Genomic DNA, 57032 nt, shown 5'->3' with positions numbered 1-57032 from the left:
TCGCCTGCGCATTGTGGTCGAACCCGCCATAGGGGGCCATCAGCTCGCCCAGCGCATCCTCCCCTGTATGGCCGAAGGGGGTGTGGCCAAGATCGTGGGCCAGCGCCACCGCCTCTGCCAGTTCCTCGTTCAGGCCAAGGACGCCGGCGATGGTGCGGGCCACCTGCGCCACCTCGATCGAATGGGTCAGGCGCGTGCGGTAGTAATCGCCCTCATGTTCCACGAACACCTGCGTCTTGTGCTTGAGCCGACGGAAGGCTGACGAGTGGATGATCCGGTCGCGGTCGCGCTGGAACTCGCTGCGGAAGGTGCTCATCCGTTCGGGGTAAAGGCGGCCGCGCGTCCGGGCGGGGTCCGAGGCATAGCTGGCGAGCATGGGGCTCCCGTTCTTGTCGTGGGCGTTCCCCGCGCTTATATTCGATCGGGTAACATCCTGAAATGCCGAAATGGACGCCATGGACCTGACGCTTCCCCCCAGAGTCACCGACCGCGCCTTCGAGCGGCTGGCCGAAATCGCCGAATCCGCCGGCAATCCCTGCGCGCTGCGCATCGCGGTCGAGGGCGGCGGCTGTTCCGGCTTCCAGTATGACATCAAGCTGGACGATCCCGCGCCCGATGATCTGGTGCTGGAAAAGGGCGGGCAGAAGGTGCTGGTTGATCCGGTGTCGCTGCCGTTCCTGTCGAACGCCGTCATCGACTTTTCCGAAGAACTGATCGGCGCGCGCTTCGTGATCGAAAACCCGAACGCCTCCAGCTCCTGCGGCTGCGGCGTCAGCTTTTCAATCTGACCCATCCACGTTATTCAGGGGCGGTCAGGACAAGGGGCGCCCATGAAGATCGCAAGCTTCAACATCAACGGAATCAAGGCGCGGGCCGAGGCCCTGCCGCGCTGGCTTGACCACGCCCATCCCGATGTGGTGGTGCTGCAAGAGATCAAGACCGTCGATGAAGCCTTTCCGCGCGAGATGTTCGAGGAACGCGGCTATAACGTGGAAACCCACGGGCAGAAGGGCTTCAACGGCGTGGCGATCCTGTCGAAATTCCCGCTCGAGGATGTCGTTCGCGGCCTTCCCGGTGATGAGGGCGACGATCAGGCCCGCTGGATCGAGGCGACGGTGGTGGGCAAGCGCGCGATCCGCATCTGCGGCATGTATCTGCCCAACGGAAACCCGGCTCCGGGGCCGAAGTACGACTACAAGCTGGCCTGGATGGCGCGGCTTGAGGTCCGTGCCCGCGATCTGCTGGCGCGCGAAGAGCCTGCGGTCATGCTTGGCGACTACAACATCATCCCGCAGGACGAGGATGTGGCGCGTCCCGAAGCCTGGCGCGACGATGCGCTGTTCCGGCTGGAAAGCCGCGAGGCCTACCGGCGGATCCTCAACCTGGGCTTCACCGATGCCTTCCGTGCCCGTCATTTCGGCCCGGGGCATTATACATTCTGGGATTACCAGGCGGGAGCCTGGCGACGCAATGACGGGATCCGCATCGATCACCTGCTGCTGACGCCACAAGCCGCCGATCTTCTGCGCGACTGCCAGATCGACAGTGCCGAACGCGCCGGAGACAAGCCGTCGGATCACGTGCCGATCTGGGCCGATTTCGACGCCTGACCCCTTTCGCCCCAGCCACCGGGGCCGGAGCCGGACGATGACGCACACAGCCGCCCTGCCCTCTGCCGGCCCCGCCCTGCGACGCGCACTGGTGCGCCACCACTGGCGCTGGTTGACGATGCTGGCGCTGGGCCTCGTCATCGTGATCGGAACCTGGGGCGGGCGCTATGCCACGCGGGTGAACTTCGATGCGGCCGCGCTGCGCGGGGAAAACACGCTGCGGCTGGCGGTCGCGGTGCTGCGCGGGCAGATGGCGCGGTTCGAACGCCTTCCTCAACTGATCGCCGATCAGGATCTGATCCGGCAGGTGGTGCAGACGCCCGGCGATCGGGCCGTGGTGGCCGAGGCAAACGCCTATCTCAAGGAGGTTAACATCCTCCTCGGATCCTCGGACATCTATGTGATGACGCAGGATGGCACCACGGTTGCCGCCAACAATCACGACAGCGACGTGTCCTTCGTGGGCGAGAACTTTGCCTATCGTCCCTACTTCTTCGACGCCGCCTCGGGCGGTGAGGGCCGGTTCTTTGCGCTTGGCACCACCTCGCTCAAGCGCGGGTATTATTTCGGCGCGCCCATTCGCGACGGGGATGCAGTGCTGGGCGTCGTTGCCTTCAAGATCGACGTGGACGGGATCGAGGAAACCTGGCGGGGCGGAGACTATGAGATCATCGTCACCGATCCCGAAGGCATCATCTTCATGGCCAGCCGCGCCGACTGGCATTTCAGTTCGATCCTGCCGCTGACGCCCGACAGGCTGGCCCGCACCGACCAGACCCGCCGCTATGCCGATGCCCGGCTGCGGGCCCTGCCGGTGACTTCGGACGATCAAGCGGGTCACCGGCTCATGGCCCTGACCGACGTTCTGGGCACACGGGAATTCCTGGTGCTGGCCGAGGACATGAGCGAAGCCGGCTGGACGGTGCAGGTCCTGCTTGATACCGCTTCGGCGCGGGCGCAGGCCCTGACGACGGTCATCGTCGCGCTGCTGCTGGTGGGCCTTGGCACGATGATGGCTGCGGTCTGGTTGCAGCGCCGGGCGCGGCTTATGGAGCGGATGCAGTTGCAACGTGACGCGCGCGCCGAGCTGGAGCGACGGGTGGTTGAACGCACCGCGGAACTGGCCACTGTCAACCGCAGGCTCGAGGCCGAGGTGGCCGAGCGTCGCGCGACCGAAGCCGAATTGCGCACCGCGCAGGCAAGCCTCGTGCAGGCGGGAAAGCTCGCGGCCCTCGGACAGATGTCGGCTGCACTGAGCCACGAATTCAACCAGCCGCTTGGCGCGGCCCGCAACTTTGCCGACAATGCGCTGGTCCTGATCGAGCGGAACCGGATCGAGGACGCGCGCGACAACATCTCGCGCGTGGTGGCGCTTGTAGACCGGATGGCAACACTCAGCCGCCACCTGCGCAACTTTGCCCGCAAGCCCAACAGCAGGCTCGAAACGGTTTCCGTGACCGAGGTGATGAGCGAGACGCGCGAAATCGTCGCCTTCCGTCTGCGCGCCGCCGATGCAACGCTGGAGTTCGATCCCGGCCCGGAGCCGCTGCTGGTCCGTGCTGGCGCCGTCCGGTTGCAACAGGTGCTGGTCAATCTGATCTCGAATGCCGCCGATGCGGCCGAAGGTTCGGCCGACCGGCGGATTGCCGTATCGGCCCGGGCCGAAGGTGGGCGTGCCGTGATCCGGGTGCGCGATCACGGGCCGGGCGTGCCGGATGCCATTGTCGAGCGGATCTTCGATCCGTTCTTCACCACCAAGGGGGTGGGCAAGGGGCTTGGCCTCGGGCTGTCGATCTCCTACAATATCATCAAGGACTTCGGCGGGGAACTTCGCGTGATGAATCATCCCGACGGTGGCGCGGAATTCATCATCGAACTGATCCGCAGCGGCAGAACCACAGTCACATGAGCCCGGGCAAGATCCTTCTGGTCGATGACGAACCCGATCTGCGGGAAAGCACGGCGCAGGCGCTTGATCTGGCTGGTTTCCAGGTCGAGACCTTTGCTGCGGCCGAACCTGTGCTTGATCTTGTGGGCTTTGGCTTTCGCGGCATCGTCATCACCGATATCCGCATGCCGGGCCTTGACGGGCTGAGCCTGATGAACCGCATTCATGACATGGACGCCGAGATCCCGGTGATCCTTGTCACCGGCCATGGCGATGTCCAGCTTGCCGTAAAGGCGATGCGCGAAGGCGCCTATGATTTCGTCGAGAAACCCTTCAGCGGCTCGCAACTTGGTGAAATCGCCACCCGGGCCCTGGATTACCGACGGCTCGTGCTGGAGAACCGGGTGCTGCGTGCGGCCGCGGGCCAGATCGACGATCTGGAACAGCGGCTTGTCGGACGATCCCCGACCATGATCGACCTCAGGCGGCGGCTGCGCACCGTGGGCCCTGCCGATGCCGATGTGCTGATCGTGGGCGAAACCGGGGCCGGCAAGGAAGTGGTTGCGCGCGCGCTGCATGATCTTTCGCCCCGGGCGACCAAGCCCTTTGTCGCCATCAACTGCGCAGCCCTGCCCGCAACCCTGATCGAGAGCGAGCTGTTCGGCCATGAAGCCGGAGCGTTTCCCGGCGCGATGCGCGCCCGCTATGGCAAGTTCGAACACGCACAGGGCGGGACGATCCTTCTGGACGAGATCGGCTCGATGCCGATCGACGTTCAGGGCAAGCTTCTGCGGGTGATCCAGGACCGGATGATCCACCGCCTTGGCGCGAACGAGGCCCGGCCCCTGGATGTCCGCTTCATCGCCACCAGCCGCACGCCCCTGGAAGATGAGGTGGCAGCGGGGCGGTTCCGCGCCGATCTGCTCTACCGGCTCAATGTCGTGACGCTGCAGGTTCCGCCCGTCTCGGCGCGGCGCGAGGATATTCCGCTGCTGTTCCTGAAGCTGGTCGCCGAGGCAGCCGCGCGGCACCGGCGCGATCCGGTCAACGTGCCGCCGCAGGTTCTGGCGGCAATCGCGGCGCGCGACTGGCCCGGGAATGTGCGAGAACTGCGCAACGCCGCGGATCGCTTCGCGCTGGGGATCGGCCTGCAACTGCACGATGTCGCCGGTGACACAGCCCCTGCCCGCCTGTCGGACCGCGTGGCCGAATTTGAACGCAGCGCCCTTGTCTCGGCCCTGATCGCGCATGGCGGCAGGCTCAAACCCGTCTATGAATCGCTCGGCCTGTCGCGCAAGACGCTGTACGAGAAGATGCAGAAATACGGGATCGACAAGGCCCAGTATGGCGGCGGCAGCGATCCCGACGACGACTGATGGGGGGGAATCCGCCCATGCGCGCCGGGGCAATGTCACCTAATCCACCCATTCCGGCCGCCCTACCCCCGGTTTTTGCGGTCGCGCAGTCGCAGGACCATTGCCTTCCCGCCCCCGAACCGCGCTTCTGACGCCGCACATCCGGCTTCGGAGGAGGTCCGTGCGCCGGATGGGTTCATACCCACCGAAACCCTTGGGAGGAACGTCATGCGTTTTACCACCTTTGCCGCAGCAGCGGCTGCGGCCGTTGCCCTTGCCGCCCCTGCCGTTGCGCAGGATCGTGACGGCTGGCCGTCGAACCTGACCATCGGCACCGCCAGCCAGGGCGGAACCTACTTCATCTATGGCACCGGGCTTGGTGGCCTGATCACGGAATCGCTCGGCGTCAACGCCTCGGCCGAGGTGACGGGCGGTCCGGTCCAGAACGCGACGCTGGTCGAGATGGGCGATCACCAGATCGGTCTGGTCACCATGGGTCCGGCCTATGAAGCCTGGACCGGCAACAGCGAACTGGCCCCCGGCGTCGAACACGCCAACCTGCGCGCGCTGTTCCCGATGTATCAGACGCCCTTCCAGGTTGTGGCGCTGCGCAGCTCGGGCATCGAATCCATCGCCGATCTGGATGGTCGCCGCGTTTCGGTCGGCCCGGCGGGCGGCACCGCAGCCACCTACTGGCCGCGTTTCTTCGAAACCGCCGGCGTTTCGCCGCGCGTGAGCTATTCGGGTGCAAGCGATGCGGTTGGTCAGGTGCAGGACGGGTTGATCGACGCCTTCGCCTTTGCCGCCGGCGTGCCGATCTCGGCCTTCGCGCAGATCGCGGCCGAAACCCAAGTCAACATCTTCGGCTTCACGGAAGAAGAGCGTGCGACGGTGCTTGAGGCGATGCCGGAACTCGCGGCATTCGACGTGCCGGGCGGGCTTTATCAAGGCTTCCCGGACGAGGGCCCCACGGTGGCACTGTGGAACTTTGCCGTCGCCCATGCCGACATGCCGGAAAGCCTTGCCTATGAAATCACCAAGCTGGTGATGGAAAACAACGATCGCATGCTGCAGATCCATGCGACGGCCGCCGAGACAATCCCGGAAAACGTCGACAAGAACACCTTCCTGCCCTACCATCCGGGCGCGGTGCGTTACTTTGACGAAGCCGGAATCGAGATCCCGGAAGAGCTGCGCGGCTGATCCCGCGATGCAGGCCTGCGCCCCCGGGGGCGCGGCCACCCGGGGCGGCGCAGGCCGCCCCTCATTCCTTTCAGCATGATCCGAGCGCCGGCCCGCCCGCCTTTGCGCCGACATCAGGGGAGACGCTAATGTCCCAGATTCCAACCACAGGCGCCGACGCGGGCCCGATGATTGCGCAGGGCGTCGACGACGAGCCGCTTGCCTCGAACCAGCGCGATTTCGCCGGGCTGATGAAGCAGTTCGTCGCGCTGATCTGCGTGGCCTACACCGTATTCCACATCGCGGTGATGAACCTTTATCCGCTTGAAACCTGGACCTACCGGATGCTGCATATCGCCGGCGGTCTGTTCATCGGCTTTCTCAGCTATTCCGCCCTGACGCTGAAGCCGCGCGATCCCGGCCAGACGGCGCGCCGCGGCGCGCTGGAATGGGCCGTGCTGGCGGTGGCGGTTGCGGGCATCGGCTATGGCGCGGCCATGGTCGCCTGGGCCTGGGCCGGCTGGTGGTTTGCAGGCATCGCCCGGCCTGCAGCCTTCGTGTTCAGCACTTTCGGGCTGCCGCTGGTGATCGGAACCGTTGCCGCAATCGTCTGCGGCTGGATCTGGGGCGACAAGGACCGGACCGGCGCCCATCCCGCCGACTGGCTGCTGGGCGTGGCGGCGCTGGCGATGACGGGATATATCCTGTTCAACGTCGGACCAATCCGGCTGCGGGCCGGCACAGCCATGGCGCAGACGCCCGATTATTATGCGGCGCTCGCCGGCGTGTTGCTGATCCTTGAGCTGACGCGCCGCGTGGCGGGCCTTGCGCTGGTGGTGATCGCCTCGGTCTTCATCGGCTATTCCTTCTTCGGGCCCTACCTGCCCGGCTTTCTCAACCACCGCGGCTATTCGCCGGAACGGTTCTTCACCTATATCTTCACCGATCAGGGCATCCTTGGCGCGCCGGTGGCCGTGTCATCGACCTATATCATCCTCTTCATCACCTTCGCGGCCTTCCTCCAGGCCAGCCGTGTCGGCGATTACTTCGTGAACTTCGCCTTTGCGGCGGCGGGGCGCGCGCGCGGCGGCCCGGCCAAGGTTGCGATCTTCGCCTCGGGCCTGATGGGGATGATCAACGGAACCTCGGCCGGCAACGTGGTCTCGACCGGTTCGCTGACCATCCCGCTGATGAAGAAGGTCGGCTATCCGGCCAAAAGCGCCGCCGGGATCGAGGCGACGGCCTCCTCGGGCGGGCAGATCCTGCCCCCGATCATGGGCGCCGGCGCCTTCATCATGGCCGAGGTGACCGGCATCCCCTATACCGAGATCGTGGTCGCGGCGATCATCCCGGCGGTGCTCTACTTCATCTCGGTCTATTTCATGGTCGATTTCCAGGCACGGAAACTGAACATGAAGGGGCTGCCGAAGGAAGAGCTGCCCAAGTTCGCCGTTCTCGCCCGTCAGGTCTACCTGTTCCTGCCGATCATCATCCTGATCTACACGCTGTTTGCGGGCTATACCGTCATCCGGGCAGGCACCTGGGCCATGGCCTCGGCGGCGGTGGTGTCGTGGCTCACCCCCTATCGGATGGGACCGGCGGCAATCTATCGGGCGCTGGACCTCGCGGCCAAGATGTCGATCCAGCTTGTCGCCGTCTGCGCGGCCGCCGGGATCATCGTGGGCGTGATCGCCCTGACCGGGGTTGGCGCGCGGTTTTCATCGCTGCTGCTGGGCCTTGCCGATCAAAGCCAGGTTCTGGCCCTGTTCTTCGCCATGTGCATCTCGATCATTCTTGGCATGGGGATGCCTACCACGGCGGCCTATGCGGTGGCGGCGGCTGTCGTGGCACCGGGTCTGATCCAGCTGGGCATTCCGGTGCTGGTGGCGCATTTCTTCGTGTTCTACTATGCCGTGATGTCGGCCATCACTCCACCGGTGGCGCTTGCCGCCTATGCCGGGGCGGCGATTTCCGGGTCGGAGCCGATGCGCACCTCGGTCGAGGCATTCAAGCTGGGCCTTGCCGCCTTCATCGTGCCCTTCATGTTCTTCAGTTCGCATGAATTGCTGATGCAGGGCGAATGGCTGGACATCCTGCACGTCTTTGTCAGCGCGGGCTTTGGCGTGATGCTGCTGTCGGCGGCGGTCCAGGGCTGGTTCTTCGGCACCATCGGGCCGGTGCTTCGGGCGGTGATCCTGGTCGCGGCACTGTCGATGATCGAGGGAAGCTGGCTGACCGACGCAATCGGGGTGGTGGTTGCCGTGGGCATCTTCCTGCTTCAGCGCAACGTCATCGGGCCAAGGCAACTGGCGAAGGGTGCCGACTAGGCCCCTCGGCCTCCAGCCATCCCGGAAGGGCCGCCCCAGGGCGGCCCTTTTCCATTGCCAGCAACCTTCCAGTTGTCAAAGCGCTTTGATCCGCCGGCCGATTACGCCATATCCTTGCGAACGATACCCTTGAAGGAGCGGCCATGATCCTCTGCTGCGGAGAAGCCCTGATCGACATGCTTCCACGGCAGACCGCCGACGGGCAGCCTGCCTTCCTGCCCTGCCCCGGTGGCGCCGTGTTCAACACCGCGATCGCGCTGGGGCGGCTGGGGGTTCCCGCGGGGCTTTATTCCGGCCTCTCGCAGGATCTGTTCGGCCAGATGCTGGACAAGGCGCTTGCCGAGGCTTCGGTTGATACGAGCCTGTGTGCGCGCCCCGATGCGCCCACCACCCTTGCCTTCGTGCAACTGCACGACGGCCAGGCCCGCTATGCCTTCTATGACGAAAACACCGCGCTGCGCAGCCTTGCCCCCGATGCCCTTCCTCCGATACCCGGCTCGGTCAGCGCCATCTTTCTGGGCGGGATCAGCCTTGCCAGCGAGCCCTGCGGCAGCGCCTTCGAGGCGATGATGACCCGCGCGACAGATCAGATCACGATGCTGGATCCGAATATTCGCCCCGACTTCATCCGGGACGAACCCGCCTATCGCGCCCGGCTCGGGCGCATGATCGCGATGGCCGATATCGTCAAGCTGTCGGACGAGGATCTGCGCTGGCTCTGCGGCACGGGCGAGATGACGAACGTTGCACAAGGGCTTACCGCTCGGGGACCGCGCGTGGTCATCGTTACCGAAGGTGCGCGCGGCGCCACCGCCTTCTGGGCAGGCAGTGCGGTCCATGCCCCGGCACCTGCTGTCACGGTTGCAGATACCGTGGGCGCCGGCGACACGTTCAATGCAGCCGTTCTTGCCGCGCTTGCCGCGGCGGGCGCGCTCAGCCGATCCGGGCTCGAGGCGCTGGACGAGGCGACGCTGGCCCACGCGCTTGATCTTGGTGTCCGGGCGGCGGCCGTCACCGTGTCACGCGCGGGGGCGAACCCGCCCTGGGCGCACGAACTGCGCTAGGCCTCAGCTCCCGCCTGCGGCGCGTGCCAAAGCCGGGCGGATCGTATCCTCGAGCGAACGCGCGGTGATCGGCCCGGCAAAGCGCAGCACGATGCGGCCTTCGCCGTCGATGACATAGGTTTCGGGAACCCCGTAAAGGCCCCAGTCCAGCGCCGTGCGCCCCTCATCCGCGCCCATGGCGGCATAGGGATTGCCCAGTTCCTGCAGGAAGGCCAGCGCATTGTCGGGGCGGTCCTTGTAGTTGATCCCGTAGATCGGAATGCCCTCGGCCGCGAGTTGTTCAAGCATCGGATGTTCGGCCCGGCAGGGTGCGCACCAGCTTGCCCAGTAGTTGACCAGCTTGACGCCCTCTTCGCGCAGCGTCGCATCGCTAAAGGGTGGATCATCGCCCAGCTGCGTCAGAACCACCGACGGTGCCAACCCGCCCTCGCGTGCCGAGGGCAGATCGTCGGGGTTTTCGCGCTGCATGCCGAAATAGAAAGTCGCGGCAAGCCCCGCGAACAGGATCGGCGGCAAGGCCATCAGCAGCGAAATTCTAGGCATCTCGTTTCCCCTGTCGTTCCTCGACTGCACGCAAGGCCCGGCGCACCCGCGCACCACGCCACAGTGTCAGCCCCACCAGCGCCGCCAGAAGCCCGATCGACACACCATAGGCCGCCGCGACCTCGGCCGCATATCGTCCCAGATCCGGTATCATGCGCCCATCCTTTCCCGCGCCAGAAGCGCCTTCATCCGCCGCGCGCGGATCTCGGTCCGGGTTCGGATCAACACCAGGGTCAGGAACAGCAGCGCAAATCCGGTCATCGAGACGTAAAGCGGCAACTTGTAGGTCATGTGCATCCGTTCGCCCGGCGCGACCGAAAGCGAGGCACCCTGATGCAGCCCCTGATTCCAGAAATTCACCGCATAGCGCGACAGAAGCGCGAAGACCGACCCGACAAGACACAGGACGCTGGTCAGATCGGCGGCGGTATCGGGGTCTTCGATCGCCTCCCACAGGGCGATATAGCCAAGATAGAACAGAAACAGGATCAGGAAGGCTGTCAGCCGCGGATCCCAGGCCCACCAGGTGCCCCACATCGGCTGGCCCCAGATCGCGCCCGTGAACAGCGCGATCAGTGTCATGGTGAGCCCGATCGGTGCGGCGGCCCTGGCCGCAAGGGCCGAAACGTGGTGCCTGCGGATCAACCAGACCAAGGAGGCCACCAGCATCATGATCCAGGCATTGATTGCCATCATCGCGGCAGGCACATGCAGATAGATGATCTTGACGGTGGATCCCTGGCGGAAGTCGTCGGGGGTGAAGAAGAAGCCCCAGATCAGCCCCACCGCCAGCGAGAGCCCCGCAAGCGCCGTCACCCAGGGCAAGACCCTGGACGATGTCTCCATGAACTTCTTGGGGTTGGCGTATTCCCAGATCGACATGATGCCTACTTATGGTTTCGGTTTCATCTGCTCAACTGAATAGCATGTGAGCGGCTTAACGGAGGTTGACGCGGATTGCCGCAGCCGAGGCGAAGGGCAGCAGCGCCACCGCCCCGGCCGTGATCCCGGCCAGCATCAGCAGCGGCGTTGCGGCGGCCAGGCCCTCGGCCCCGCGGCGCACCACCTCGGCACCGAAAATCAGCGTCGGCACATAAAGCGGCAACACAAGCAGCGACAACAGCAGCCCGCCCCGCTTCAACCCCACGGTCAGCGCCGCGCCGAAGGTCCCGATCACCGACAGCGCCGGCGTCCCGAGCGCGAGCGAGGCGACAAGCCAGGGATAGGCGGGCACGGGAAGGTTCAGCAGCAGGCCGAGAACCGGTGCCGCAAGCACCAGCGGCAGGCCGGTGGTGGCCCAATGCGCCGCGGCCTTCATCGTTACCACCCCCTCCAGCGGCACGGGCGCCGTGGCGAGAAGATCAAGCGATCCGTCTTCGTGATCCAGCGCCAGGATCCGGTCCAGCGACAGCAGGCAGGCCAGCAGCGCCCCGACCCAGAGGATCCCGGGCGCGATCCGCGCCAGCGTTGTGCCCTCCGGCCCCACACCCAGCGGCACCAGCACCGTCACGATAAGGAAGAAGGCCAGCCCCAGCCCGAATCCGCCGCCCGCGCGCAGGGCCAGCTGAAGGTCGCGGATCAGAAGCGCGATCATGCGAAAGCCTCGTCAAAGGCGCTGCTGATCCCGCCCGCTGCGGGGCTCCGGGCCTTGAAGGCGCCCAGATCCAGCACTCCGGCCTCGGGCAGGCCAAGATCGATATGGGTGGCGATCAGCGCCGCCCCGCCCTGCGCCAGATGGGCGCGGATCACCCCGGCGAACAGCGCGACCGAGGCTGCATCAAGCGAGACCGTCGGTTCATCCAGCACCCAGATCGGACGCCCGGTCACCAGCAGCCGTGCCAGCCCCAACCGCCGCTTCTGCCCTGCGGAGAGGTTGCGCGCCTGCCGCCCGGCCAGATCGGAAAGGTTCATGGTGGCAAGCGCCGTGTCCACCGCATTGGTGCCATAGATCCGCGCCCAGAAACTCAGGTTTTCGCGCACGCTGAGCGTCGCCTTCAGCCCGTCGGCATGGGCGGCATAGGCCATGGCCTCGGGTGGCATGGTCATGTTGCCCTTCAGGGGCGGCTGCAGCCCGGCCAGCGTGCGCAGAAGGGTTGTCTTGCCGATGCCGTTCGGGCCGCGCAGGATCAGCGCCTGTCCGGCGCCCAGCGTGAAGCTGACGCCCTCCAGAACCGGAAGACCACCACGGGCGCAGGCAAGATCAGAGACGATCAGTTCCATGCCCCCCGCTTATCCGAAGCGCGGCCGGGCGGAAAGGCGCTTATGCGACCGGAAGCAGGGCGGCGGCAATCCGTCGCCCCTCGGACAGAAGCACGTTGTAGCTGCGTGCCGCCGGAGGGCTTGCCATCACCTCGTGGGGGATGCCCGCCTCGTCCAGCGCGTTGCGCAGATCGGGCGGCAGATGGGCGATTTCGGCGCCGGTGCCGATGAAGAGGACATCGACCACCCCCGCCAGCGCCAGAAGTGCCGCACTGTCGTCATAGCCACCCCACGGCGCCACATGTTCCCCGCGCAGCAGCACCCCGCCATGAAACAACTCGGCGCCAATGCGGAAGAAGCCAGGGCCATAGCCCTCGACCGGGCGCACATTCTGGAACTGGACCTCGTTCAGACGCATCCTGGCTTTCCTTCTGTCCTTACCGGAAGTAGCGCGCGGCACCAGATGGTCCAGCACGCGCACCGCAGCGCTCAGGGCTCGGTCTTGAACTGCGTACCGCCGCCGGTCTTTTCACCTTCGCCCTTGCTCCAGTCGCGCTTGACGCCAAGGCGCAGCAGAACCACCGAAGCGACGAAGATCGTCGAATAGGTGCCGACGATCACACCCCAGATCATCGCGAAGACAAAGCCGCGGATCACGTCCCCGCCCAGCACGTAAAGCGCGATCAGGGCCATCAGCGTCGTGCCCGAGGTCATCACCGTGCGGGACATCGTGTCATTGATCGAAAGGTCAAGCAGTTCCTGCAGAGGACGCTTCTTGAACTTGATCAGATTTTCCCGCACCCGGTCAAAGATGATCACGGTGTCATTGAGCGAATAACCGACGATGGTCAGCAGCGCCGCGATGATGGCGAGGTCAAACCGGATCTGAAGCACCGAGAAGATACCGATGGTCAGGATCACGTCATGCACCAGCGCCGCGACCGCGCCGACCGCGAACTGCCATTCGAACCGCAACCAGATGTAGAACAGCACCGCCGCATTTGCGAGCACCACCGCGAGGATTGCCGTGCGCACCAATTCGCCCGAGACCTTTGGCCCGACCGACTCCACCGAAGGAAAGGTGATCGAGGGATCAACGGCCTGAAGCGCCTGTTCAACCGCCAGAATCATCTGCGGGCTGACGCTTTCCTGCCCGTCCTGGGCCTGAATGCGCACCATCGCCACGTTTCGGTCGGGGCCATAGGTCGGATCGAACACTTCGGTGATCGTCACGTCGCCCAGCCCCAGTTCGGCGATGGCGCCGCGATAGGCGCCGATATCGACCGGCTGCACCGACTCGGTCCGGATCGTGGTGCCGCCGCGGAAGTCGATGCCGAAGTTCAGCCCCATGGTGAAGAAGGCCACGATCGACAGCACGATCGCGATCAGCGACAGGCCGAAGGTCGCACGCCAGTATTTGAAGAACTTCCACTCGGTGTGGTCGGGAACAAGTTTCAGACGCATCTTTGGTCCCCTTATACCGTGATCGCCTTGGGGCGACGGCGTTCATACCAGGTGACGATCATCAGGCGCGTCACGAAGATCGCTGTGAAAACCGAGGTCAGGATTCCCAGCCCCAGCGTCACCGCGAAACCGCGCACCGGACCCGAGCCGATGGCGAACAGGATCAGCGCGGTGATGAAGGTGGTGATGTTCGAATCGAGGATCGCCGACAGCGCCTTTTCATAGCCCAGCTCGATTGCCCGAGCCGGGCCGCGGGCGGTTTTCAGCTCCTCCCGGATGCGTTCGAAGATCAGCACCGTCGCATCGACGGCCATGCCGATGGTCAACACGATGCCCGCGATCCCCGGCAGGGTCAGCGTCGCGCCGATCAACGATAGAAGGCCGAACATCATGGCGATGTTGATCAGCAGTGCCACATTGGCGATCACGCCGAACCAGCCATAGGAGGCGATCATGAACACAAGCACGGCCGCCATCGCGACCATCGACGCCACCCGCCCGGCCTCGATGCTGTCCTGCCCGAGTTCAGGGCCGATGGTCCGCTCCTCGAGGAAGGTCATTTCCGCCGGAAGTGCCCCTGCCCTCAGCAGCACCGCAAGCTGGGTGCTTTCCTCGACCGAGAAGCGCCCGGTGATGATGCCTGAACCGCCAGCGATATGGCTCTGGATCACCGGCGCTGAAATCACCTCGTCATCCAGCACGATGGCAAAGGGCGATCCGATGTTCTGCGCGGTATAGTCACCGAACTTGCGCCCGCCCGATGGGTTGAAGCGGAAGTTCACCGCAGGCCGGCCGTTCTGATCGAAGGCGGGCTGTGCATCGACCAGTTCCTCGCCGGTGACGACGGGATTCTGTTCGACGATGTAATAAAGGCCGGGCGTATCAAGCGACGGCAGGATCAGGTTGCGGGGGCCGGGATCTGCGGCCGGATTGTCCGAGGTCCCGACGACCGGGTGGAAGGTGAGCCGCGCCGTGGTGCCGATCAGTTCCTTCAACTCGGCAGCCGAGCCGATGCCGGGCACCTGAATCAGGATCCGGTCCTCGCCCTGACGCTGGATCGTGGGTTCCCGCGTTCCCACCTCATCCACGCGGCGGCGGATGATCTCCAGCGACTGCTGGATTGTGCGGTCGTCGGTTGCCTGGCGCTCGGCCGAGGAAAGGCTGACGATGATGACATCGTCCAGGGCCCGCACCTCAAGGTCATTCGCGCCCATCCCTGTCAGCGTGACGACCGGACGGGCAAGACCGCGCACGACCTCCAGCGCCCGCGCCATCCCGGCCGGGTTGGAGATCTGGACATGCAGTTCGCCACGCGGAGATTCGACACGACGGACATTGCCAACCGCGGCGCGTTCGTTGCGCAGTGCGTCGCGCACGTCGGGCCAGAGACCATCGATGCGTCCCGCATAGACATCGGCAACCTGAACCTCGGCCAGAAGATGGGCGCCGCCCCGCAGATCAAGGCCGAGGTTGACCAGATTGGACGGCAGGAAGTCGGGCCAGAGTGCCAGCGCCGCCTCCTGCTCGGGTGTCGCCGTGCCGCCCTGGGCCGCAATCGCCGCGGCGGCGTCGTTATGCTGCTCGACCCGCGAGTAGAAGAGGTTCGGCATGGCCAGCAGCAGGCCGAGGGCACAGGCCCCCCAGATGAGAACCCTTTTCCAGGCAGGTATTTGCAGCATCGACAGGCGCCTCGCAGCGTTGGTTCAGTTAGGGGCTCAGGCGTTCGCGGCCGGTTCGGTCTTGTTCAGAACCTGCGCGACGGTGTGCCGTACGACGCGCACCCGCACACCATCGGCGATCTCGACTTCGAGCTCGCCATCTTCCTTGACCTTGGAGACCTTGCCGATCAGCCCGCCGGCAGTGACGATCTGATCGCCCCGACGCAGCGCTTCGACCATGGTGCGATGCTCTTTCAGTTTCTTCTGCTGCGGACGGATCAGCAGGAAATACATGATCGCGAAGATCAGGATCAGCGGGACGAAGCTGGTAAAGGCGCTGGCGGCGCCGCCGGCAGCCTGGGCATAGGCGGGTGTGACGAACATCTGGTCCTCTCGGTCTTGATGCGGGACAGGCCCGCCTTGCGAATGGCGCGCACCCTATCTATGGGGAATAACCTTGGCAAGCGAAGCCGGCCTTCGCCCGAGCCGCGTTTTCCCGGTTCAAATGCCCGCAACCATCGGGCATATGAAGGGCAAAGCGCTGTCAATCAATCAAAGGCTGGTCACATGCACGACATCCGCATCATTCGCGACACCCCCGCGGCCTTCGATGCCGCCCTTGCGCGCCGCGGGATCGAGCCGCTGTCGCCCGGGGTTCTGGCGCTGGATGAGGCGCGCCGCGCAATGATCCTTGCCGCCGAAACGGCGCGCGCGGAACAGAACGCCGCCTCGAAGGAGGTCGGCGCGGCCAAGGCCCGCGGAGACGAGGCCGAGTTCGAGCGGCTGCGCGCCCTTGTGGCAGACAAGAAGGCCGAGGTGGCGCGGCTTGAAGATGAGGCCAAGCGCAAGGACGCGGAACTGCGCGAGCTGTTGCTAACCCTGCCGAACCTTCCTTTGGCGGATGTGCCCGATGGCCGGGACGAGGCCGACAATGTGGAGCTGCGGCGCTGGGGCACACCCCCCGCCTTCGATTTCGCGCCGCGCGAGCATTTCGATCTGCCCTCCGTCAGAGGGGCGATGGATTTTGCCACGGCAGGCAAGCTGTCCGGCAGCCGCTTCGTGGTGCTGCGCGGCGCCGTGGCGCGGCTGCATCGCGCGCTGGCGCAGTTCATGCTGGATGTTCATACGACCGAGAACGGACTGACCGAAATGAACACCCCGGTTCTGGTCCGCGACGAGGCGATGTATGGCACGAACCAGTTGCCGAAATTCGCCGAGGACAGCTATCAGACCACCAATGGCTGGTGGCTGATCCCCACCTCGGAGGTGACGCTGACCAACACCGTCGCCAACGAGATCCTCGATGAGGCGTCCCTGCCGCTGCGCATGACAGCCCATACGCTCTGCTTCCGTTCGGAAGCCGGATCGGCCGGCAAGGACACTTCGGGGATGCTGCGCCAGCACCAGTTCGAGAAGGTGGAGATGGTCAGCATCACCACCCCGGATCAAAGCCTTGCCGAGCATGACCGGATGACCGCCTGCGCAGAGGATATCCTGCAACGGCTGGGCCTGCCCTACCGGACCGTCGTGCTTTGCACCGGCGACATGGGCTTTGGCGCCCAGAAAACCCATGACATCGAGGTCTGGCTGCCAGGGCAGAATTGCTACCGCGAGATCTCCTCGGTCTCGGTCTGCGGCGATTTCCAGGCGCGGCGGATGAATGCGCGCTATCGTCCCGCGGGGGGCAAGCCGGAATTCGTGCACACGCTGAACGGATCGGGGCTTGCCGTCGGGCGATGCCTGATCGCCGTGCTGGAGAATGGCCAGCGTGCCGATGGCTCGGTCCTGCTGCCGCAGGCGCTGCATGGCTATCTCGGCGGCAGGACGCAGATCACGGCAGAAGGTGTGCTGGAGTGAGATCCGGCGCAAGCCGATCGGTGGCGCGTGACCGAAGCGCCGCGCTGCTGCATGCCCGGAACGCCGGAAGCCGCTGCTGACCGGCCACCAGCACGTCGCGTCGCGCCTCTGGCAGCCTGGACGGACGAGGCAAAAGGCAGATCTCCCTGCAAGCTCCCGTTGCGCCCCGGCGTGACGAGGCGCGGAGCGATGCGGCCCGCCCTGACGCGTCAGTCCCGAGGGGCATGGGCAACGCCCGTTGCGTGGAGTCCCGGGGGCATGGGCAACGGACGTTGCGCGGCGTCCCGGGGGCAGGCTCTCCCGCCCGTCTTCGATGCTGCGCATCTCATCCCGTTGGGCCGGGCGCCGCTGCGCGGCGCGGGCACGCCCCTGCATGAGGAACGGGAACTGTTGCCGCCTTGCTGCGTAGATGAAGCATGAGACGCATGAAAGCCATTCTTGTTCTGGTCGCCGCGATCGCCTTTGTTGCCTCGCCGCTCTGGTCTCCGGGGTTCAACGGTTTTGATCCCAACCTGTTTCCGGTGCCGCAGGAGGACCCGCCCGTTCAGCCCGCCGGCTGGGCCTTCTCGATCTGGGGGCTGATCTACACGCTTCTGATCCTGCACGCGGGCTTCGGGCTGCTGCGGCGCGACGAGGATCCGGGCTGGGATGACATGCGCTGGCCGCTGTTCGTGAGCCTTGGCATCGGTGCCAGCTGGCTGGCGGTCGCTCAGACGGATCCCATCCTCGCGACGATCCAGATATGGGTGATGCTGATTGCTGCGCTTGCCGCGCTGTTCCTGTCGCCCGGGCGCCGCACCATGACCGATGCCGGCCCCGAGCCCGCACCCGCCACCAATCCCTGGCTCGGCCGTGTGCCGGTAGGGATCTATGCGGGCTGGCTTACGGCGGCGAGCTTTGTGTCGATCGGGCTGCTGCTGGGCGGCTGGGGAATGACAGGGCTGACAGGGGCCGCGCTTGTAGTACTGCCGGTGCTTGTCGCCTTCGCGGTGATCTTCCAGCTATGGCTCGACCGGGCACCGGAATACGGGCTGACGGTGATCTGGGCCATGCTCGGCATTCTCGCCGCAAACTGGGGCACGGGTTGGCCTGTTCCGGCGCTGGTCCTTGCCGGTATGGCGACCGTGGGCCTGGCGGTCGCGCGCGTCTGGCATCGACAGAGCCGGCGGCGCAACTAGCAGAAACTGCGGAGCCGGAAGCCCCTGCACATCCGACAGATGGGGGATGCTTGAGGCACGCGCCGGGGTGCTTGGGGCCTTGCTGCCACCCTGCCCTTGCCGGCGCGCCGGCCTTCGCCTGCCCCGGCCGGGACCGACGCAGGGCCGTGCGATCGCGGGCGACGATCCCGGATCGGCGATACCGGCACGGGGCACGGGCACGCGAGCCCTGGCGCCCCCCGAGCCCATGCCGATGATCCCGGCCGCGCCTCGCTCAGGCGACGGGCATCCGCTCTTCGATGATCCCTGCCCACCAGCTGCATCCTGCCGGGATCGCATTGTCGTCGAAGTTGTATTCCGGGTGATGCACGCCTGCGGTGTCGCCGTTGCCGATCAGGATGTAGGCCCCCGGCCGCACGTCGAGCATATAGGCGAAATCCTCGCCACCCATGATCGGGGGCGTGTCGGTGACGACGGTGCCGGAGACCTTGCGCGCCACATCGGCTGCAAAGGCCGTCTGCTGGTCCGAATTCACCATCACCGGATAGCCGCGGTTATAGGCGACCTGTGCCGTCCCCCCGAAGGCCGCGGCAATCTGGGCGGAGATGGCCTTGATCCGCTCTTCGGCCATGGCGCGAACTGCCGCGGCATGGCTTCGCACCGTTCCCCTGAGCTGGACGTTTTGGGGAATGACGTTGAAGGCCTCTGTTTCGGTGCGGAAGCTGGTGACCGATACCACCACCGCCTCGAGCGGGTCGGTATTGCGTGATGCGATCGTCTGAAGGGCGAGCACCAGTTGCGCCGCAAGAACGGTCGTATCCACGGTTTCATGCGGCTTGGCGGCGTGACCTCCCCGCCCCTGAAGATCGATGGTAAACTGATCGGTGGCGGCGAAGAAGGCGCCCGGGCGTATCGCGAAGGTGCCGACGGGAATGCCGGGCATATTGTGCATGCCGTAGACTTCCTGGATGTTCCACCGCTCCATCATCCCGTCCTCGACCATGGCGCGCCCGCCTGCGCCACCCTCCTCGGCGGGCTGGAAGATCACCACGGCCGTGCCGTCGAAATTGCGTGTCTCGGCGAGGTATTGCGCGGCACCGAGCAACATGGCCGTATGCCCGTCATGGCCGCAGGCATGCATCTTGCCCGGCATGGTCGAGACATAGGGCAGACCGGTCGCCTCATAGATCGGCAGCGCGTCCATGTCGGCGCGCAGACCGATGACGCGGCCGCGCGTGTCGGTGCGGCCGCGGATAACCCCGACCACGCCGGTGCGGCCGATGCCGGTCGCCACTTCGTCACAACCGAAGGCCCGCAGCTTGTCGGCAACGATGCCGGCAGTGCGGTGGCAGTCATAAAGAAGCTCGGGGTGGGCGTGAAAGTCGCGGCGCCATTCGGTGATCTCGGGCAGAAGTTCGGCGAAACGGTTCTTGATCGGCATGAATGGCCCCCGGCCTGTCTGAGTATCTGAAAATGATGGCGCAGCGTGGCGCAAAGCGGCACTGGCGGCAAGGATCAGAGCGACGGGCCCGGCCGGATCGCCGAGCCATCGCTGAAGCGGCCCAGCCGGAAGCGCGCAAGATCATGGCCAACGGGATTGCCCAGCACCAGATCCGCCACCACCCGACCGATCCCGGGGCCGATGCCGAAGCCGTGGCCGCTGAGCCCCGTTGCGATCACCAGCCCCGGCAGCGCCGCCACATGGTCGATCACCGGCACCGCGTCGGGCATGGTGTCAATCATGCCCGCCCAGACGGTGCGCAGGTCCGGCGCGCCCAGCGCCGGGAAGGCCTCGGCAAAGGCCGCCTGCACGCCCCGCAGCGCGCGCATGTTCGGCTGCGGGTTCAGGATCCGGCAGCGTTCGAACGGGCTTTCGCCGCTGCCCCAGCGGCGCGGCGTGCGCCAGGCATCCGGATAGCCTGCCGGCGCGGCAAGCCGGAAACGGGTTCCCAGCGGATCCTGACGCAGCTGCGGCAGATAGCTCAGGCCGTGGCGCAGCGCGTCGGGGCCGATGAAGAAATCATGGGTTGATCCCGGCGCGAGCGTATAGCCACCATCGGCCCGGCGACGGAAGGCAAAGCGGCGGTCGGCGGCGTTTCCGGCAAAGACTTCGGGCATCGGGCCGGTTGCCGCGACCGAGGACAGGACCGAAAGCTGCGGCAGCGCAATACCCTGATTGCGCGCGAAAAGCCCTGACCACGCCCCGCCCGCGAGCACCACCGCATCGCAGCCGATCCGCCCCTGTTCGGTGACGACACCTGCCACACGGCCCGCGACGACGTCGAGGGCGCGGACCGCGCAGCCCTCAACGATCTGTGCCCCCTCTCGCGCCAGCGCCCGCGCCAGGGCAGGAACGGCGACCCAGGGTTCGGCCCGCGCGTCCGAGGCGGTCCAGAGCGCCCCCTGCCACTTGCCGCCGCGCACCCGTTCACCAAGCTCGGCGCGGGTCAGCAAGCGCGTATCAAGCCCATGTTCGCGCGCATGGGGCAGCCATGCCTCATAGCGTGCCAGATCGGCTGCATCGCGGGCCAGGTACAGCACCCCCTCCTGCCGGAAACCGAGATCCGCCCCCGCCTCGGCCTCGAGCCCCTGCCAGATGCGGTTCGCCTCGATCATGATCGGCAATTCTGCCGGATCGCGGCCTTGCTGGCGAATCCAGCCCCAGTTACGGCTGGACTGTTCGGCGGCGATCCGGCCCTTTTCGCACAGAACGACGCGCTGCCCCTGCCGCACAAGGAACCAGGCAGTCATGACGCCAGCGATGCCGCCGCCGATTACCACGACGTCGGCGCGGTCGGGAAGCCCGGCTTTATGCTCGATGGGCCGTTCAAGGGTAAAGGGGAAGGTCATTGCGATAGCTCCTGAACAAGACGTTCCATGAAGGCCCAACCGGCCTCGAATTGCGCAACGGTGATGTATTCGTCAGGCTGATGCGCCTGGGCGATATCGCCGGGGCCACAGACAATGGCCGAATACCCCTCGGCCTGAAACTGGCCGGCTTCGGTGCCGTAGCTCACCACATGGGTGGCGTTGTCGCCCGTCAGCTTGCGCACCAGCCGCTCGGCGGCCCCCTCGGGTTCGGGCACGAGGGGCGGCAGGAGAAAGCGCCGGGTGATCTCGATCCCTGCCTCGGGCCGGATCTCCTTCATCTCGGCCTCAAGGGCTGCGGCGCGTTCATGCAGCGCCGCGCTCCAGTGCTCGACGGTTTCACCGGGCACACAGCGGAAATCGATGCCAAAGCGGCACTCGCGCGCAGTGATGTTCGCCGCCGTGCCGCCCGAAATCGTGCCCACATGGATCGTCGTGAAGGGCGGATCGAACAGTGCGGCCATCGCTGCGGGGGTTCGCGCCCTGTTGGCGGCATTCTGCTGGTTCGCCCAGTCGATCAGTCTGGCGCCCTCCATGATCGCGCTGACACCCCGGTGCAGGATCGAGGAATGCACCTCGTATCCGCGCATGTGGATGTCAAAGGCTATCCCGCCCTTGTGGCCATTGACGGCCTTCATCATGCTGGGTTCGCCCACCACAACGGCTGCGGCGCGCGGCAAAAGGGACGCCATGTGCGCGATCATGGGGGGCGCCCCCAGACAGCCCAGCTCCTCGTCATAGGACAGGGCGATCTGCAGTGGACGCCGCAGATTTGCCTGCAACGCCAGGGGCACCGCTGCCAAGGCCAGCGCCACGAACCCCTTCATGTCGCAGGTGCCGCGGCCGTAAAGCCGGCCTTCACGTTCCATCAGGCACCAGGGATCGCTGCTCCAGGCCTGGCCATCCACGGGCACGACGTCGCTGTGGCCCGACAGGATCACGCCGCCCTCCTCCTCGGGTCCGATATGGGCAAAGAGACTGGCCTTGTTCCCGCAGGGGCTGGGCACCCGATGCGCAGACACCCCGAGGTCAGCCAGATAGCGTTCGACCCAATCCACCAGTTCGAGATTGCTGTCGCGGCTGACCGTCGGAAAGGACACAAGCCGCGCAAGGATGTCGCGGGCGCTCAGGGCATCGGGCATGGAAACTCCGGCGGTGCATGGTGCTGGCAGCGTGATCGTTGCGATGCCGCAGGTCAAGATGGGCCGATCAGGAGCCGGACGCGTGGCGACATGGCCAACCGGATTTGAGTGCAATTGATGCATGTGCCGCAGGGCCTGCCATTTTCGAGCCATCACCGATCCGGCAGAACGGAGCGTCCGAGGACAAGGGGCGGAGCCGCAGCCGCAGGACGATCATGGGGTCGGGCGCCCCGCTTGGGGCGGGTTCGCACGTCTCGGACATCTCTCGCCGGGGAGGCCTGGGCCAACCTGCCGGAAGACAGTATCCATGACGCTTTGACCGCGATCATCATCGGATCCAGTTCGGGCATCGGCCTTGGGGGTGAAGAACTGGCCCGTGCCGGGGCAGATATCCTCCTCAGCTCCTTCACCGACCGTACCGGGCGCGACCCTACTGCACGCCAGCGATCCCATGTGCATGACCGTGAAGGCAGTTGCGGCTGCTGACAGCTGCCTGACCTGAACTGCTTGCGTCAACGCGAAGAAAGCTAGCGCGCTGAGGATGACAAGCGACTTGCCAGAAGATCGCCCGTTTCCGCCAGGATCGGATAGGCGACCATCGTGAACGAGGTATTGGTCAGCTTGAGCGCGCGCAGCGTTTCCTGATGGATGTTCGATGTCTCGATGCTTTCGTGGCGGCCCTCGCGCAGCCGTTCCAGATGCGATCTCTGCAGGGCTTGCTCGACCTCGCGCACCCGCTCCTTTTCCTCGACAAGAGCCCGGGCGGCATCGGGGTTCAGCGTCATCAGCACGCTGAGCGCCGCCTGCGCATTTGACAGCACCCGATCGTGGAAATCCTCGAGTTCCTGCCGGCCAGCTTCGGAAAACGCGAGGTTTTCAGTCGCGAGCCGCTGCGCAAGGCCCAGCATCACCCGCGAAACGGCGTCTCCCGCCGCCTCGAGATGCGCGGCCATGTCGGCCAGATGCAGCGCGCGTTGCGCGATCTCTTCATCGCGCGCGTCCCGCGTCAGCCGCGCGAGGTAGAGCTTGGTCTGGAAATGCATCCGGTCCACCGCCTGCTCTTTCTCGCGGATGGCGGCGGCGATGCCGTCATCCCACTGGCGGTAAAGCCGGTGAACGTGGCGCAGCATCACCTCCACCTCCTCGCCCATGTGCAGGATCTCGCGCGCGGCACAGGCAAGGGCCTGTTCGGGCCGGGCAAGTGCAGCCGGATCAAGGGCGGACTGCCGTTCCAGCGTCACCGGCGCTTCGGGTTCGCGCAGCAGATGCCCCAGCGCTGCCAGAAGCGGGCCCCTCAGCGGCAGACCGATCGCCGCGACCGCAAGATTGAAGGCAAGGTGCAGATTGACCAGCTGTCGCGCCGGGGCAGCGCCAAGCTGCTCCAGCAACGGCAGGATCAGCCCAAGCCCCGCCAGCGCCAGAACCGCACCGCCGCCCCGCAACAGAAGGTTGCCCAGGATGACACGCCGCGCCTCGGTCGCCGCGCCGACAGTCAGCATCCAGGCAATGACGCTGCCGCCCAGGTTGGCGCCCAGAACCATCGCCGCCGCCACCGTCACCGGCATCAGCCCCTGCGCCGCAAACGTGACGCAAAGCAGCACCGCCGCTACACTGGAATGCACCGCCCAGGCAAAGACCGCCCCGATCAGGAAGGCCGTCACCACATCGCCACCCAGATAGCGCATCGCTGTCATCAGCCCGGCGCTGTCGCGCAACGGCTCGGTCGCGTCGCGGATCATGGCAAGCGAGACGAAGATCAGCGCGATGCCGATCAGGATCCGCCCACCCTGCCGGGTCATCTTGGCCCGCCCGCGCAGGAACAGGGACACCCCGCCCAGCAGCAGCAGCGGCACCAGCCAGTCGGAGCGCAGCATCAGGATCTGCACCACCAAGGCCGAACCGACATCCGCGCCCAGGAGGATCGCCAGCGCAACCGGGGCTGCAAGCGTGCCGGCCGCAGTGAAGTTCGCGGCCAGCATTGCCACCGCGGTAGAGCTTTGCAGAAGCAGCGCCACCACCACCCCCGACCCGGCCGCAATGATCGGGCGCCGCGCGCTGTGGCGCAGCCAACGGCGCAACTGCACCGCAAAGGCACGCTCGACCCCCGTGCGCACCAGACGCACCGCCCAGATCAGCAAGGCTGCCGCGCCGGCCACATGCAGCAGAAAAGGCACGAGTGAGGGGCTTTCCAAGATCGTTCCATCCTGATGGCGCCGAATAGGCGCAGCGGTGATGTCCAGAATGGCGCGACTTGCCCTGCATGACAACAAGTCCTTGCGCGTTTTTGTTCGTTTTGACGCCTTTTCTCAGCAGTTCAGCCGATGTGGCGCTTGATCCGCCGGATCATCATCCAGACCGCAAGGACCACCACCGGCGTCAGCGCCGCCGTCATGGCCCCCTTGCTCAGCCCCAACGGTTCGGCAAGGGGATAGGCCATATAGGCGGCAAGACTGACGGCGTAGTAGCTGATCGCGACAACCGACAGCCCCTCTACCGTGTGTTGAAGCCGCAGTTGCAGATCCGCTCGCCGATCCATGCTTTCCAGCAACCGCTGGTTCTGGGCCGAACGCTCCACATCGACACGGGTGCGCAGAAGCTCGGCCGCCCGGACCGACCGTTCCGCCATCAGGTTCAGCCGCCGCTCGGCGGATTTGGTGGTGCGCATCGCCGGATCAAACCTGCGCATCATGAATTCCCCGAAGGTTTGCCGGCCCTTGTAGCGTTCCTCGCGCAGCACCTCGATGCGCTGATTGACGATGGCCTCATAGGCGCCCGTCGCACCAAAGCGGAAGGACGAGCGCACGAGCAGATTCTCCAGCTCGGACGAGATCGCCAGAAGCTTGTGCAGCGTCTCCTCCGGGCTGCGGTCCGCACTGGTCATGTCGCCCACCAGCGCCGACAGCTGCATGTCGAGCGTGCCCATCCGCGGCGCAAGCTTGCGCGCCCGCGCCAGCCCAAGCATCGACATCGACTTGTAGGTCTCGATCTCGCACAGCCGCTGGATGATGCGGCCGATCCGACGCGCGCCTGTTTCGGGCCTCACGAAGGCCACGATGCGGGTATGCCCGGCGGGGTCGATGCGGAAATCACAGGCGATGATCGCATCGCCATCCAGCACCCGCGAACAGGCGAGGCTTTCGGGCACGAACCATTGCGCAAGCTTGTCCTCGATCTCCCGTTCATCCTGGGGCATGAACTCGACCCGCAAGAGCACCGAGGTGATGCGGTTGCCCGGTGCGCTGGCAAGCCAGTTCTCGGGAAAGACATCGAACAGCGCCGGATCAAAGGCGCGGTCGGTCAGGCCGCTGCAGAGGGCCGTGTAGGTCACGAACTCGGTGTGGCTTTCCCATTTCAGCCGGTGCTGCCCCAGATCGCCGAAGAAATGCGTGGCATCCGGGGGCGGATGCGCGGCGCCGTTCCGGTCGAGCAGCGCCAGCAGATGGCGGCGATCCGCGTCACGGTCGCGCCCGGCCGCATCGATCGGCTGCTTCACCGCGAGGAAGATCGCATGGCAGGGCGCGTCAAATGCCGGGAACGGCCGCGCGTGCAGTTCGTTCGCAAGGGCATAGCGGAGCGGATGGTCGTCGATGGGCGGCATCAGAAGCTTCTTTCAGAACCTGTCCGAGACTAACGCGGAACATCAGCAAGTAAACAGGAAAACCGTTTGAAATCGGAAGGTTGCCGGAACAAAATGGTATGCGAAACGCAGATGCCCCGCCACGGGGCGGGGCATCCGGATCAAGGTCTTGGCGGGCGTCAGTCGATCATGGGCAGAAGCGCATCGATCGATTTCTTCGCATCGCCATAGAACATCCGCGTGTTTTCCTTGTAGAACAGCGGGTTCTCGATCCCGGAATAGCCGGTGCCCTGCCCGCGTTTGGACACGAACACCTGCTTGGCCTTCCAGACCTCCAGCACCGGCATGCCGGCGATGGGGCTGTTCGGATCCTCCTGCGCGGCCGGGTTCACGATGTCGTTCGAGCCGATGACGATCACCACGTCCGTTTCCGGGAAATCCTCGTTGATCTCATCCATCTCGAGCACGATATCGTAGGGCACCTTGGCCTCGGCCAGAAGCACGTTCATGTGCCCCGGCAGACGGCCTGCGACGGGGTGGATCGCAAAGCGCACGTTCTTGCCCTTGGCGCGCAGCTTGCGGGTCAGTTCCGACACCGATTGCTGCGCCTGCGCCACGGCCATGCCATAGCCCGGCACGATCACCACGCTGTCGGCATCGTTCAGCGCCGCTGCCACGCTTTCCGCGTCGATGGCGATCTGCTCGCCCTCGATCGCCGCAGCCGGGCCGGTGGTGCCGCCAAAGCCGCCCAGGATCACGCTGACAAAGCTGCGGTTCATCGCCTTGCACATGATGTAGGACAGGATCGCACCGGAAGAACCGACCAGCGCACCCACAACGATCAGCAGGTCGTTCGACAGCGAAAATCCGATCGCCGCCGCCGCCCAGCCCGAATAGCTGTTCAGCATCGACACCACGACCGGCATGTCGGCGCCGCCGATACCCATGATCAGGTGATAGCCGATGAAGAGCGCGGCCAGCGTCATCACGAACAGCGCGAAGCCCGAGCCGGTCTGAAGATAGACGATCAGCAAGACGAACGACAGCAGCGCCGCACCTGCGTTCAGCATGTGCCCGCCCGGAAGCTTCGTCGCCTTGGTATCAACCTTGCCGGCCAGCTTGCCGAAGGCCACGACCGAGCCGGTGAAGGTGACCGCGCCGATGAAGACGCCGAGGAAGGTTTCGACCCGAAGGATCGAATGCTCCACCGGGCTCTTGTAGGCCAGAACCGCCGCGAAACCGTGCAGCGTATCGCGCAGCACGATATCCATGCCCAGCACCCGGGCAAGCTCGATATGCGTGTTGAAGCCGATGAAGACCGCCGCCAGACCGACGAGCGAGTGCATGGCCGCCACAAGTTGCGGCATTTCGGTCATCTGCACGCGTTTGGCGATGGTCCAGCCGATCGCGCCGCCCCCGGCGATCAGGATCAGCGACAGAAGCCAGAGTCCCGAGCCCGGCCCGAACAGCGTGGCAATGACCGCCAGCGCCATACCGGCAATCCCGTACCAGACGGCGCGCTTGGCGCTTTCCTGCCCTGAAAGCCCGCCCAGCGAGAGGATGAACAGGATGGCCGCAACGACATAGGCGGCCGTGGTAAATCCGAAGTCCATTACCCTGTTTCCCTTACGATTTCTGGAACATGGCGAGCATGCGCCGCGTGACGAGGAAGCCGCCGAAGATGTTGATCCCGGCCATGAAAACCGACAGCGCCGCCAGCAGGATCACCAGGAACGAACCCGAGCCGATCTGCATCAGCGCGCCAAGAATGATGATCGACGAAATCGCGTTCGTCACCGACATCAGCGGCGTGTGCAGGCTGTGCGAGACGTTCCAGATCACCTGGAAGCCGACAAAGACCGCCAGCACGAAGACGATGAAGTGCTGCATGAAGCTGGCCGGCGCCACAAGGCCCAGGCCCAGCAGCAACACGCCGCCTACCCCCAGCAGGGTGACCTGGTTCATCGTCTGCTTGCGGAAGGCAGCGACTTCGGCTGCGCGGCGCTCCTCCGGTGTCAGTTCCTTCGGCTTTTCCTTGGGCTTGGCAGCGGCGATGGCGGCCACCTTCGGCGGCGGCGGCGGGAAGGTGATCGCGTTTTCATGCGTCACGGTCGCGCCGCGGATCACGTCATCTTCCATGTTGTGAAGAATCACGCCGTCCTTGGCCGGGGTCAGATCCGTCAGCATGTGGCGGATGTTTGTGGCGTAAAGCGTCGAGGACTGCGCTGCCATTCGGCTCGGAAAATCGGTATAGCCGACAATGGTTACCCCGTTCTCGGTGACAACCTTCTGATCCGGCACCGTCAGATCGCAGTTGCCGCCACGTTCGGCCGCAAGATCCACCACGACCGAGCCCGGCTTCATGGCTTTCACCATATCCTCAAGCCAGAGCTTCGGCGCATCGCGGCCGGGGATCAGCGCCGTGGTGATGACGATGTCCATGTCGGGCGCAAGCTCGCGGAACTTTTCCAGCTGCTTTTCGCGAAACTCGGGGCTGGAGGGGGCCGCATAGCCGCCCGTTGCCGCGCCGTCCTGCGTATCCTCGAAATCAAGGAACACGAACTGCGCGCCCATCGATTCGATCTGCTCGGCCACTTCGGGCCGCACATCGAAAGCATAGGTAATCGCGCCAAGGCTGGTGGCGGTGCCGATCGCGGCAAGGCCCGCGACGCCCGCACCCACGACCAGCACCTTGGCCGGCGGCACCTTGCCGGCAGCCGTGACCTGACCCGTGAAGAAGCGGCCGAAGTTGTTCCCGGCCTCGATCACCGCGCGGTACCCGGCGATATTCGCCATCGACGACAGCGCGTCCATCTTCTGGGCGCGGCTGATGCGCGGCACCATGTCCATGGCGATGACCGTCGCGCTCTTGTCCTTGGCTCGTTCCAGCAGCGCGCTGTTCTGCGCGGGATAGAAGAAGGAAATCAGCGTCTGGCCCGGGCGAAGCATGTCCACCTCGGCCTCGACCGGCGGGCGTACCTTCACCACCACATCTGCCGCGCCAAAAAGCGTGGCCGGGCCATCGACGACAGTCACGCCCGCTGCGGCATAGGCCTCGTCCGAAAAGCCGGCAAGCTTGCCCGCGCCCGCTTCGACAAGACATTCATGCCCCAGCTTCTGAAGCTGAAGCGCGCTTTCCGGCGTCATGGCCACGCGGGCCTCGCCCTCGAACAGTTCCCTCGGTGCCCCGATCTTCACGCCCGTCATCCCCCTTGTCCCTGGTGGCCCGGCAGCACCGGGCCGGCCTAACCGCCCTCATAGCACTAGAGCCCGAATTTTCACAAGTCGGTGACATCACGCACCACCCGCACCAGCGACGTTTCGGCGCAGCCCGGTCTTTCATGCAACGCCCGTGAGACAGCTGCAGCTTGACCCCTCGGGCCGGCCCGTGCAAAGCCATGACGGGAGGAGCCGCCATGACCGACCTTTTCAAAGCCACGAAGGCGATGTTTCACCTGCCCCAGGGCATGATCTATCTCGACGGCAACTCGCTTGGACCCCTGCCACGGGCGGCGTCGGAACGCGTCGCCCGGATGATGCAGGACGAATGGGGCGAAATGCTGATCACCGCCTGGAACCGGGCCGGCTGGATGGATCAGCCCGCCCGGCTTGGCGACCGGATCGGCCGGCTGATCGGTGCGCCCGCCGGAACCGTGGTCCTGGGCGATACGCTGTCGATCAAGGTCTTTCAGGCGCTGGCCGCTGCGCTGTCGTTGCGTTCCGATCGGCGCGTGATCCTCTCGGACAGCGGCAACTTCCCCTCGGATCTTTACATGGCCGAAGGACTGGCCGGACTGCTTGGACAGGATCACGTGCTGAAGATCGCCCCCCCCGAGGATCTGGGCGCGGCCATTGACGAAGATGTGGCCGTCCTGCTGGTGACCGAGGTCGATTACCGCACGGGGCGGCGCCATGATCTGGATGAGCTGACGCGCCGCGCCCATGCCGCCGGCGCGCTGGTGATCTGGGATCTCGCCCATTCGGCGGGGGCGCTGCCGGTGGATGTCACCGCGGGGGGCGCCGATTTCGCCGCGGGCTGCACCTACAAATACCTCAACGCAGGCCCGGGAGGCCCAGCCTTCATCTATGTTGCGCCTGCGCTTGCCGACAGGGTCCGCCCGGCTCTGTCGGGCTGGCTGGGTCATGAGGCGCCCTTTGCCTTCGACCGCGACTATCGCCCCGGTCGCGGGATCGAGCGGATGCGCGTCGGCACCCCGCCCGTTATCCAGCTTGCTGCGCTCGAGGCCGCGCTGGATGTCTGGGACGGGGTGGACATGCTGGCGCTGCGGGCGCGCTCGCTTGCCCTGACCGATCAGTTCATCGCGGGGGTCGAGGCTTCCTGTCCCGAACTCGTGCTTGCCACACCGCGCGATCATGCGCGGCGCGGCAGCCAGGTCAGTTTTCGCCACGCGGAGGGGTTCGCGATCATGCAGGCGCTGATCGCAGAAGGCGTCATCGGCGATTTCCGTGCCCCCGATGTGCTGCGCTTCGGCTTCACGCCGCTTTACATCGATGCGGCCGATGTGCAGGGGGCCATCGACATCCTTGCGCGGGTGATGCGCGACCGGCTGTGGGATCGGCCCGAGTATCGCCAGCGCGGCAAGGTCACCTGAGCGATCGGGCGGACCTTTGCCCTGGGTCCCGCGTTATGAACGAGCGCCGCCGATCCCTGTCGGGGACAGGCCTGCGTCCTATCTGACATCCTGTCGTGACAAGAAAGAGATATGACAAATGGAGATCAGCCGCCGACGGTTCTGCCTTGCGTCCCTCACGCTGCCGCTTGCGGGGTGTCTGCAGCCGCCCCCGCCCCCGCCGGAACTCGCACCGCTTTCCTATGCGGCGCGGCGTGACGGGGGGCATGTTGTGCCGGCCGTCCCGATCGAACAGATCCCGCAGGATTTCCACCGCCAGATCGTGCCGCTCGCCTCGGAATTCGAGCCCGGCACGCTGATCGTGGATACCGGATCGCGTCACATCTATCTGTTGCTCGAGGATGATTACGCCCTGCGCTACGGAATCGGCGTAGGACGCGAGGGGTTCGGCTGGACCGGCGCCTCGCAGGTCTTTGCCCGACGGTCCTGGCCCACCTGGACACCGCCGCCCGAGATGATCAAGCGTCAGCCGGAACTGGCACGCTGGGCCGAAGGCCAGCCGGGCGGGCCACGCAATCCGCTGGGCGCGCGGGCGATCTACCTCGCGGTCGACGGGCGCGATACCGGCTATCGCATCCACGGGACACCCGAATGGCAATCGATCGGGCAGGCGGCGTCATCCGGCTGTTTCCGGATGATCAATCACGATGTGATCGACCTGTTCGACCGGGTCCGTGCCGGCACGAGCGTCATCGTCGTCTGATCGGCGGAATGGGCACCGACCGGATGGTTGCGGAACACGGCTCCGAGCCAGCCTGTCCATCCGCCTCCGCGAACGTCGGGAGGCGTTCTGCCAATGTCAACGGGATCCGCAGCGCACAGCGAGGGCAGAAGCGCCAGATCGGGTGAATTATGGCTGGTCCCAAAGCATGTGCCGGGTCCGCTCTGGTCTTGATGCGGAAGTGGAACCGGTTCAGGGCCGTCTGGCGGCAGGGCGGGCGCGCGGTTGCCATTCGCCCGGGCCGATCATCCTGCGATGGCTGAAGTGCACCCTGCGAAGCGGCCCCCCGATCGGATCCTGGCAGAATTCGATGAAGCGGAAGAGCCGCGGATCGTCCGGCGCCAGATCATAATCCTGTCAGACAAGGCGGTCGACCAGCACATGCCGGTAATCGGTCGTGTGGTGCGCGGATCCGGTTGCGGCCCGCGGGCCGCCCCTCCATCGCGATCCCGCAGCGTATCCGGCCATTGGCAACCAGTGGCTGCGACCAGCACGATCCGGCCCTCTATCGCGCCGCGTTCAGGCCTGCCGGGACGGGCGGTTCATGCCTCGTCCGACGCCGTTCAGGCGCGCGGGCGGTTACAAGCGATCCACCGTCCTGTTCGGCGGCGCCCAGTTCCGCATCAATTCCTACCGCAGCGGGATGGAACCTTGTCCGCAGCCGCGCGTGACAAGAACGCGAGAACCGCAGCATGGCGGGCGCGGGAAGTGAACCCGGCGCGGACCTTGCGTGCTGGCGTGCGGGAGCGCGCACTCCCCTCGCCGGAACGGTCGCGACCGCCAACACGCCACGGCAGAAACCTCAGGCGGAAAGCCGGCCGGGGAGGCGGCGCTTGCGGGCGAAGGCGGCGACAGCCTCGCCGAAGGCCGCGAACAGCGGGCGCGACACCGGATCGTTCATCGCGTTCCATTCGGGGTGCCATTGCACCGAAAGCGTGAAGCCGGGGGCCTCGGCGATATGGATGGCCTCGGGGGTGCCATCCGGGGCATGACCCTCGATCTGCACGCGGCAGCCGGGCGTCTTGATGCCCTGCCCGTGAAGCGTGTTGGTCATCACCTCTTCGGCGCCGAAAAGGCGATGAAAGACGCCGCCGCGCGTGAACCGAACCGGATGCCGCAGGGCGAACTTCTCCTCGAGCGTGCCATCGGGGGGCATTCGGTGGTTCATGCGCCCCGGCAGATCGCGGATTTCGGGATGCAACGTCCCGCCCATCGCCACGTTCACTTCCTGAAAGCCGCGGCAGATCCCGAGGAAGGGCTGCCCGCGGTCCACGCAGGCCCGGATCAGCGGCAGGGTGATCGCATCGCGGGCCCGGTCAAAGGCGCCGTGGGCCGCAGTGGGGGATTCACCATATTCCTCGGGGTGCACATTCGGGCGTCCCCCTGTGAGCAGGAAGCCGTCACAGGTCGCCAGAAGCTCGTTGACGGAAAGAAAGCGTGGGTCGGCAGGGACCAGCAGCGGCATGCATCCCGCGACATCGGCCACCGCTTGCGTGTTCATCGTGCCACCCGCATGTGCGGGATACTCTTCATTGATCAGATAGCTGTTCGATATGATGCCTACGATCGGGCGGCTCATGACATTCCCCTGGGTTGTGACCGCAGAATAGGTATGGACCCCAGCAACGTCGAGAGGGCGCGGCAACACAATCCTTCAAAGCTGCGGCAATTGCCCGATTTTCAGGCATGCCCAGGCGGGGAACCTGTCAGAAATCGAACCGCAACTGGTTATCGGGCGTGCCGGCGCTGCGCCGCCGGATGCGAGTCGAGCGCGGCGCGCCGGACGCAGCCGGAAGGCTGCGGCGGGCGTCGCGTGCCGCCCGGGCAGGATCGACCACCGGTTCCGGATAACGTCGCCCCAGAACGCGCTGCGCCTCGGACCATGTCCAGGGGGCGTGAAGATGCGCGGTCGGCACAAGGCCCAGTTCGGGCACCCAGCGGCGGATGAACGCGCCGGTCGGATCAACCGCGCGGCCCCGCGCAAGCGGATCAACAATCCTTGCCCGTCCCTCTTGCCCGACGCCCGCCGCGTGCTGCACCTGCATCCAGTGCACCGCCGCCTCGTAGTCGGTCAGGCGCCGGGCCAGAACCAGACCGGCACTGCGCCAGTCAAGACCCAGCAGGTGGCATCCGACCGAGACGAGCATTCCCCGCAGCGGCGCCGAGATCCAGCCGCTTGCCGCAAGATAGCGCAGGCAGGCATCGACGAAGGGAAGGCCCGTCTCGCCCCGCTCGAAGGCCTCCAGAAGGCCGCGATCCGCCGATGGCGCGGTAACGGCATGGGCCGCAAGCGCTTGCCGCTCCAGCGCGGGATGCCGCTCCAGCAGTTGCAGTGCCCGGTCACGCTGGAGCAACCGCGAATCCAGCCGGCGCAGGCTGGCCATATCAATCCCCGAGCCGGCCAGATGCGCCAGAACCTCGCGCACGGAGACAGCACCACAGCCCAGGTGTGCGGACAGACGGAGACCACGGCGCTCGCCCGCAAGCGTCTCGGTCCCGCCATGCAGGCGTGCGGTGTGGCTGTGCAGAAGCATCAGGGCCTCTTGCCGGCCGCCCCGCTGTCGATGCGGGCAGGGGTCTTCGGGCAGACGCAGGATGCGGGCTGTCGGAATGGGGCCGGGCTCGACCCCCGACACGGCCTCCAGCGCCGGTGGTTCGGCCGGGGGACCGGCCAGGAACCGCCGCCGCCGTGCAGACCAGCCGGCCTCGTCCCGCAGCCCCCGCACCACGCCGCCCTGCGGCAACTCATTCCATGCAACCCCCTGCCCCGCCGCCCAGGCCGCAACCGCCCGGTCGCGCGCAAAGGTCCAGAGCGCGCCGGTTTCCTGCTGCGAGACGATCTGCACTACACCATGAGCGCGCCGCAGGGTTTCCAGCACGGCGACGGCCTCGCCCAGGCGCACGATCAGCGGTTGTCCCAGCGCAGCCAGCGCGTCGCGCAGATCGGACAGCGATTCAGCCAGGAACGTCCATTGGCGGGCGGATCGATCCGCTTCGCGCCATAGCGCGGGTTCAACGATGAACAGCGGCAGGACAGGCCCCTGCGCGGCGGCAAGCGCTAGTGCGGGATTGTCGGCAACCCGCAGATCGCGCTTGAACCAGAAGATGATCGGAGGCCGGGACATGCCGGCTAGATAGCAGGTCCCGCCCCGGCTGCAATCTGGGACGGGAGAGGAACGGCGTGCCGCTTACTGGTTGGCCGGCGGCGCGGTGTTGTCAACGGCGCCACCGGGCGCGGTGCCGCTTGCCGGGGGCGATTGGGGCGTGCCCTCGGGCTGGCCGGGTGCGACCGGATCGTCGACCAGCGGATCCAGCGCCGGATCGACCACGGGCGGCGCCGCATCGGCAGGCGGCGGCGGGGCCACACCATCGCCCACGACCTCGGGCGTGGTGGAGAAGGCCTCGTCGCCGGTGGTGCTGGGCTCGCCCGTGCGGCCGTCGATCTGCACGGCGGCGCCCTGCGGCCCTTCGGATTCGATCGCCTCTTCGGCGGGCCAGTACACAAGCATGAGCACGACAAAGATCACCACGATCACGCCCATGCCCAGCAGCGGTGCCCAGTGGCGCCTGCGCTGCTTGGCCAGGTTGGTTTCGGATGCGGACATGAGAGCCTCCTTCCTGAGGTTCGGCACGGGAAGGCGTGCGCGGGTTGCAGAACGTTCGTCACGGACATAACGTCAGGACGGCGCGGCGGTTCCGGCATCCCGTCTGTTCCCGTCGCCTGCCCTTTTTTTCGCCCGCAATCCGGAGGTATCGATGAAAGACGCCGCACCGCAGGTCATCCGACTGGCTGATTACGCGCCGCCTGCCTGGCTTGTGGACGAGGTTTCGCTCATCTTCCGTCTGGATCCGGCCGCAACCCGCGTTCAGTCGCGGATCAGCTTTCGCGCCAATCCGGCGGCACCGGGGCATCACGACCTCTGGCTGGACGGCGAGAATCTGAAGCTGCTGTCTGCCCGGATCAATGGAGAAGCCCGCAGTGTGACCCCCGGCCCCGAAGGGCTGCGGATCCCGGCGACCGAATTGCCGGAAGGGCAGTTTCTGTGGGAAGCCGAAGTGGAGATTGCGCCCGAAGGAAACACCGCGCTTGAAGGGCTGTACATGTCGCGGGGCATGTATTGCACCCAGTGCGAGGCGGAGGGCTTCCGCAAGATCACCTTCTATCCCGACCGTCCCGATGTCATGGCCACGTTCCGCGTCCGGATCGAATCGGAGCTGCCCGTGCTTTTGTCGAACGGAAATCCGACAGCCCAGGGCGCAGGCTGGGCGGAGTGGCATGACCCTTGGCCCAAACCCGCGTATCTGTTCGCGCTGGTCGCTGGCGATCTGGTTGCCCAGTCCAACCGCTTCACCACTGTCTCGGGCACCGAGGTTGCGCTGAATATCTGGGTGCGGCCGGGCGATGAGAACAAATGCGCCTATGCGATGGACGCGCTGATCCGCTCGATGCGCTGGGACGAAGAGGTCTACGGGCGGGAATACGATCTTGATGTGTTCAACATCGTCGCCGTGGACGATTTCAACATGGGCGCGATGGAGAACAAGGGGCTGAACATCTTCAACTCGCGCTATGTGCTTGCGAGCCCCGAAACCGCGACCGATCAGGATTACGAGAACATCGAGCGCATCATCGCGCATGAATACTTCCACAACTGGACCGGCAACCGCATCACCTGCCGCGACTGGTTCCAGCTCTGCCTCAAGGAAGGGCTGACCGTTTACCGTGACCAGCAGTTCACCGGCGACATGCGCAGCCATGCCGTCAAGCGGATCGAGGATGTGCTGACCCTCCGTGCCCGCCAGTTCCGCGAGGACAACGGCCCGCTGGCCCATAACGTGCGCCCGGAAACCTATGTAGAGATCAACAATTTCTACACCGCGACAGTGTATGAGAAGGGCGCCGAACTGATCGGGATGCTGCGGCGGCTGGTGGGTGATGACGCCTATCGGGCAGCGCTGCGCCTTTATTTCGAGCGTCACGATGGCCAGGCCTGCACGATCGAGGACTGGATCCGGGTGTTCGAGGACACGACCCATCGTGACCTGTCACAATTCAAGCGCTGGTACAGCCAGGCAGGCACGCCGCGCGTGATGGTCGAGGACAGCTGGGCCGACGGCACCTATGTCCTGCGCCTGCACCAGAGCGTTCCGGCCACGCCCGGCCAGCCGCTGAAGGAACCGCTGGTGATTCCGGTGGCCGTCGGCCTTCTGGGCCAGGACGGCCGGGAACTGCAGCCGACGGTGGTGCTGGAGCTTTCCGAACCGGTGCAGGAGTTCCGCTTCGAAGGACTGCCGCAACGTCCGGTCCCTTCGATCCTGCGCGGATTCTCGGCCCCGGTGATCCTGCAACGCGATCAGACCAGTGCCGAACGCGCCGTGCTTCTGGCGCATGACACCGACCCGTTCAACCGCTGGGAGGCGGGGCGAAGCCTTGCCCGCGACGTGCTTCTTGCGATGATCGCCCGCGACGAGGCGCCATCCACGGCGTTCCTCGAGGGACTCGGAAGCCTGCTGCGGGATCCGGCTCTTGATCCGGCGTTCATTGCGCTTGCGCTGCGTCTGCCTTCCGAGGACGATCTTGCCCAGGCCCTGCACGAGGCCGGCGAGGTGCCCGATCCTGCACGTATCCACGACATGCGCAGGAAGCTGACACATCTGCGGGCAGAGCACCTTGCCGAGGATCTGCACCGGATCCACGATGCCATGGCCAGCACCGGCGCCTATGATCCGGCAGCGGATCAGGCAGGCAGGCGCGCCCTGCGCAATGCGGCGCTTGCCGGGCTCACGCATCTCGATCAGGGCGCGCGGGCCTCGCGGCAGTTCGCAACAGCGGACAACATGACCGAACAACTGGGCGCGCTGTCGGCCCTGCTGGAAATCGGGGCCGGCGCAGATGAACTTGCCGCCTTCTACGACCAGTGGCGTGGCGATCGGTTGGTTCTGGACAAGTGGTTCGGCCTTCAGGTCATGTTCGCCGCGCCCGATGCCGCCGCCGAAACCGCCGCGGGGCTGGCCGCGCACCCGGATTTCGACTGGAAGAATCCCAACCGGTTCCGGGCCGTGATCGGCGGGCTTTCCGCCAATGCCGCAGGCTTCCACCACGCCTCGGGGGCAGGCTATCGCTTTGTCGCCGACTGGCTGATCCGGCTGGATCCGCTCAACCCGCAGACGGCCGCGCGCATGTCCACCGCCTTTGAGACCTGGCAGCGCTATGATCCCGGCCGGCAGGCGCTGATCCGGGCCGAGCTGGAGCGGATGCGATCGGCACCCACGCTCAGCCGTGATCTGGGGGAAATGGTCGGACGCATGCTCGGCTGATTTCCGCCCGGGGCCATCAGGCGCTATCGACGCCGCAGCGGCACGACATAATCTTGTGATGAAGCCGAGACAAGAAGACCGCCATCATCATGCGCGACCGACTCGATCCCCTGATTGCCGAACGGGCCCCCTGGCTTTTCACAGGCCGGCCGCATCACAGGCTTGCACTGGGGGTTCTTTCCTCGATGCTGGGCTACGAAAGGACCGTCGGCATTGCGACCGAGATCCGCGACTGGCCGACACCGCGCATCATGGGCCATATGGCCGGGCTCATCGCACATCACGTCGAGGCGACGGGGCTTGAAAACCTGCCCAAGACCGGGCCGGCACTGGTGGTTTGCAATCATCCCACCGGCATCGCCGATGGCATCATCCTGCATTCGCTGATCGCGCCGCTGCGGCCCGATCTGTTCTTCTATGCCAACCGCGATATCCTTCGCGTCCTGCCACAGATGGAGGATCTGATCGCCCCCGTGGAATGGCGCATGGAAAAGCGCAGCCATGCCAGAACCCGCGAAACGATGGATTTCACGCGTCGCGCCGTTGCGGCGGGGCGGCTTGGGGTGATCTTCCCGTCGGGGCGGCTGGCCAAGCGGCGCGGCCTGCGTCTGCACGAACGGCCGTGGATGGCCTCGGCGGCGATGATTGCGCGCAAGTTTTCGCTGCCGGTTGTCCCGGTGAACATCCGGGCGCGCAATTCGTCGCTGTTCTATCTGTTCGACCTGATCCACCCGACGCTGCGCGACATCACCCTGTTCCATGAAACGCTGAACAAGCACCGGCAACCCTTCGCCATCAGCATGGGCGCTGCCATCCCGGCCGAACGCCTTCCCGACAACAGCCAGGAGGCGATTGCCCTTCTGCGCGCCGAGACCCTCGCCCTTGGGGGCGCCCATGCGCCGGCAGTGTCACTGTTGCAGATGACCGGAACCCCCGACTGGCTGCGCCGGCCTGCAATCCTGCGCAGCAACGGTGCGATCTGACCGGATCATGCGGGGAACAGTTGTCCCGCCGGGGGGTTGTCAGGGAACGCCCCTCATCCCCTATGAAAGGATATTCTCATGCTGATCCGTCTGATCATCGCCGCAATTGCCGTCACGACGTTCCGGAACTGGCTGCGTCAGTCGCAGCACCAGGGCAGTGACGCCCTGGCCGCAGGCAGCGGATCCTCCTCGCGTCAGGCCTTGCGCTGACAATACTGCTGACTGGCCGTCCAGCGTGCGATCTCGGCACGTTTCGAGGCATCACGCATCGGCATCCAGTCGGCGGCAATACCGCCCCAGGCGCCCGGCTTCCCTGCGACGACTCCGGTCCGCGCCACCTGACGTGATGCGATCCGGATCGCGCAAGAGAGATTGGCCGCACCATCATAAAGGCCGCGATCCGTCGCCGCACAACCGTAGTTGCGCGCGGTTTGCGGTGAGATCTGCAGAAGGCCCCGGTAGCGCCCGCCTGCCCCTGCGGCCTCGGGGCGCCAGGTGCTTTCATAACGGGCAAGCGCCGACATGAGGCCAACCCAGAAGGCGGCACGATCGTCCTCGCTCGCGGTTGCGTAGCCAGGGCAGAAGGTTTCGATATCGGCCGGCAAGGTGGCCGGCAGCGCCGCGCCATGGGTTTCCACCGCGGACAGCGCTGCGCGTGTCCAGTCGGCAGCTTCGGGGCGATGATCCCAGCGGGTCACCGGCAGTTCGGCGGGGGCGGATTGCTCGGGCGTTGCAGCACAGGCTGCCGGCAGGGCAATGACGATGGCCAGAACGGCACGGCGAAGGGCGCTGGAATAAAGCATCGGACCTGACAAGCTGCACCGCCAATCCTTGCTGCGGCGTGCGGACGATGCAGGCAAAGCAGCGGTTCATCAACCATCCTTTCCGGCAGCACATGGCGCCTGAGCGGAATCCTGCGCGCCCCTGCGCGGAATATCGCACAAAGGCGCCTCTTGCCCCCTTCCGGCCCCTGCCCTAGAAAAGCGCCAAGCCCGAAAGGATGACCCATGCTTGACCTCGCCTACAAAGCCCCCGAACCCAAGGTGATCGCCGGTGCGAAAGACGATTGGGAGCTTGTGATCGGCATGGAGGTGCATGCCCAGGTGGCGTCGAACGCCAAACTGTTCTCGGGCGCCTCGACCACCTTTGGCGCCGAGCCGAATTCGAACGTCTCGTTCGTGGATGCGGCAATGCCGGGGATGCTGCCGGTCATCAACGACTTCTGCGTGGCACAGGCAGTGCGGACGGGGCTGGCGCTGAAGGCCAAGATCAACCTGTTCTCGGCCTTCGACCGCAAGAACTACTTCTATCCCGACCTTCCGCAGGGCTATCAGATCAGCCAGCTTTACCATCCCATCGTGGGTGAGGGTGAGATCCTTGTGGACATGGCACCCGGTATCGCGCGGCGCGTGCGCATCGAACGCATCCACCTTGAACAGGACGCAGGCAAGTCGATCCACGACATGGACCCGAACATGTCCTTCGTGGACCTGAACCGTACCGGCGTCGCCCTGATGGAGATCGTGAGCCGCCCCGACATTCGCGGCCCCGAAGAGGCAGCGGCCTATGTCGTGAAGCTGCGCCAGATCCTGCGCTATCTTGGCACCTGCGACGGCAACATGCAGAACGGCAACCTGCGCGCCGATGTGAACGTGTCCGTCTGCCGTCGTGGCGCCTATGAGAAATTCATCGAAACGGGCGATTTCGGCTACCTGGGCACGCGCTGCGAGATCAAGAACATGAACTCGATGCGCTTCATCCAGGCCGCCATTGAATACGAAGCGCGCCGCCAGATCGCGATCCTCGAGGATGGGGGCACGGTGGTGCAGGAAACCCGGCTCTACGACCCGGACAAGGGCGAAACCCGCTCGATGCGATCGAAGGAAGAGGCGCATGATTACCGCTACTTCCCCGATCCCGACCTGCTGCCGCTGGAACTGGAACAGGCCTGGGTCGATGACATTGCGGCGTCCTTGCCCGAACTGCCGGATGAGAAGAAGGCACGGTTCGTGCTGAACTACGGCATGACGGAATATGACGCGGGCGTCCTCACCGCCGAGGCCGAGAATGCGGCCTTCTTTGAAGAGGTCGCGACGGGGCGCGACGGCAAGCAGGCCGCGAACTGGGTCATCAACGAACTGTTCGGCCGACTGAACAAGCAGGGGCTGACGGTGGCGGAAAGCCCCGTATCGGCGGCACAGCTTGGCGGGGTGCTGGACCTGATGGCCAAGGGCGACATCTCGGGCAAGATCGCCAAGGACCTGTTCGAGATCCTGTGGTCCGAGGGCGGCGACCCGGCCGAAATCGTCGAATCGCGCGGCATGAAACAGGTTACCGATACCGGCGCCATCGAGGCCGCCGTGGATGAGATCATCGCCGCGAATCCGGCACAGGTTGAAAAGGCCAAGGCCAATCCCAAGCTGGCGGGCTGGTTCGTGGGTCAGGTGCTCAAGGCGACGGGCGGAAAGGCCAACCCTGCCCTTGTAAATGATCTCGTGGCGCGGAAACTCGGCAACTGAGCCGGAACTTCTGCGTTAGGATCGCAGGGCAGATCGTTCTGCCGAAAGCCCGTCGCCGACGGGATACCGCAGGGGAGGCAGTGCATGCCGCGCTATGAATACAAGGTCGTCCCGGCCCCGATGCGGGGCCAGAAGGTCAAGGGCATCCGCGCAACGCAGGAACGTTTTGCCCATACTCTTTCGGCCATGATGAACGAGATGGCAGCGCAGGGCTGGGAATACCAGCGCGCAGAGACGCTGCCCTGCGAAGAGCGGCCAGGCCTGTTTGCGCGCAAGCAGACGAGCTATCAGAACATGCTCGTGTTTCGCCGGCTGGTTGAAGCGGCGGCGCATACCGCCAGCGTCGCGCCCCCGCCACGCGCTGCCGTGCATGTGACAGAGCGTGTGCCGCCCGAACCGGGCCTCGCGGTGGTGCCCGACGCTCCAACACCGGCCGCCATGGCAGCATCGCTGACACCCTCGGCCGTGGAGGGCACCGCACCCCGTCTGGCGCCGGTTGCCCCCGCGCAACGGCTTCGACGTGAAGATCCCGCGCCGGCACGTCCCGGTGGCACCCGCATGGAACCCGGGGCTCCCGGCCATCGCGGCGAATAGCCTCGCGATGATCGGGCCGTCGCTGCCGCCGACGGGCCGGCGAACGGGCGAAACGCTCTGGCCCCGGATTATGATGCAAAGTCACGCGACCGGGTGACGCGCCTTGGCCGCTCGCGGCGACAGTCTGAGGCTGCCAATGCGTCTGGTCAGGCGCCGATATCCAGCGCCAGGGCGTGAATGCGCCCGACAAGATCTGAACCCAAGGCCGCGTGAACCGCGCGGTGCCGCTCGATCCGGGACATGCTTCCGAAGGCAGGCGCGCGGAGCGTCACATTGAAATGCGTTTCGCCACCCTCGCGCCAGCCGCCGTGACCGCGGTGCGACTCGCTGTCGTCCACCACCTCAAGCAGCGTCGGCGCGAAGGCATCATACAGCCTCGCATGAATGTCATCCGCCAAAGCCATTTTTTCTGTTCGCCCCCTTCACCCTTGCGCAGAAAACCCTAGACTGCTGCGTCCGAGTCGAAAAGGGCCTTGCCGATGACCAATCGTTCGCCGTTTGATTTTGACCTCCGCGTCTCGACCGACAAGAAACGTCGGACCAAGGGCAAGCGCGGCATGTCCGGTGCATTCGAAACCTCGAACCGCCCGTGCGACAGCCCCGGCTGCGCCGAAGCCGGGCAGTATCGCGCCCCCAAATCCCCCGAGCGGTTGGACGAATACTTCTGGTTCTGCAAGGATCACGTTCGGGAATACAATCTGAAATGGAACTTCTTCACCGGCCAGACCGAGGAGGAATTCCAGAAGTTCATGAACACCGATCGCGTCTGGGGCCGCGAGACCAAGCCCATCGGCAAGCCCGACGAAGGCCGCGCCTGGGCCCGGCTGGGGATCGAGGACCCGCATGAAATCCTCGGCGAGAAAGCCACCCAGAACCCGGGGAAATCGACGCCCACCCACACGCGGCGCCTGCCGCCCACCGAACGGCGCGCGATCGAGATCCTCGAAGCGCGCGATCACTGGACACGGGTCGAGATCCGCAAGCAATACAAGAGCCTTGTGAAGGATCTTCATCCCGACATGAACGGCGGCAACCGCGCCGACGAGGACCGGCTGCAAGAGGTGGTCTGGGCCTGGGATCAGATCAAGGACAGCCGAAACTTCAGGGACTAGGCCGCTGGCCCTTCCCCTTGCACCGGCGGACGATATGTTTCACACAAAGCGGGACAGGCTTCCGAGCGTTGGATGAGGACAGGATGGCGGACGGCATGATGGACAGACAGGCAAAACCCACCGAGGATATTTCCGTCCGCGAGGTCTTCGGGATCGACAGTGACATGACGGTCAGGGGCTTTGCCGAACGCAGCGACCGTGTCCCCGACGTGGACAGTACCTACAAGTTCGATCAGGATACCACGCTCGCGATCCTGGCGGGGTTTCAGTACAACCGCCGCGTCATGATCCAAGGCTATCACGGCACGGGCAAGTCCAGCCACATCGAACAGGTGGCCGCCCGGCTGAACTGGCCCTGCGTGCGCGTCAACCTCGACAGCCATGTCAGCCGGATAGACCTGATCGGCAAGGACGCGATCAAGCTGGTCGACGGCAAGCAGGTGACCCAGTTCCAGGAGGGCATCCTGCCCTGGGCGCTGCGCAACCCCTGCGCCATCGTCTTTGACGAATACGACGCCGGCCGCGCAGATGTGATGTTCGTGATCCAGCGGGTTCTGGAAACGGATGGCAAGCTGACGCTTCTTGACCAGAACGAGATCATCACCCCCCACCCCAGCTTCCGCCTGTTTGCAACCGCCAACACCGTGGGCCTTGGCGATACAACCGGTCTTTACCACGGAACGCAGCAGATCAACCAGGGCCAGATGGACCGCTGGAGCCTGGTGGCGACGCTCAATTACCTCAGCCATGATGCCGAAGCCGCGATCGTGCTGGCGAAGAACCCGCATTACAACAACGAGAAGGGCCGCCGCCAGATCGGCCAGATGGTCACGGTTGCCGACCTGACGCGGACCGCCTTCATGAACGGCGACCTGTCAACCGTCATGTCGCCGCGCACCGTCATCGCCTGGGCGGAAAACGCGCGGATCTTCCGCAATGTCGGCTATGCCTTCCGGCTGACCTTCCTCAACAAATGCGACGAGCTGGAGCGGCAGACCGTCGCCGAGTTCTATCAGCGCTGCTTCGACGAAGAACTGCCCGAAAGCGCGGCAAGCACCAGCCTCGGTTGAGGTTCATGCGGCTGTTGCCCGACCAAGCGCGAACCGCGGCGCCAGGTTGGTGCAGAAGGCGGCGCCGGCCGGCCCGGATGGCCGGGGCATCGGGACGGGCTCTGCGGCCGGGCATCGGCCGGGCGATCGGTCTTGAGCAGGAACGGACAAGCGATGAACAAACCGACTGACAACCCCGCCGAACCGTTCAAGAAGGCCCTTGCCGAGGCGACACGCACGCTTGCCGATGATCGGGAACTGGCGGTCAGCTATTCGGTCGATCCGCCGGGCATGTCGGGCGACGGGATGCGGCTGCCACAGGTCAGCCGCCGCATGACCCGTGACGAGGTGCTGCTGGCCCGTGGCACCGCCGATGCCTTCGCACTGCGCCGCAAGTATCACGACACCGCCACCCACAGCCGTTATGCGCCCGAAGGCAATGTGGCGCGCGAGCTTTACGAGGCGCTTGAAACCGCGCGCTGCGAGGCGGTGGGCGCCCGCACGATGCCGGGCACGGCCGGAAACATCGATGCAAAGATCGGCCATGAAGCGGCCCGCAAGGGCTATGGCCAGATCCGACAGGCCGCCGACGCCCCGCTGGCCACAGCCGCCGGCTATCTGCTGCGCCACCTCGCCACGGGGCGCCCGCTTCCGCCGGATGCGGCCAATGTGATGGAGCTGTGGCGCCCCTTCATCGAACAGCAGGCTGCGGGCACCCTTGCCGATCTGGACACCGTTCTGGGGGATCAGGCGGCCTTCGCACGCTTTGCCCGCCGGATCATCACCGATCTGGGCTATGGGGACCAGTTGGGCGACGACCCCGATGAGGCGGATGACGACAGCGGCGACGAAGCCGAAACCCGCGAGGAGGAAACGCAGGACCAGCAGGCCAGCGACCAGGACGACAGCGAACAGTCCGACAGTTCCGAACAGGAGCAAAGCGACCAGAGCCAGGACATGAGCCAGGCCCAAGCCAGCCTTGACGACAGCGCTGATGCCGAGCTTGCCGAGGAAACCGAACTGCCCGAGGGCGAGGCACCGCTTGAACCGCCGCCCCCTGCCCCGCATTCGGCCGCCGATCCGAACTACGCCGCCTTCACGACCGATTTCGACGAAGAGATCCGGGCCGAGGAACTGGCGGAAACCGCCGAACTCGAACGGCTGCGCGCCTATCTTGACCAGCAGCTCGAACCGCTCAAGGGGGCAGTCAGCCGGCTCGCAAACAAGCTGCAGCGCCGTCTTCAGGCCCAGCAGAGCCGCAGCTGGGAATTCGACCGCGAGGAAGGCATCCTGGATGCCGGCCGTCTGGCACGGGTGGTGGCAAACCCGACAACCCCGCTCAGCTTCAAGGTCGAAAAGGACACCGAGTTCCGCGATACCGTGGTGACGCTGCTGCTGGACAACTCGGGCTCGATGCGGGGCCGTCCGATCTCGATCGCCGCGATCTGTGCCGATGTGCTGGCGCGGACGCTGGAACGGTGTCAGGTGAAGGTCGAGATCCTGGGCTTCACCACCCGCGCCTGGAAAGGTGGCCAAAGCCGCGAACGCTGGCTGGCGGCGGGCCGCAGCCAGCAGCCGGGGCGGCTCAATGATCTGCGCCACATCATCTACAAAAGCGCCGATGCCCCTTGGCGGCGCGTGCGGGCCAATCTTGGCCTGATGATGAAGGAAGGCCTTCTGAAGGAAAACATCGACGGCGAGGCGCTGGAATGGGCGCACCGGCGCATGCTGGGCCGCCCCGAGGCGCGCAAGATCCTGATGGTGATTTCCGACGGGGCGCCGGTGGACGATTCGACGTTGTCGGTCAATCCGGCCAACTACCTTGAGAAACACCTGCGCGATGTGATCGCGATGGTTGAACGGCGCAAGGCCGTGGAGCTTCTGGCCATCGGTATCGGCCATGACGTCACGCGATACTACCAGCGTGCCGTGACAATCACCGATGTCGAACAGCTTGCCGGGGCGATGACGGAACAGCTTGCAGCGCTGTTTGACAGCGATCCGCGCGCCCGCGCCCGAGTCATGGGGATCAAACGCTGATGTTTCAAGGATTTACCGCTGCGACCCGCCCCGAACAGGGGCCGCCGCGTCTGGCACTGCTGCGCGCCGAAATGCGTGCCGAAGGGCTTGAGGGCTTTCTTGTGCCCCGCGCCGACGCCCATCAGGGCGAATATGTTGCCCCCCATGACGACCGGCTGGCCTGGCTGACGGGCTTCACCGGCTCGGCCGGCTTCTGCATCGCGCTGCAGGATCAGGCCGGCGTCTTCATTGACGGCCGGTATCGGCTGCAGGTGCGCGCGCAGGTGGATCTCGCGACGTTTTCCCCGGTCAACTGGCCGGAGACCAAACCTGCCGCGTGGTTGCGCGCAAACCTTGCACCGGGGGTGGTTGGCTTTGATCCCTGGTTGCACACGGCCGAAGAGATCGAGACGCTCGAAAAAGAGCTCGCGGGCAGTGGCATCACGCTGCGGCGGGTTGAAAACCTGATCGACCGGATCTGGGCCGATCAGCCGCCCCCGCCCTGCGGCAAGGTCATCGTGCATCCCGAAGCCCTTGCCGGTGAAAGCAGCACCGACAAGCGGACGCGCCTTGCGGCGGTGCTGCGCGCGGCGGGCCAGGCGGCAGCGGTGATCACCCTGCCCGACAGCCTGTGCTGGCTGCTCAACATCCGTGGCAGCGACATTCCCCGCAACCCGGTGGTGCATGGTTTCGCGATCCTGCGCGATGATGCGCGGCTTGCGCTGTTCATCGACGCGGCCAAGCTGGACCCGACCGTGATTGCCCATCTGGGCGATGTGGAGATCCTGCCCCCCGAAAGCCTTGGCCATGCGCTGCAGGCGCTTCCCGGCCCGGTGCGGGTGGACAGGGCCACCGCGCCGCTCTGGGTTTCCGACCGTCTGTCGGCGCGGCCGGACTGGGGCCAGGATCCCTGCATCCTGCCAAAGGCGCGCAAGAATGCCGCCGAGTTGGAGGGGGCGCGGGCGGCCCATCTGCGCGACGGCGCCGCCATGGCCGAGTTTCTGGCCTGGCTCGACGCCCGACCGGAAGGGTTGACGGAGATCGACGTGGTCCGGAAGCTCGAGGCCTTCCGCAGCCGCTCTAACCTGCTGCGCGACATCAGCTTTGAAACCATCGCCGGCGCCGGTCCCGACGGTGCGATCGTCCACTATCGCGTGACCGAAGGCACCAACCGCCCGCTGCGCGAGGGCGAGCTTCTGCTGGTGGATTCCGGTGGACAATATGCCGATGGCACCACCGATATTACCCGCACCATCGCCCTCGGAGAGGTCGGAACCGCCGAGAAAGAAGCCTTCACCCGCGTTCTGCAGGGCATGATCGCCATGTCCCGCGCCCGCTTTCCCAAGGGGCTGGCTGGCCGCGATCTGGATGCGCTGGCACGCTATCCGCTATGGCTGGCCGGTCAGGACTATGACCATGGAACCGGTCACGGTGTGGGGGCGTTCCTGTCGGTGCATGAAGGGCCGCAGCGGCTTTCCCGGGTTTCGGACGTGCCGTTGGAGCCGGGGATGATCCTGTCGAACGAACCGGGCTATTACCGCGAGGGCGCCTTTGGCATTCGGATCGAGAACCTGATCGTGGTCCAGCCTGCCCCGGCGCTGCCGGGCGCCGACGCCCGGGAAATGCTGAACTTCGAGACACTCACGCTCTGCCCCATCGACCGGCGCGTGATCCTGCCGGATATGCTGTCGCAGGCCGAGCGTGACTGGCTGAACAGCTATCACACGCGGGTCGCTGCGGCCCTTGCCCCACTGGTCAGCCCCGAAACCCGGGACTGGCTGGTTCGCGCGACCCAGCCGATCTGAGTCCGCAGGGAGCCCCACCGACGAACAACACGGAGAACGACATGCCCGACCAGATCAAGATCCAGAAGGCAGAGGGAACCTGGGTGGTGCGCGCCGGCGGAGCCGTGCTGGGCGAAAGCCAGGCCGCGCTTGAAGTCACCGAAGGGCGGGCCACGGCCGCGATCTATTTCCCGCGTACCGATGTCGCAATGGCCTTCCTTGACCGGTCTGACAGCCGGACGATCTGCCCGCGCAAGGGCGCGGCGAGTTACTATAACCTCGTGACCAAAAGCACCACGATCAACGATGCCTGCTGGTCCTATGAGGATCCGAAGCCCCTGGCGGAAGAGCTTCGCGACTACCTGTCATTCTTCCCCGATCGGGTCACGGTGGAACAGATCTGACCGGAAGATCAGGCGCCGCTCCGGGCTTTCGCAGCGCCAGCGTTTGTCATAATGTGCCGGAAAAATTCAGAGGCACGCATGACCATTGCACAGGCGCTTGACGCGCTCGCCGCCCGTCTGGGGGACCGGCTCGGCCGCTCGCCCTCGGATCTGGCGCTGCACGGCGCAAACGAGGCACATTTCCCCGCCATGCCGCCCGATGCGGTGGCCTATCCGCAAGATACGGCCGAGGTCGCCGCGATCGTGGGGATATGTGCAGCCCATGGCTGCCCGGTTGTGGCCTGGGGGGCGGGAACTTCGCTTGAAGGGCACGCCCTGCCGGTGAAGGGCGGCGTGACGGTGGATTTTTCGCGCATGAACCGGCTGATTGAGGTTCGGCCCGAGGATATGCTTGCCGTAGTGCAGCCCGGGCTGACCCGCGAGGCGCTGAATACCGACCTGCGCGCGACCGGGCTGTTCTTTCCGGTCGATCCGGGCGCGAACGCGAGCCTTGGCGGCATGGCGGCCACCCGCGCCAGCGGCACGACCGCCGTGCGCTATGGCACGATGCGCGACAATGTTCTGGCACTCGAGGTGGTTCTGGCCGACGGGCGGGTGATCCGCACCGGAAGCGCCGCGCGCAAATCTTCCTCCGGTTATGACCTCACCGGCCTTTTCGTCGGATCCGAAGGCACCCTGGGGCTGATCACCGAACTGACACTGCGCCTGCAGGGCCAGCCCGAAGCCGTGGCAAGCGCGGTCTGCGGCTTTGCCGAAATGGCCGCCGCCGTTGAAACGGTGATCGCCACGATCCAGAGCGGCATCCCGATGGCACGGATCGAGTTCCTGGATCGGGCCGCCACCGCCGCGGTAAACGCCTATTCCCAGGCGGGCCTGCCGGAACAGCCGCATCTTCTGGTCGAATTTCATGGCTCGGACGCCGCGGTGGCCGAACAGTCGGCCCGCTTTGGCGAGATCGCGGCCGATCTGGGCGGCGAGGATTTCCGCTGGGCCACCCGCCCGGAAGAACGCAACGCGCTCTGGAAGATGCGCCACAATGCCTATTACGCCTGCCTGGCCCTGCGCCCGGGCGCGCGCGCCATCATCACCGATGTCTGCGTGCCGATCTCGGCGCTTGCCGCGGCAGTCGAGGAAACCGCAGCCGATATCGCCGCAAGCAGCATCGAGGGTCCGATCCTCGGCCACGTCGGCGACGGCAATTTTCACGCCATCCTTCTGGTTGACCCCGGCAGTGCATCAGATCATGCCGAAGCCGCGCGCCTGGCCGGGCGCATGGCCGAACGCGCGCTGCGTCTGGGCGGCACGGTGACAGGCGAACACGGGATCGGCATGGGCAAGATCCCCTATATGCCCGCGGAACACGGCGCAGCATGGGAAGTGATGGGCAGTCTCAAGGCCGCACTTGATCCGCAAGGGATCCTGAACCCTGGAAAGGTGGTTCCCCAGTGACCCTTCCCCCCAGCCCCGAAAGCTTTGCCCGCGCCTTTTCCGACGCATTCACCGCGCGCGATGCGCCCCGGATGGCGGCGCTTTTCGCCCCCGAGGCCGATTTCATCACGCCGGAACACGGCTGGTGGGAAGGGCAGAAAGCGATCACCGAAGGGCACCTGCAGGGCTTTGCCGGCGTCTGGCGCAAGGCGCGCCTTGTGACCGGCAAGGGCCGTGCCCGGGAACTCGCGCCCGGTCTGGTACAGGTTTGGCAGCGCTATATCCTCTCGGGACTTTTGCGCCCCGATGGCTCCGAGGCACCGCGGCGCGCCGTGATCTACGGCTTTGTGCTGCGCAAGACCAAGACAGGCTGGCAGGCGCTTTCGGCGCAGGCCGTGCACGGGGTGGACTGAGCGCCCGGGCACCTGCGGCACCGAAGCAGGGGAACGCCCATGGACGCGCGGCCGTCACCGCGTTGCAGTCCCAGGTCGCCCTCGCAACCCCTGCTGCCGCCATTCAGCTCGCGCAACCTGCGAGGCGGGGCCTTGACGGCCCCGGCTGCACATCGGGCACCCCTTCCGTCCGATCCGGCCGCCGCTGCCCAGGCTTCGAAAGCACTCAGGTGGCCGCGATCAGCGCCCGCGCGGCTTCGCGTGCCGCCTCTGTAACGGTATCGCCCGCAACCATCCGGGCGATTTCATCCACCCGCGCCTCGGGGCCAAGCGGCACCACTGTCGAGGTGGTCATCCCCGCCGCAACCCGCTTCTCCACCCGCCAGTGATGCGCCCCCAGCGCGGCGACCTGCGGCGAATGGGTCACGACCAGCACCTGCGCATCCTCGGCCAGCGCGCGAAGCCGCCGCCCTACGGCATCAGCGGTCGCCCCGCCGACGCCACGGTCGATCTCGTCGAAGATCATGGTCAGCCCATCGCTGCCGCGAGTCAGGCAGACCTTCAGCGCCAAGAGGAAGCGCGACAACTCGCCCCCCGAAGCGATCTTGTTGAGCGGCCCGGCCGGCGCGCCGGGATTGGTCGCCACCGTGAAGGCCACGGCATCGATGCCCTCGGGGCCGGGTTCCGCCGCCGCAATCTCTGTGCGGAATACCGCCCGCTCCATCCGCAGCGGTGCCAGTTCCGCAGCCATCGCAACATCAAGGCGTCGGGCTTCCGCATGGCGCGCTGCACTCAGCAGATCTGCCGCAGACTCATAAGCCGCGTGGGCCTCGGCCGCTGCCGCGCGCAGTGTCGCAACCTGTTGTTCGCCGCCGTCCACAGCCGCCAGGCGACGGCGCAGATCAGCCGCAAAACCGTCCAGGTCGTCGGGCAGAACACCATGCTTGCGCGCCAGCGCCCGAATGGCGAACAGCCGTTCTTCCACCAGCTCAAGCTCGCCCGGGTTGAAATCCAGCGCCTCGAGGCAGTCTTCCACGCCCTGCTGAGCCTCGCCCAGTTCGATGAAGGCGCGGTTCAGAGCGGCAAGCGGCGCTTCCAGCGCCCCACCGGCGCGCTCTGCTGCCCCTTCGAGCCAACGCATCGCATCGCCCAGAATGCCCTCGGCCCCCTCGAGACCAAGCGCCGCATGGGCCCTTGCGATATCGGATCGGATCTTTTCCGCGCCCTGCATGGCCCGGCGTCGGGCATCAAGGCTTGCCTCCTCGCCGGGCTGCGGATCAAGCCGATCAAGCTCGGCCACGGCATGGCGCAGGAATTCCTCCTCCTCGCGCACGGCCGCGAGCGTCGCCTCGGCTTCGGCGAGGGCGTTCCGGGCTGCGCCCAGTCTCCCCCAGGCCTGACGCACCGGGCCGGTGTCCAGCCCGCCGAAGGCATCCAGCATCTGCCGGTGGCCCCGCGGGTTGAGAAGGCCGCGGTCGTCATGCTGGCCATGCAGCTCGACCAGAACATCCGAAAGCGCGCGCAGCACCTCGCCCGTGGTGCGCCGGTCATTGACCCAGGCCGTCTTGCGCCCATCAACCGAATTGACGCGCCGCAGGATCAGTTCCTCGCCTTCAGGAAGGCCGGCTTCGCGCAGGATCCTGCGCGCGGGGTGGTCGGGCCCAAGGTCGAACCAGGCCACCACTTCACCCTGTTCTGCCCCGGCGCGCACCAGTTCGGCCCGGCCACGCCACCCCAGCACGAAGCCAAGCGCATCAAGAAGGATGGATTTTCCCGCACCGGTTTCCCCGGTCAGCACGTTCAGGCCCGGCTGGAAGGCAAGCTCCAGCCGGTCGATGATCAGCATGTCGCGTATTTCAAGCCCGCGCAGCATGGGCGGCCCGCCTCACAGCCAGTCGCCGCGCACCGTCTGACGATAGACCTGCGACAGCCAGCCGTCACCACGTGCCTCGGGCGCAAGACCGCGGCCGTTCAGCAGGCGGAAGCTGTCTTCATAGAACGGGCTGGACTGGAAGTTGTAGCCCAGAATTGCGGCGGCGGTCTGCGCCTCGTCCGTCAGGCCAAGGGCGAGATTGGCCTCGACCAGCCGGTGCAGCGCCTCGGCGGTATGGGTCGTGGTCTGGAAGTCCTCGACCACCACGCGGAAGCGGTTGATCGCCGCTGCATAATGCCCGCGCCGCAGGTAATACCGGCCGATTTCCATCTCCTTCGCCGCCAGGTGATCGAAGGCCAGATCAAACTTGAGAACCGCGGACCGCGCATATTCGCTGTCCGGATACCGCTCGATCACCGCGCGCAACGCCTGAAGCGCCTGGAAGGTAAGCCCCTGATCGCGCCCGATCGCGTCAATCTGGTCGTAATAGGACAGCGCCAGCAGATACTGCGCATAGGGCGCATCCTCGTCCGCCGGATAAAAATCGAGGAAGCGCTGTGCCGCCGCGCGCGCTTCTTCATATTCGCGGTCGCGGTGGTGGGCATAGGCCTGCATGATGAGCGCCCGGCGCGCCCAATCGGAATAGGGATAGAGACGCTCCACTTCCGAGAAATAGCTGACGGCGGTGCCCGCCCGCCGGCTTGTCTCCAACTCGTATTCGCCGCGCCGGAATATTTCCTCGGCGCTGAAGTTATCCAGTGGGACATCGCGATTCGAACTGCCGCAGGCCGCGAGGGTCACCGCCAGCAGAACCCCCCCGGCGCCGCGCACCAAAAACCTGCCGAATGCCATGATCCGCCTACCCCATCCGTTTCGCGCCGGCAGCAGCGGCGCCAGTTGGCTTCGTCCTAGCACAGAAAAATCCGGTGCGCAAAACGCCTTTGGCAGGAAAATGCCCGTTCAGACCAGCGCCGGAAGGTCCGCCGTGGTCACGCCGGCACCCGGCAATTTGCGACCGCACAGCGCCGAGCAATCCACCCAGACATGGCTGCGCGGATTGGCAAAGACGGCGCGCAGCAGAGCGTTGGTCATGGCATGGCCCGCACGGTGCCCGATATAGCGGCCCAGGATCGGCCCGCCCGCCAGGCCAAGATCGCCAAGCGCATCCAGCATCTTGTGACGGACCGGCTCGTCTGCAAAACGCAAGCCCCCCGGGCTGACCACGCGGTCACCATCGACCACCACGGCATTGTCGAGCGTCCCGCCAAGGGCAAGCCCGTTTGCGCGCATCGCATCGACGTCCGACTTGCGGCAGAAGGTGCGGCTGTTGGCAAGCTCGCGCACGAAGGCGCCGTTCGCCATGTCCAGAGCCTTGTCCTGGCGTCCGATCGCAGCATCGGCAAAGTCGATGTGAAACTTGATTTCCAGCGACTCGGCCGGTTCAAGCCGGGCGAAGGCAGAACCCTCCGACACCTCGACCGGCATGAGGATGCGCAGCGCCCGCACGGGGCGGTCCAGTCGGCGCACCCCTGCGGGGACCAACTTGGCCACGAACGGTGCGGCGCTGCCGTCCAGGATCGGCACTTCCGGCCCGTCGATCTCGATCAGTGCGTTGTGAATGCCACAGCCCACCAGCGCCGCCATGATATGCTCGATCGTCGAAACCGTATCTCCGTCGGCATTGGCGATCAGTGTGCACAGGCGCGATGGCACCACCCTGTCCCAACGCGCCGGAATCGTGCGGTCCCCGGCCATGCCATCGGTCCGCCGGAACTGGATACCATAATCCGCCGGGGCCGGATGCACCGTCATCCGCACCGCCGCGCCGGAGTGAAGGCCGACGCCGGTGAACGAAACGGTTTGGTTGATCGTGGTCTGCACGGGAGCCTCATCTCGGTTGCGCAACGGCGATCCGTCGCTGCAAGCCCGAGGTAAAGGCTGCCCCCATTCTCTACAACTCAATCTTTGCAACGGGATGAAACATAGTCGGCACAACCGCAGGCAGCAGTTGAAACCAGCCGCCGTCAGCCGGATCAAGTTTCTGGAAATGCGAAAGAAAAAGGCCGGCTTACGCCGGCCTCTCGTTTGGGTGAGCTCACAAGAACTGAACCGGTCAGTTCGCTTGCCGACGCAGGAAGGCCGGGATCTCGATACGCTCCTGTTCGGGATCGTTCGCCTGCTCTTCCTCGTATTGGTTGCCCTGCGGCTGCTGACGCAGGTTCGGCTGCGGCGCGTGGCGGGGCTTTTCTTCGGCGGAATGGCCCGTCATCCGGTTGATGAGCGAGTTGATCCCGAAGCGGGGCTTTTCCTCGGCCCGCGGCGCGGCTGCCGGCTGTGCCTGACGCGACGGAACCTTGTTCACTGCCGCCTGAAGGCGGGCCATCGCCTCGGGCGTCGGGGTGCCGGCGCCTTGCTGACGCGGCGCGGGACGGGGGGCGACAAAGGCGGCCGCATCCTGCTCCGAGCCATAGCCCCCGCGCGGTGCCTGTTGCTGGCGCACGGGTTGCTGTTGCGGCTGCGGACGATAGACGGGCGGCGGCAGATCATCCTGCGCGTTGCTTTCAAACAGCGGCTCGTCATCTTCGGGCGCATGATCGAACAGGTTGTGCTGCGGCTCGGCCCGCTGGGCGGCAGGCGCATATTGCGGCGCCGGGGCCTGCTGTGCGGGGCGCTGCGGCGCTGCGGCGGGTTCGGGCTGGGCCGGCTGAAGCGGCTCGGCCAGGCGGCGGCGCGGCACCGGCACTTCAGCCGTGGCAGGCGCCGCGTCGATCCCGGTCGCAACGACCGACACGCGCATCATGCCTTCCATCGCGGTATCAAGCGTCGAACCGACGATGATATTGGCGTCGGGATCAACCTCTTCGCGGATCCGGTTCGCGGCCTCGTCCAGTTCGAACAGCGTCAGGTCATAACCGCCGGTGATGTTGATAAGCACGCCCTTGGCGCCGCGCAGGCTGATTTCATCCAGCAGCGGGTTGGCGATGGCTTTCTCGGCGGCCTGAATGGCGCGGTTTTCGCCCGTCGCCTCGCCGGTGCCCATCATGGCCTTGCCCATCTCGTCCATCACGGCGCGCACATCGGCGAAGTCGAGGTTGATGAGGCCGGGGCGCACCATCAGATCCGTCACGCCCTTGACACCCTGATAGAGCACATCATCGGCCATCGCGAAGGCTTCGGTGAAGGTGGTCTTTTCATTGGCGAGCCGGAACAGGTTCTGGTTCGGAATGATGATCAGCGTATCGACGACTTTCTGAAGCGCCTCGACACCTTCCTCGGCCTGCCGCATCCGCTTGGTGCCTTCGAACTGGAACGGCTTGGTCACCACGCCGACCGTCAGCACCCCAAGCTCGCGCGCGGCCTGGGCGATGATCGGCGCCGCGCCGGTGCCGGTGCCGCCGCCCATGCCGGCGGTGATGAAGCACATATGTGCGCCGGCCAGGTGATCGACGATTTCCTCGATCGTTTCCTCGGCTGCCGCGGCACCCACTGCGGGACGGGCGCCGGCACCAAGACCTTCCGTCACCTTGACGCCCATCTGGATGCGGGCGGGTGCGTTCGACTGCTGCAGCGCCTGCGCATCGGTATTGGCGACGACGAACTCGACCCCTTCGAGCTGCTGCTCGATCATGTTGTTCACCGCGTTGCCACCGGCGCCGCCCACCCCGAACACCGTGATCCGCGGCTTGAGCTCTTCCCGCTCGCTCATCATGAGATTCAATGCCATCGCTTTTCCGCCTGCTTATGATCGGCTGCGCCGAATTGTTCCGGTTTTCTGAGATTCTACAGGTCCCCGCGCCGACGGTCACCAGTGAATCGGTCCCTACTCACAAAATCTAGCACGTTTTCGAGATTTTCCGGCGGTATTTTGCCGAAGCGTCACGATATTGCGGTCTACCAGTTGTCCTTGAACCACTTGAATGCCCGTTTCAGCGACCGGGCCGGAAGCCGGTCCGAGGGGATGTCGAAATCCCACCATTCATCCTGCGGATGCGCCGCAAAGAGGCAAAGACCGACGGCACTGGCAAAGGCTGCCCCCGTCGCGGCCTGCGGCAGGCCCTGAACGCGCAGCGGCCGCCCCAGCCGAACCTGCTGACCAAGAATGCGCGCGGCAAGCCCGTCCAGCCCGGGGATCTGGCTGCCGCCCCCGGTGAGCACGATCTGCTGGCTCGGCAGATGCTCGAACCCGGCCGCATCCAGCCGCGCGCGCACCTCTTCCAGGATTTCCTCGACCCGGGGGCGCATGATGCCGATCAGTTCGGCGCGGCTGACGGTGCGGCGGTCCTTTTCCCAGTCGCCGCTGTCGCCGCCGATCTCGATCATCTCGCGGTCATCCATTCCGGTGGCGACCACGCCGCCATAGAAGGTCTTGATCCGCTCGGCCGTGGTGTTGGGTACCTGGAGGCCCTTGGCGATGTCGCTGGTCACATGATCGCCGCCCAGACGCACGCTGTCGGCATAGATCATGTGTTTCTTCATGAAGATCGACAGGCCCGTCGCACCACCCCCCAGATCGATGCAGGCGGCGCCAAGCTCCTGCTCGTCCTCGACCAGCGACGAGACGCCCGAGACATAGGCAGACGAGGCAAGCCCGGCCAGTTCAAGATCGCAGCGCTTGATGCAGTGAAGGATGTTCTGCACTGCACCAGCCTCGACGGTGAGAAGATGCATGTCGCAGGCAAGGCGATTGCCGATCTGCCCGCGCGGATCGCCAAGGCCGCTGCGGTGATCCAGCGCAAAGTTCACCGGCTGTGCGTGCAGCACGTCGCGGTCATGGCCGAAATCGGGCACGTCGCAGGCGGCCAGAACGCTGGCCACATCCTGTTCCGACACCGGCGCACCGGCCAGTTCGATCTCGCCGGCCAAGCCATAAGACCGCGGGCGTGCCCCGGCGAAAGTGGCGATAACGTGATCCACGCGCACCTGCGCCATCTTCTGCGCCGCCTGAACAGCGGTGCGGATCGCGCGTTCGGTTTCCTGCATCGTGTCGATTTCGCCGAACCGCACGCCGCGCGACCGGGTCGTCGCCGCCCCGATCACCCGGAACGAGGATTGTCCCGCCATGGAGCCCACGCCGTCGGCTTCACGGAACTGTTCTGGCCCGTCGAACCGCAGGATCAGGCAGGCGATCTTGGAGGTGCCGATATCAAGAACCGCAATCACACCCCGCTGCATCGCGGCGCGGCGCATGTTCCGCATGGCTCGTTGCGACTGATACAGATCGGTCATCTCATCCCCCATTCGTCAATCCGCGCACGCGGCGGAATTCGGTCATTGCATCCGGCCCCAGCCGCAG

52 protein-coding genes (2 of these 52 running past the window's edge) are annotated in these 57032 nt (G+C 65.8%); 23 read left to right on the top strand and 29 right to left on the bottom strand.

Annotated features, from left to right (window positions below):
- On the bottom strand, positions 1–376 hold the 5' end (the start) of the coding sequence (locus tag ACFQXB_RS07785) for a deoxyguanosinetriphosphate triphosphohydrolase (protein WP_377401673.1). It extends 761 nt beyond the left edge of the window; 376 of the gene's 1137 nt are visible here — the first part of the coding sequence; the start codon lies at positions 374–376; its stop codon lies off the left edge, out of view.
- Positions 377–455: 79 nt separating this feature from the next.
- Here ACFQXB_RS07785 and ACFQXB_RS07780 point away from each other — a divergent pair, with 79 nt between their 5' ends.
- The 7 genes from ACFQXB_RS07780 (at position 456) to ACFQXB_RS07750 (ending at position 9426) form a co-directional block, all read left to right on the top strand.
- Positions 456–788 carry a HesB/IscA family protein gene (locus ACFQXB_RS07780; protein ID WP_377401888.1) on the top strand — a complete coding sequence of 111 codons (333 nt, stop codon included), beginning with the start codon at positions 456–458 and terminating at the stop codon, positions 786–788.
- Between the two features lie 42 nt (positions 789–830).
- Entirely contained in the window at positions 831–1610 is a 780-nt protein-coding gene (xth, locus tag ACFQXB_RS07775) for an exodeoxyribonuclease III (RefSeq protein WP_377401670.1), read from the top strand.
- A 37-nt stretch (positions 1611–1647) separates the two neighbouring features.
- Positions 1648–3519: an ATP-binding protein gene (locus ACFQXB_RS07770; RefSeq protein WP_377401667.1), complete on the top strand. Its 1872-nt coding sequence runs from the start codon at positions 1648–1650 to the stop codon at positions 3517–3519.
- Complete coding sequence (locus ACFQXB_RS07765; RefSeq protein ID WP_377401664.1) at positions 3516–4874, top strand: sigma-54-dependent transcriptional regulator; 1359 nt, start codon at positions 3516–3518, stop codon at positions 4872–4874. The genes ACFQXB_RS07770 and ACFQXB_RS07765 overlap by 4 nt, the downstream gene beginning before the upstream one ends.
- Positions 4875–5081: 207 nt before the next feature.
- The gene (locus ACFQXB_RS07760) at positions 5082–6056 is read left to right on the top strand and encodes a TAXI family TRAP transporter solute-binding subunit (RefSeq protein ID WP_377401661.1); all 975 of its coding nucleotides are present in this window, start codon (positions 5082–5084) and stop codon (positions 6054–6056) included.
- Between the two features lie 128 nt (positions 6057–6184).
- Positions 6185–8362, top strand: a complete 2178-nt coding sequence (locus ACFQXB_RS07755; protein ID WP_377401658.1) for a TRAP transporter permease — start codon at positions 6185–6187, stop codon at positions 8360–8362.
- 143 nt (positions 8363–8505) lie between these two features.
- Positions 8506–9426, top strand: coding sequence for a carbohydrate kinase family protein (locus ACFQXB_RS07750; RefSeq protein ID WP_377401655.1), 921 nt, complete (start codon positions 8506–8508; stop codon positions 9424–9426).
- Between the two features lie 3 nt (positions 9427–9429).
- Here ACFQXB_RS07750 and ACFQXB_RS07745 read toward each other — a convergent pair whose 3' ends face one another.
- The 9 genes from ACFQXB_RS07745 to yajC form a co-directional block, all read right to left on the bottom strand.
- Positions 9430–9969, bottom strand: a complete 540-nt coding sequence (locus ACFQXB_RS07745; RefSeq protein ID WP_377401653.1) for a DsbE family thiol:disulfide interchange protein — start codon at positions 9967–9969, stop codon at positions 9430–9432.
- Positions 9962–10123: a heme exporter protein CcmD gene (gene ccmD / locus ACFQXB_RS07740; RefSeq protein ID WP_377401650.1), complete on the bottom strand. Its 162-nt coding sequence runs from the start codon at positions 10121–10123 to the stop codon at positions 9962–9964. The genes ACFQXB_RS07745 and ccmD overlap by 8 nt, the downstream gene beginning before the upstream one ends.
- Entirely contained in the window at positions 10120–10851 is a 732-nt protein-coding gene (locus ACFQXB_RS07735) for a heme ABC transporter permease (protein ID WP_377401647.1), read from the bottom strand. Before ACFQXB_RS07735 ends, ccmD begins: the two co-directional genes overlap by 4 nt.
- 55 nt (positions 10852–10906) lie before the next feature.
- A complete protein-coding gene (gene ccmB, locus ACFQXB_RS07730) occupies positions 10907–11563 on the bottom strand; it encodes a heme exporter protein CcmB (RefSeq protein WP_377401644.1) in 657 nt (218 codons plus the stop codon).
- Positions 11560–12189: a heme ABC exporter ATP-binding protein CcmA gene (gene ccmA / locus ACFQXB_RS07725; RefSeq protein ID WP_377401641.1), complete on the bottom strand. Its 630-nt coding sequence runs from the start codon at positions 12187–12189 to the stop codon at positions 11560–11562. The genes ccmB and ccmA overlap by 4 nt, the downstream gene beginning before the upstream one ends.
- Before the next feature lie 40 nt (positions 12190–12229).
- The gene (locus tag ACFQXB_RS07720; RefSeq protein WP_377401638.1) at positions 12230–12586 is read right to left on the bottom strand and encodes an Mth938-like domain-containing protein; all 357 of its coding nucleotides are present in this window, start codon (positions 12584–12586) and stop codon (positions 12230–12232) included.
- A 71-nt stretch (positions 12587–12657) separates the two neighbouring features.
- Positions 12658–13632 (bottom strand): protein translocase subunit SecF, encoded by a 975-nt coding sequence (gene secF, locus ACFQXB_RS07715; protein ID WP_377401635.1) that lies wholly within the window; start codon positions 13630–13632, stop codon positions 12658–12660.
- 11 nt (positions 13633–13643) lie between these two features.
- Positions 13644–15311 (bottom strand): protein translocase subunit SecD, encoded by a 1668-nt coding sequence (gene secD, locus ACFQXB_RS07710; RefSeq protein ID WP_377401632.1) that lies wholly within the window; start codon positions 15309–15311, stop codon positions 13644–13646.
- Positions 15312–15347: 36 nt separating this feature from the next.
- On the bottom strand, positions 15348–15674 hold the full coding sequence (yajC, locus tag ACFQXB_RS07705) for a preprotein translocase subunit YajC (protein ID WP_377401629.1): 327 nt from the start codon (positions 15672–15674) through the stop codon (positions 15348–15350).
- Between the two features lie 183 nt (positions 15675–15857).
- On the opposite strand from yajC, the gene serS reads away from it, so the two are divergent.
- Together serS and ACFQXB_RS07695 are read left to right on the top strand one after the other, a co-directional pair.
- Positions 15858–17147: a serine--tRNA ligase gene (gene serS, locus ACFQXB_RS07700; protein ID WP_377401626.1), complete on the top strand. Its 1290-nt coding sequence runs from the start codon at positions 15858–15860 to the stop codon at positions 17145–17147.
- A gap of 425 nt (positions 17148–17572) precedes the next feature.
- Positions 17573–18325 (top strand): hypothetical protein, encoded by a 753-nt coding sequence (locus tag ACFQXB_RS07695; RefSeq protein ID WP_377401623.1) that lies wholly within the window; start codon positions 17573–17575, stop codon positions 18323–18325.
- Between the two features lie 253 nt (positions 18326–18578).
- Here ACFQXB_RS07695 and ACFQXB_RS07690 read toward each other — a convergent pair whose 3' ends face one another.
- The 7 genes from ACFQXB_RS07690 to ACFQXB_RS07660 all read right to left on the bottom strand — a co-directional run bounded on the left by ACFQXB_RS07690 (position 18579) and on the right by ACFQXB_RS07660 (position 29089).
- The gene (locus ACFQXB_RS07690; RefSeq protein WP_377401620.1) at positions 18579–19745 is read right to left on the bottom strand and encodes a M20 aminoacylase family protein; all 1167 of its coding nucleotides are present in this window, start codon (positions 19743–19745) and stop codon (positions 18579–18581) included.
- Positions 19746–19819: 74 nt separating this feature from the next.
- The gene (locus ACFQXB_RS07685; RefSeq protein WP_377401617.1) at positions 19820–21154 is read right to left on the bottom strand and encodes an NAD(P)/FAD-dependent oxidoreductase; all 1335 of its coding nucleotides are present in this window, start codon (positions 21152–21154) and stop codon (positions 19820–19822) included.
- Positions 21151–22314 carry an acetylornithine deacetylase gene (gene argE, locus ACFQXB_RS07680; RefSeq protein ID WP_377401614.1) on the bottom strand — a complete coding sequence of 388 codons (1164 nt, stop codon included), beginning with the start codon at positions 22312–22314 and terminating at the stop codon, positions 21151–21153. The genes ACFQXB_RS07685 and argE overlap by 4 nt, the downstream gene beginning before the upstream one ends.
- A 527-nt stretch (positions 22315–22841) precedes the next feature.
- The gene (locus tag ACFQXB_RS07675) at positions 22842–24506 is read right to left on the bottom strand and encodes a Na/Pi cotransporter family protein (protein WP_377401611.1); all 1665 of its coding nucleotides are present in this window, start codon (positions 24504–24506) and stop codon (positions 22842–22844) included.
- 122 nt (positions 24507–24628) lie between these two features.
- A complete protein-coding gene (locus ACFQXB_RS07670; RefSeq protein WP_377401608.1) occupies positions 24629–25912 on the bottom strand; it encodes a DUF3422 family protein in 1284 nt (427 codons plus the stop codon).
- A 158-nt stretch (positions 25913–26070) separates the two neighbouring features.
- Positions 26071–27504, bottom strand: coding sequence for an NAD(P)(+) transhydrogenase (Re/Si-specific) subunit beta (locus tag ACFQXB_RS07665; RefSeq protein ID WP_377401605.1), 1434 nt, complete (start codon positions 27502–27504; stop codon positions 26071–26073).
- Positions 27505–27517: 13 nt separating this feature from the next.
- Positions 27518–29089, bottom strand: coding sequence for a Re/Si-specific NAD(P)(+) transhydrogenase subunit alpha (locus tag ACFQXB_RS07660; RefSeq protein WP_377401885.1), 1572 nt, complete (start codon positions 29087–29089; stop codon positions 27518–27520).
- Positions 29090–29307: 218 nt separating this feature from the next.
- On the opposite strand from ACFQXB_RS07660, the gene kynU reads away from it, so the two are divergent.
- Positions 29308–30504 (top strand): kynureninase, encoded by a 1197-nt coding sequence (gene kynU, locus ACFQXB_RS07655; RefSeq protein WP_377401602.1) that lies wholly within the window; start codon positions 29308–29310, stop codon positions 30502–30504.
- Between the two features lie 118 nt (positions 30505–30622).
- The gene (locus ACFQXB_RS07650) at positions 30623–31246 is read left to right on the top strand and encodes a L,D-transpeptidase (RefSeq protein WP_377401599.1); all 624 of its coding nucleotides are present in this window, start codon (positions 30623–30625) and stop codon (positions 31244–31246) included.
- 210 nt (positions 31247–31456) lie between these two features.
- Here ACFQXB_RS07650 and ACFQXB_RS07645 read toward each other — a convergent pair whose 3' ends face one another.
- From ACFQXB_RS07645 to ACFQXB_RS07630, 4 genes are all read right to left on the bottom strand, one after another.
- A complete protein-coding gene (locus tag ACFQXB_RS07645; protein ID WP_377401882.1) occupies positions 31457–31609 on the bottom strand; it encodes a hypothetical protein in 153 nt (50 codons plus the stop codon).
- Positions 31610–32066: 457 nt separating this feature from the next.
- Positions 32067–32843: a gamma-glutamyl-gamma-aminobutyrate hydrolase family protein gene (locus tag ACFQXB_RS07640; RefSeq protein ID WP_377401596.1), complete on the bottom strand. Its 777-nt coding sequence runs from the start codon at positions 32841–32843 to the stop codon at positions 32067–32069.
- A 127-nt stretch (positions 32844–32970) separates the two neighbouring features.
- A complete protein-coding gene (locus ACFQXB_RS07635; RefSeq protein ID WP_377401593.1) occupies positions 32971–34389 on the bottom strand; it encodes an FAD-binding domain-containing protein in 1419 nt (472 codons plus the stop codon).
- A gap of 63 nt (positions 34390–34452) precedes the next feature.
- Complete coding sequence (locus tag ACFQXB_RS07630) at positions 34453–34869, bottom strand: hypothetical protein (RefSeq protein ID WP_377401590.1); 417 nt, start codon at positions 34867–34869, stop codon at positions 34453–34455.
- Between the two features lie 151 nt (positions 34870–35020).
- Between ACFQXB_RS07630 and pepN the strand changes: the two genes are divergently transcribed.
- From pepN to ACFQXB_RS07615, 3 genes are all read left to right on the top strand, one after another.
- Positions 35021–37582: an aminopeptidase N gene (gene pepN, locus ACFQXB_RS07625; protein WP_377401588.1), complete on the top strand. Its 2562-nt coding sequence runs from the start codon at positions 35021–35023 to the stop codon at positions 37580–37582.
- A gap of 89 nt (positions 37583–37671) precedes the next feature.
- Positions 37672–38565, top strand: coding sequence for a lysophospholipid acyltransferase family protein (locus tag ACFQXB_RS07620; RefSeq protein WP_377401586.1), 894 nt, complete (start codon positions 37672–37674; stop codon positions 38563–38565).
- A 78-nt stretch (positions 38566–38643) separates the two neighbouring features.
- On the top strand, positions 38644–38775 hold the full coding sequence (locus ACFQXB_RS07615) for a hypothetical protein (protein WP_377401583.1): 132 nt from the start codon (positions 38644–38646) through the stop codon (positions 38773–38775).
- Here ACFQXB_RS07615 and ACFQXB_RS07610 read toward each other — a convergent pair.
- Entirely contained in the window at positions 38760–39368 is a 609-nt protein-coding gene (locus ACFQXB_RS07610; RefSeq protein ID WP_377401580.1) for a transglycosylase SLT domain-containing protein, read from the bottom strand. The two genes, ACFQXB_RS07615 and ACFQXB_RS07610, sit on opposite strands and share 16 nt — an antisense overlap.
- Before the next feature lie 204 nt (positions 39369–39572).
- Between ACFQXB_RS07610 and gatB the strand changes: the two genes are divergently transcribed.
- Together gatB and ACFQXB_RS07600 are read left to right on the top strand one after the other, a co-directional pair.
- On the top strand, positions 39573–41084 hold the full coding sequence (gatB, locus tag ACFQXB_RS07605; protein WP_377401577.1) for an Asp-tRNA(Asn)/Glu-tRNA(Gln) amidotransferase subunit GatB: 1512 nt from the start codon (positions 39573–39575) through the stop codon (positions 41082–41084).
- An 84-nt stretch (positions 41085–41168) separates the two neighbouring features.
- Positions 41169–41678 (top strand): DUF4177 domain-containing protein, encoded by a 510-nt coding sequence (locus ACFQXB_RS07600; RefSeq protein ID WP_377401909.1) that lies wholly within the window; start codon positions 41169–41171, stop codon positions 41676–41678.
- Positions 41679–41824: 146 nt separating this feature from the next.
- Here ACFQXB_RS07600 and ACFQXB_RS07595 read toward each other — a convergent pair whose 3' ends face one another.
- A complete protein-coding gene (locus ACFQXB_RS07595) occupies positions 41825–42082 on the bottom strand; it encodes a BolA family protein (RefSeq protein WP_377401574.1) in 258 nt (85 codons plus the stop codon).
- Between the two features lie 75 nt (positions 42083–42157).
- Here ACFQXB_RS07595 and ACFQXB_RS07590 point away from each other — a divergent pair, with 75 nt between their 5' ends.
- From ACFQXB_RS07590 to ACFQXB_RS07560, 7 genes are all read left to right on the top strand, one after another.
- Entirely contained in the window at positions 42158–42790 is a 633-nt protein-coding gene (locus ACFQXB_RS07590) for a DnaJ domain-containing protein (RefSeq protein ID WP_377401570.1), read from the top strand.
- Positions 42791–42873: 83 nt separating this feature from the next.
- On the top strand, positions 42874–43860 hold the full coding sequence (gene cobS, locus ACFQXB_RS07585; protein ID WP_377401568.1) for a cobaltochelatase subunit CobS: 987 nt from the start codon (positions 42874–42876) through the stop codon (positions 43858–43860).
- Positions 43861–44013: 153 nt separating this feature from the next.
- Positions 44014–45879 carry a cobaltochelatase subunit CobT gene (cobT, locus tag ACFQXB_RS07580; protein WP_377401565.1) on the top strand — a complete coding sequence of 622 codons (1866 nt, stop codon included), beginning with the start codon at positions 44014–44016 and terminating at the stop codon, positions 45877–45879.
- Positions 45879–47663, top strand: coding sequence for an aminopeptidase P family protein (locus ACFQXB_RS07575; protein WP_377401562.1), 1785 nt, complete (start codon positions 45879–45881; stop codon positions 47661–47663). The genes cobT and ACFQXB_RS07575 overlap by 1 nt, the downstream gene beginning before the upstream one ends.
- A gap of 41 nt (positions 47664–47704) precedes the next feature.
- Positions 47705–48046, top strand: coding sequence for a DUF427 domain-containing protein (locus ACFQXB_RS07570; RefSeq protein WP_377401559.1), 342 nt, complete (start codon positions 47705–47707; stop codon positions 48044–48046).
- Positions 48047–48124: 78 nt separating this feature from the next.
- Positions 48125–49495 carry an FAD-binding oxidoreductase gene (locus ACFQXB_RS07565; protein ID WP_377401557.1) on the top strand — a complete coding sequence of 457 codons (1371 nt, stop codon included), beginning with the start codon at positions 48125–48127 and terminating at the stop codon, positions 49493–49495.
- The gene (locus tag ACFQXB_RS07560) at positions 49492–49887 is read left to right on the top strand and encodes a YybH family protein (RefSeq protein ID WP_377401554.1); all 396 of its coding nucleotides are present in this window, start codon (positions 49492–49494) and stop codon (positions 49885–49887) included. Before ACFQXB_RS07565 ends, ACFQXB_RS07560 begins: the two co-directional genes overlap by 4 nt.
- A gap of 205 nt (positions 49888–50092) precedes the next feature.
- Here the strand turns inward: ACFQXB_RS07560 and recN are convergent, their stop codons facing one another.
- From recN to ACFQXB_RS07530, 6 genes are all read right to left on the bottom strand, one after another.
- Complete coding sequence (gene recN, locus ACFQXB_RS07555; protein WP_377401551.1) at positions 50093–51739, bottom strand: DNA repair protein RecN; 1647 nt, start codon at positions 51737–51739, stop codon at positions 50093–50095.
- A 12-nt stretch (positions 51740–51751) separates the two neighbouring features.
- The gene (locus ACFQXB_RS07550) at positions 51752–52591 is read right to left on the bottom strand and encodes an outer membrane protein assembly factor BamD (RefSeq protein ID WP_377401548.1); all 840 of its coding nucleotides are present in this window, start codon (positions 52589–52591) and stop codon (positions 51752–51754) included.
- 108 nt (positions 52592–52699) lie between these two features.
- Positions 52700–53620: a UDP-3-O-acyl-N-acetylglucosamine deacetylase gene (lpxC, locus tag ACFQXB_RS07545; RefSeq protein WP_377401545.1), complete on the bottom strand. Its 921-nt coding sequence runs from the start codon at positions 53618–53620 to the stop codon at positions 52700–52702.
- Positions 53621–53852: 232 nt separating this feature from the next.
- Positions 53853–55463, bottom strand: coding sequence for a cell division protein FtsZ (gene ftsZ, locus ACFQXB_RS07540; RefSeq protein ID WP_377401542.1), 1611 nt, complete (start codon positions 55461–55463; stop codon positions 53853–53855).
- Positions 55464–55630: 167 nt separating this feature from the next.
- Positions 55631–56965, bottom strand: coding sequence for a cell division protein FtsA (ftsA, locus tag ACFQXB_RS07535; RefSeq protein ID WP_377401539.1), 1335 nt, complete (start codon positions 56963–56965; stop codon positions 55631–55633).
- Position 56966: 1 nt separating this feature from the next.
- Positions 56967–57032, bottom strand: partial view of a cell division protein FtsQ/DivIB gene (locus ACFQXB_RS07530; protein WP_377401536.1) — the final stretch only. The gene runs 804 nt beyond the window's last position; 66 of the gene's 870 nt are visible here — the last part of the coding sequence; its start codon lies off the right edge, out of view; the stop codon is at positions 56967–56969.

The sequence above is a fragment of the Halodurantibacterium daqingense genome (assembly GCF_042666235.1).
Classification (GTDB): domain Bacteria; phylum Pseudomonadota; class Alphaproteobacteria; order Rhodobacterales; family Rhodobacteraceae; genus Halodurantibacterium; species Halodurantibacterium daqingensis.
This window is presented reverse-complemented; position numbering and strand designations above follow the sequence as displayed.

Excerpts from the sequence above, each read along its gene's own strand:
- ACFQXB_RS07640 (WP_377401596.1), bottom strand. The coding sequence starts at position 32,843 with ATGAGCCGCCCGATCGTAGGCATCATATCGAACAGCTATCTGATCAAT.
- cobT (WP_377401565.1), top strand. The coding sequence starts at position 44,014 with ATGAACAAACCGACTGACAACCCCGCCGAACCGTTCAAGAAGGCCCTT.
- ACFQXB_RS07755 (WP_377401658.1), top strand. The coding sequence starts at position 6,185 with ATGTCCCAGATTCCAACCACAGGCGCCGACGCGGGCCCGATGATTGCG.
- ACFQXB_RS07600 (WP_377401909.1), top strand. The coding sequence starts at position 41,169 with ATGCCGCGCTATGAATACAAGGTCGTCCCGGCCCCGATGCGGGGCCAG.
- ACFQXB_RS07570 (WP_377401559.1), top strand. The coding sequence starts at position 47,705 with ATGCCCGACCAGATCAAGATCCAGAAGGCAGAGGGAACCTGGGTGGTG.
- secF (WP_377401635.1), bottom strand. The coding sequence starts at position 13,632 with ATGCGTCTGAAACTTGTTCCCGACCACACCGAGTGGAAGTTCTTCAAA.
- ACFQXB_RS07720 (WP_377401638.1), bottom strand. The coding sequence starts at position 12,586 with ATGCGTCTGAACGAGGTCCAGTTCCAGAATGTGCGCCCGGTCGAGGGC.
- ACFQXB_RS07760 (WP_377401661.1), top strand. The coding sequence starts at position 5,082 with ATGCGTTTTACCACCTTTGCCGCAGCAGCGGCTGCGGCCGTTGCCCTT.
- ACFQXB_RS07735 (WP_377401647.1), bottom strand. The coding sequence starts at position 10,851 with ATGTCGATCTGGGAATACGCCAACCCCAAGAAGTTCATGGAGACATCG.
- ccmD (WP_377401650.1), bottom strand. The coding sequence starts at position 10,123 with ATGATACCGGATCTGGGACGATATGCGGCCGAGGTCGCGGCGGCCTAT.
- argE (WP_377401614.1), bottom strand. The coding sequence starts at position 22,314 with ATGCCCGATGCCCTGAGCGCCCGCGACATCCTTGCGCGGCTTGTGTCC.
- ACFQXB_RS07665 (WP_377401605.1), bottom strand. The coding sequence starts at position 27,504 with ATGGACTTCGGATTTACCACGGCCGCCTATGTCGTTGCGGCCATCCTG.
- ACFQXB_RS07610 (WP_377401580.1), bottom strand. The coding sequence starts at position 39,368 with ATGCTTTATTCCAGCGCCCTTCGCCGTGCCGTTCTGGCCATCGTCATT.
- secD (WP_377401632.1), bottom strand. The coding sequence starts at position 15,311 with ATGCTGCAAATACCTGCCTGGAAAAGGGTTCTCATCTGGGGGGCCTGT.
- ACFQXB_RS07670 (WP_377401608.1), bottom strand. The coding sequence starts at position 25,912 with ATGCCGCCCATCGACGACCATCCGCTCCGCTATGCCCTTGCGAACGAA.
- ccmB (WP_377401644.1), bottom strand. The coding sequence starts at position 11,563 with ATGATCGCGCTTCTGATCCGCGACCTTCAGCTGGCCCTGCGCGCGGGC.
- gatB (WP_377401577.1), top strand. The coding sequence starts at position 39,573 with ATGCTTGACCTCGCCTACAAAGCCCCCGAACCCAAGGTGATCGCCGGT.
- pepN (WP_377401588.1), top strand. The coding sequence starts at position 35,021 with ATGAAAGACGCCGCACCGCAGGTCATCCGACTGGCTGATTACGCGCCG.
- cobS (WP_377401568.1), top strand. The coding sequence starts at position 42,874 with ATGGCGGACGGCATGATGGACAGACAGGCAAAACCCACCGAGGATATT.
- ACFQXB_RS07635 (WP_377401593.1), bottom strand. The coding sequence starts at position 34,389 with ATGTCCCGGCCTCCGATCATCTTCTGGTTCAAGCGCGATCTGCGGGTT.
- ACFQXB_RS07620 (WP_377401586.1), top strand. The coding sequence starts at position 37,672 with ATGCGCGACCGACTCGATCCCCTGATTGCCGAACGGGCCCCCTGGCTT.
- xth (WP_377401670.1), top strand. The coding sequence starts at position 831 with ATGAAGATCGCAAGCTTCAACATCAACGGAATCAAGGCGCGGGCCGAG.
- ccmA (WP_377401641.1), bottom strand. The coding sequence starts at position 12,189 with ATGGAACTGATCGTCTCTGATCTTGCCTGCGCCCGTGGTGGTCTTCCG.
- kynU (WP_377401602.1), top strand. The coding sequence starts at position 29,308 with ATGACCGACCTTTTCAAAGCCACGAAGGCGATGTTTCACCTGCCCCAG.
- ACFQXB_RS07565 (WP_377401557.1), top strand. The coding sequence starts at position 48,125 with ATGACCATTGCACAGGCGCTTGACGCGCTCGCCGCCCGTCTGGGGGAC.
- ACFQXB_RS07780 (WP_377401888.1), top strand. The coding sequence starts at position 456 with ATGGACCTGACGCTTCCCCCCAGAGTCACCGACCGCGCCTTCGAGCGG.
- ACFQXB_RS07615 (WP_377401583.1), top strand. The coding sequence starts at position 38,644 with ATGCTGATCCGTCTGATCATCGCCGCAATTGCCGTCACGACGTTCCGG.
- ACFQXB_RS07765 (WP_377401664.1), top strand. The coding sequence starts at position 3,516 with ATGAGCCCGGGCAAGATCCTTCTGGTCGATGACGAACCCGATCTGCGG.
- serS (WP_377401626.1), top strand. The coding sequence starts at position 15,858 with ATGCACGACATCCGCATCATTCGCGACACCCCCGCGGCCTTCGATGCC.
- ACFQXB_RS07770 (WP_377401667.1), top strand. The coding sequence starts at position 1,648 with ATGACGCACACAGCCGCCCTGCCCTCTGCCGGCCCCGCCCTGCGACGC.
- ACFQXB_RS07595 (WP_377401574.1), bottom strand. The coding sequence starts at position 42,082 with ATGGCTTTGGCGGATGACATTCATGCGAGGCTGTATGATGCCTTCGCG.
- ACFQXB_RS07685 (WP_377401617.1), bottom strand. The coding sequence starts at position 21,154 with ATGACCTTCCCCTTTACCCTTGAACGGCCCATCGAGCATAAAGCCGGG.
- ftsZ (WP_377401542.1), bottom strand. The coding sequence starts at position 55,463 with ATGGCATTGAATCTCATGATGAGCGAGCGGGAAGAGCTCAAGCCGCGG.
- ACFQXB_RS07550 (WP_377401548.1), bottom strand. The coding sequence starts at position 52,591 with ATGGCATTCGGCAGGTTTTTGGTGCGCGGCGCCGGGGGGGTTCTGCTG.
- ACFQXB_RS07650 (WP_377401599.1), top strand. The coding sequence starts at position 30,623 with ATGGAGATCAGCCGCCGACGGTTCTGCCTTGCGTCCCTCACGCTGCCG.
- yajC (WP_377401629.1), bottom strand. The coding sequence starts at position 15,674 with ATGTTCGTCACACCCGCCTATGCCCAGGCTGCCGGCGGCGCCGCCAGC.
- ACFQXB_RS07575 (WP_377401562.1), top strand. The coding sequence starts at position 45,879 with ATGTTTCAAGGATTTACCGCTGCGACCCGCCCCGAACAGGGGCCGCCG.
- ACFQXB_RS07630 (WP_377401590.1), bottom strand. The coding sequence starts at position 34,869 with ATGTCCGCATCCGAAACCAACCTGGCCAAGCAGCGCAGGCGCCACTGG.
- recN (WP_377401551.1), bottom strand. The coding sequence starts at position 51,739 with ATGCTGCGCGGGCTTGAAATACGCGACATGCTGATCATCGACCGGCTG.
- ACFQXB_RS07590 (WP_377401570.1), top strand. The coding sequence starts at position 42,158 with ATGACCAATCGTTCGCCGTTTGATTTTGACCTCCGCGTCTCGACCGAC.
- ACFQXB_RS07745 (WP_377401653.1), bottom strand. The coding sequence starts at position 9,969 with ATGCCTAGAATTTCGCTGCTGATGGCCTTGCCGCCGATCCTGTTCGCG.
- ACFQXB_RS07695 (WP_377401623.1), top strand. The coding sequence starts at position 17,573 with ATGAAAGCCATTCTTGTTCTGGTCGCCGCGATCGCCTTTGTTGCCTCG.
- ftsA (WP_377401539.1), bottom strand. The coding sequence starts at position 56,965 with ATGACCGATCTGTATCAGTCGCAACGAGCCATGCGGAACATGCGCCGC.
- ACFQXB_RS07750 (WP_377401655.1), top strand. The coding sequence starts at position 8,506 with ATGATCCTCTGCTGCGGAGAAGCCCTGATCGACATGCTTCCACGGCAG.
- ACFQXB_RS07690 (WP_377401620.1), bottom strand. The coding sequence starts at position 19,745 with ATGCCGATCAAGAACCGTTTCGCCGAACTTCTGCCCGAGATCACCGAA.